The following is a 48,779-nucleotide window of genomic DNA, read 5'->3' on the forward strand; positions in this document are numbered from 1 at the left end:
TTTTACTTTTTTTTGAAAAAACTTTTTCTTTTTTTCTTTATTCTTAGTATTTACGATTTCCTTTTCATATTTTTTCTTTTTATTATAGTTATTTTAATCTTTTTATTTTCTAAAGTTTATAGTAAAAAACATATTTTATTATCGTTTAAAATTTGAGATAAATTATATATACGAGACTTATAATAAGGTATGTTTTATTATAAAGCATTTTATTACTACTTAATAATCTTCCTAAAATTCATAATCTAAAAATATATTAGCCCCAAACTTAGATTTAGTGTTTATATTAGCATTAATTCCTAATTTCAAGTTATTAATAGGTATAAAACTTACTCCTATTTGATAATCCAAAACCATTCTACTTAATTTTTCTCCTTGAAATACAGTGTCTTTATCTAAAATATTTACTTTTAATGTATTATTAATATTAGTATTTATATCTAATTTTAACCTATTATTGATAGTTATTTTATCAAAAATTGTTGTTTTAGTTGCTATACCAAATCCTATTTTATCGTTTATAAATATATTTTTTAATATTTTAACTCCTAAACTTGAATTTTCCCTAGCACTTTCAAACACATTTAAAACTTGTAAAGTGTTTGATATAAAGGGAGTAAAGATTGTTTTTATTTTATCAATTTTAAAATCTCTCTTAAATAACAATTTATTTTGAAACATTAATGAATGTAATTTATTTTTTACTTTTTCATCTATAATCTCTCTTGAAATTTTAGTATTATTATACGACAAAGAATTATCTATTATTATATCTAAGCTTTTAAAATTATGTGTATACACTATTCCAAATTCCACATTATTATTAATAAATTCAGATTTTACTTTGTCAAAATTATAGTTTGAATGTGTATAGACTCCATATAAATTTAGATTTATATTTTTACTGATGTTTTTACCATATGAAAAATATGTACTATTTAATATTTTTTTTAATTTTGAAGACTTGTCATTATCAAGTACATTAATATCTATAAATGTACCAAAACTAATTTTATTTTTCTTATCATATATATTGTATAGTAAATTATTTAATTTAATATTTTGAACTTCTAAATTCCCTTCAAATAAACTACTAATAAAATTACTATAATTATCTGTAAATATTTGTTCTTTTGCATTCGCTTTATCTATTGCCTTTGCATTTATTAAAGCAACTTCACTTTTTGATAATAATAAATTTTGTTCTGCTATTTTTATATCTCCATACTCTTCAAAAAATTTACGAGTATTTATATCATAACTTGCTATATTCCTTAGTTCACTCTCACTTAAATCTTTTAATTTTTTACCTGTTTTACTTCCGTTTATAAATTCTAATTTTACTATCTTATTATTGTTTATTAAAATTGGATTTAAGAAAATATTATCAGTTTTAATATCAATTAATATTGGATTTTCAGATATTATAACCTTATCTAAATCTATCTTTTTATTTCCATTAAAATTAAAATTTATTTTACCATTACTTTCAAAAGATTTTACCTTTAATTTGATATTTTGATTAATATTAGTAATACTCTTTTTACTTGATTTATATTCACCTATATTAGAATTAACATTAAAATTTACTATTCCTGAATTATGTATAATATTTATATTTATTTCTTTATTTCCATCTATATTTAGCTTTGCAAGATTTCCCACTTCATAATGAGATTTAGAATAATTTTTTAGAGTTAATGTACCATCAAAAATTTGAGTTTTACTAGTATATAACTGTTTTCCTAATAAAATTAATTCTCCTTTACCATTTTTTCTAAGACCCGCTGTTGCAATATTAGCATAATATAGTTTCTCATCATCTAAAACATTTGGTATTCTATGTCTAAATACTTGTCTTTCACTTTTGTTTAAAATTTTTCCTAAAATTGCTATTGTTGTACTCTTAGTTGTATTCCCATCACCTTTTAATCCACTAGTTATATCATTTTCAAATACACTAACCATATTAATAGGTATATTTACATAAAAATATCTATTCCCATCTTTATCAAATATTTTATCATAATTACCTTTAAAAAACTTCATTTCATCAATTAAACCCGCATTAAAATTATTAGGTCCTTTTAATGCTCTTTCTCTATTAACTTGACCCCACCCACTAAAATTATCTAAATAACCTCCATTATCTACATGATCTGCTGTTGTTAATATTATTTGTTTAACTTGCCCTAATGATAAAAACGGAAATTTTTTCTTAATATCATATGCTAATCTACTAACTCTAGGTGCAGAATAACTAGAACCTGTTACTATTGTATTATCTGTAATATTTATATAGCCATCATGTCCTACAACATGACTACGAAGTGACAGTGCTATTGGTTTATATTCTTGTTCAATGTTATTTCTATTATTTATATAAAAATATTTTATATCTTCATAAACTTTTTCTTTATTTTCTAATGTTGTTACTTTTTCAAAGTCTTTAAAGAGTTTGACCATAGGATTTTTATAAATATATTTTTCAATAAATTGATTTTTTACAAATATAGTTTCACTCCTTAACATTTTTTTTACTTCTGGACTAGCATTATCATAGCCTTCTACAAAACTTTTAGCAAAATATTTTGTATTAGTTCCTTTTGAATTATTTGATAGTGATGCAATTCTTAATGTTTTATTATGTTTATATTCGGCTGAATTATGTATTAAAGGAGTATAAAAATCATCTTTATACCTATATTCTCTTACTATTTTATCATTATACTCATTGTATTTATTATATTTATACATTTTGTCCATATAATCAATCCAACCATATGAATGGTTGGTAATTCCTATTATGTTTTTTATATTTATATAATCACGCGAATACAGAGTTAAATCTATATTTAAATTCTTTTCATCATCATCTACTTTCAAATTATTATTCACATCTAAAAATGAATCTAAAACATTTTGCGGGTGTTCATTATTATTTTTATTAAGTTGTGAACCTAATTTTAAATTATTAAATTTAACTTTAGATATTTTCCAATCATTTGCTCCAACAATGGTCTCTATAATACTAACTTTTGGGTTATCATCATAATCATAGTCTAAATTATCAGTTTTATAATCCTTATCTATTATTACATTATTATTAGCTTCAACATATCTTGAAATAATATTATCAATCTTTATTTCTTTAAAATCTTTATAGTTTTGTTCATTGATTTCCTTTTTTATCACATTATCTATAATTTTATCTTTTATAGCATTATCTACAATTTTATCTTTCACATTTTCAATAATTTCACCTTTTACATTGTCTATAATTTTATCTTTTATAACATTGTCTACAATTTTACCCTTTACATTCTCAGTAATTTTATCTTTTATAACATTATCTATTATATTTATACCATTTACTTCTATTCCCACACAACTTGGTAAAATACTAATTACTAAACATAAATTTAACAATTTTAATTTCATATTATATCTTCTCCAATTCATATTTAAGATACAATATTTTCGCTTGTATTTGCTTAAACTTATTTTTTATTTACCACGCATTATACACTCTTTGACATATTTTTGATAGCAGAAATTTCAAAAAAAATTAAATCAAATTTATTTGACAAAATTATAAAAAATATGTTAGTATAGATTGTTCACAAAGTGAACTAAATTAGAAAATTTATGAAAGGAAAAAAAGGGAGAAATATGAAAAAGTATATTTTATTTGTACTATTAATCATTTCTAATCTTATTTTTGCAAATGATGATATTACTGGTTATTGGTATAATGCAAAAAACGAAGCAGAACATACAGCCATAATTAAAATTGAAAAATCAGAAGATAATAAATATTTTGGTAAAATTGTAAAACTAAAAAATCCAATTTATTTAGATGGTGAAAATAAGGGTAAAAAGAAATTAGATTTGAATAATAAAAATCAAGATTTAAGAAATAGGACTATTGAAGGAATTAAAATAATTGAAAATTTCAGATATGATGAAAAAAACAATGATTTTAGAGATGGTACTATATATAATCCAGAAGATGGTAAAGTTTACTATTCTTATATTAAATTCCAAAAAGATGGAAAATTACATGTTAGAGGCTCTGTTGATGCATTAGGTTGGTTTGGAAAAACTAGAACTTGGTCAAGAGTAGAAGATAAACATTAATATTAATTAGTTACTCCGTTCTTGTTTTTTCATTTATAGACATGTCCCCCAATTAAATGCTATAATAAAAGAAACATTAATGGAGGTAAACCTTGAAAGAAATTATAGAATTTATTGTCCCCTTTGCTTCTAATTGTTTAGAATTAGTTGGAGTTATTATTGTAATAATAGGTTCTATTAATTCTTTAATTAAATTAATTACAAGCAAATTTGATCTCAATAATGTTAAAATAAAATTACAACTAATTAAAGCTCTTGAATTAAGTTTAGAGTTTAAATTAGCAGCAGAACTTTTAAAAACTGTATTAATACGCACAGTAGATGAATTATTAATACTATCTGCTATTGTAATTTTAAGAGTCATTATGACTTTTGTAATACATTGGGAAATCACAAATTATAAAAAAAGAGATGAGTTATGAAAAAATTAGAACATACTCTCATTACACTTCACAATAGTCTATACTTTTGTGTCTAGTTTTGAGTTGGGTGTTCTAATTTTTTATATATTTTTATGTATTAAAAACAGCACAGATAAAAGTGGAAGCGTTAATAATAATATTGCCATTGCTTTTAAATACTCTATTCCAATAGCACCTACTATTACTCCCATTGCAAATGATAGTACTACACTGGTAAATATTTTAATTCCATTTTTATCTTTTTTTACTATACTTTCTATCATTTTTCTAGTATTTCCTGTACACATAGTAGACATATATATAGTCTCTTCTATTTTCTTAAAAGTTTGTATTTGTACAGCACTCATAAATGAAATTATACTAATAGTCAACAAATTATATTTATTATCTTTAAAAATAAATATAATTAGTATTAAAACTACTTCTAATTATAGGCTCTGTTGATGCATTAGGTTGATTTGGAAAAACTAGAACTTGGTCAAGAGTTGAAAATAAATAAAACTATAAATCCCAATTCAAAAAAGGCTTCATTTTTGAAAATCCTTTTTATACCTTATATTATCTTCTATTGTAATTTTAATTTGAAGACTGATATTTATTTATTGCAATAAACCATAATTTATATGATATTATAGTTAAAAATATAGCAGAAAATATATATGCTAATAAATATGTCCAATTTATTGTTCCTTTTAATATATCTATTGGCCCATTAAAAACCATTAAATAAGAAATTAAAAATACAAAAATATACTCTACTGGTTTTGGATAAATACCTTTTGGTTTTAAAGAGGCGTCTTCCAACAGTTCTGGTAGTCCTTGAATTGAATTAGCTTTATCTGTATAAAAAACAATTAATACTAATAATCTTGATATGAGAAACATATACCATACCCCTAATATTACCATAACTGCCCATCCAGTAATTTTCAAAATAGATATATCTTGTATTATAAATAAATATATTTGAAAAATTATACCCATTATTGCTGTTATTAAATTTTGCAAATCTATTCCATAAAATGTATACAACCAATATGAATTTATAGGTCTTATAAATTTATAATCCATTTCTCCTTCTAATACTTCATCGTAAATACTTTCATTACCGACTATAAAAAAACAATAATTTAAAGAAGTTAATATAAAACCAGTAGAAATTAAATTTATACTGTCCATAAATGTATAACCCGCAATATTATCAGTATAACCATAAAATATATAACTACTTAATATTTGTAACACAAAAAATAATATTGATACTATAAACATTATAATTGAAGAAGTTCTATATGCCAAAGACTGTTTTAAACTATTTTTAGACAATGTTATAAATAATCTAAAATTCATATTATGCCCCCATTCCTTCATATGTTTTTAATCCTTTTATCAATAAAAATCTATACAGTATCTTTAAAATTATAATCCAGATTATGCATGACAACATATAATACAAAATTTGATTAAATTCAATTTTACTTTCTAATATCTTAGCCAATACATATGAAACTAATGAAAATGGATTATATTTAACAATTAAAAATATATTTTTAGGCAATAAATCCAACGGAAAATATACACCCGCTAATATATAAAATATTCCATTGAATAATCCATTTAAAGACCATGTTTGTATAATCCAAAATCCTATTGTCGATATAACTGCTATTAAATAATAATACATTATTATTGTAAAAAATACATAAATAAATACAAAAAACTTATAATCTATTTTTGAAATTAATATCATTATTAAAAACATTGACATCACTATAAATTTATTTCCCATATATTGAAAAAAATTTTCTTTTGAAAATGATATTGGTCTTAATAAAATTGTTGTTAATTTACCTGTTCTAACTAATCTACCAATTCTATGAATATCGTTAAAATTATATAATAAAATTGTTAAATTTGTAATTAATATATATATAGTCATTTCATTAATATTATAATCTCCAATTTTACTTAATTCACTAGTTGTATATACATTTTTCCAAATAAAATATATTATAAAAAATTGAAATAAATTTATCCAAATCTTTGATAAAATATTAAACCTATGTTGAAATTTTATAAGAATTTGATTAATCATAATTTTATAATATTTTTTCATAATTGGTCTCCTTTAAAAATTTCGTATATTATTTCTTCTAATTCCTTAGTATTATCTTCAAAAGATATAATATTATTTTTACCTATTTCAAACTTACAATTATCTATTTTTTTAAATTCTATATCTTTAAATGGGAATTCATCTATTTCCGTATGAATTATGTATTTAGTTTCTACTTTATAACTATTTTTTAATTGCATAATATCAGTATCTAGTGTTATTTTTCCTTTTAATATAACGACTATTCTCCTACATAAATATTCTATATCTTTCATATTATGACTAGTTAATATTATTGTAGTTTTTTCATCACTATTTAATTTTAATAAAAATTCATGTATTGCTTTTTGACTAATTATATCTACCCCAATTGTTGGTTCATCTAAAAATAATATTTTCGGTTTATGTATTAAAGAACAAATTAATTCAAATTTTAATCTTTCTCCCAAAGATAATTTTCTCACAGGAATGTTTATTTTATCTTCTAGATTTAATAAATTAGTCATTTTCTTTAATCTATTATTAAATTCCAATTCATTTATTTTATAAATATCTTTTAACATTTTAAGTGTATCAATACTTGGTAAATCCCAGATTAATTGACTTTTTTGTCCAATAACTACACCAATTTCCTTCAAATAATTCTCTTCTTTTTTATATGGTATATAATTATCACATAAAATTTCTCCATTTTCTATTGATAATATACCTGTCATAAGTTTAATTAAAGTTGTCTTTCCTGCTCCATTTGGTCCCAATAATCCAACAATTTCTCCTTTATCAACTTTTAAACTTTTGATATCTATTGCATCAATATACTCATATTTTCTTTTAAAAAAATCTTTAAAATTATTTAAAAATCCAACACCTTTTTTATAAGTTTTATATTGATATTTTAAATTTTTAATTATTATCATAATTTATTACCTCATTTTCTTTTTTTTCAATAATTTCATTAAAATTAGGTATATTAGGAACAACTGGTACTCCTTCTGCAACTAAGTGAAAATGTTCAAAATTAGGTATTACTACTTTAATACACACTATATTATTTTTTTCAAATAATTTTGCCAAATAAACTTTATATCCTTTTAGATATAATTTTTTTATTATAAATTCTATCATATCTTTTAAATCTTGACTATTTAATGAATTATTTTCAAAATTTATTTCTTTATAAGTATCATAAATGTAATTTAAATTAAATATTTCTAAATATTTTTTCAAATTATTTTCTATAAATATTTTTTCTTTTTTTAATAAATTTTCTTGTTCAGTTATATCTGTTAAATGGTATGACTGCAAAAGTTCTAAAATTGCTCTTTCTAGGGCATACTCTGATAATAATGAACATCCACTTCCTTTATAAAATTTTCTTATGTCTTTATTTTTAGGGTACACTAAATAAGCATACAGGTCAAATTCATTTTTAAGTTGTACTATTTCAATTTCTTCCCCAATTTCTTTTTCAACTTCAAATAAAATTTCTTTTAATCTTTTTGTTAATGTAAATTTATTTATTTTTAAAGGAATATCACCTTTCATAAATACATCAATATAATGTTTTGACAATGATTGTCTTTCTATTAATTCATTTAAAGCATGTAATATTGCTTCTTTTTTATTCATTCCAATAGCAATACCATTATTTGAAGAATATACTGTTGCTTTTCTTAATTCTGTATATTCTTTATTTTCATAGATATATATCAATGCTTCTGGTAAAAAAAAACTACTTTTCCCATTGTATTCATTAAATTCTATTGCAAAATATTCTTTATTTTTCTTTTTTTCAAAAAAGAAATAATCTACTGCATTATCATATTCAAAAATTTCTTTTAATTCATCAAAATTAATTTTTTTAACTCTATTTTTAGATATTTTATTTTCATAAATATAATGTTCTAAAAATTCAAACAATCCACTAGCAAGAGATTGATTTCCAAATCCTTTTCCAGAACTTAATACTTCATTGGATTTAACTAAAATTGTTTTTATATTATTATTATCTGTATTATATTCTTCAACTTCATATTTTAAATTCATTTCTGTCATAGTTTTTTTTATATTTTCAATGGCACTGTCTACACCATATATTCTTTCAATATTTTTCATTTTTTCTCCAAATTTAATTAAACGCCAAGAAAATACTTGGCGTTTTTTTACTTACTATATTATAAATTAATTGATAATAATAACTCTAAAATTTCATCTTCTAATAAAATAATAGGTGCTGTAGTTGAATTAGAAATTTCTGTTCTTCTATGTCCCATTTTAATGCCCCCCCCCCCTTTTTGCTATATTTTCATTATATCATAAATCTCTTTTAATTACTATTTTTTATTTTTTATATATTTTTATGTATTAAAAACAGCACAGATAAAAGTGGAAGCGTTAATAATAATATTGCCATTTCTTTTAAATACTCTATTCCAATAGCACCTACTATTACTCCCATTGCAAATGATAGTACTACACTGGTAAATATTTTAATTCCATTTTTATCCTTTTTTACTATACTTTCTATCATTTTTCTAGTATTTCCTGTACACATAGTAGACATATATATAGTCTCTTCTATTTTTTTAAAAGTTTGTATTTGTACAGCACTCATAAATGAAATTATACTAATAGTCAACAAATTATATTTATTATCTTTAAAAATAAATATAATTAGTATTAAAACCACTTCTAAAATAACTATATATTCTCTCCAATGTATACTACTTTTTTTAAATCTGTCTCTTAACATTTCAACCAGTACTATTCCTATAATAAAAAATATAATAGGGAATAGATATTTTGTTATTTCTTTAAAATTAAAATTATATATACTATAAATCATTAATACTATATTCCCAGTTATAGTTGTCGCAAAAACTTTACCTTTCAAAAGAAAAGAATAAATTTCTAAAAAACCTCCTATAAAAGTAAGTAATATAGCTACTTTTAAAGTATCCGAACTTTGTTTTCTCATCAAAACCTCCTAATAAAAATATTTTATCATAATCTTAATATTTTGTCTTGCTAAAAATAATTTAAAAATGATACTATTGTAATGTAAATTTATTATATACAAAATCAATTTAGGAGGTACAAAATGAAAAAATTAAATAGTACTGATTATAATGCTTTAAATTATATTTTAAATAATAAAAAACTAAAAAAAATTGAATTATCTAAATTATTAGATATAACGCAACCAGCTATATATAAATTAGTAAAAAAATTAAGTAATTTAAACCTTTTAATTCTTGAAGAAAATTTTGACAAAAGAAGTAAATATAACATAACTATAAATAAAGATTATAAAAAAATTATAGGCTTATATGCTTCTATGAATTCAATAGAAATTATAATTTTTGATTTAGTTGGTAATATTTTAGAAAGTTTCTCCTATAAAATAAATTTAACTTTTATTCAGAAAACGAAAACTAGAAATTTTTTATTATCTGAAATTGAAAAAATAATAAATGATTACGGAAAAGAAAATATAGCAGGTATAGGTATTTCTATGCAAGCATGTATAAATTCTGATTTAGGTATTTTGATTTGTTCTGATTTATTTAATGAAAAGAGCATACATATAAAAGAATATATCTTTAAAAAATTTGGCATAGAATGTATCATAGAAAACAATATACATGCTATGCTTTATACTATTGATTTATTTTATAATAAAAATCCTAATAAAATTCTATATTACAATAAAGAAAAAACAAAAGGCTTTTCTATAATGATAAATAACAAAATATATAAAGGGGCAAATTTTAGTACAGGTTGTTTAAAAAATATGAATGATGAAGATATTATTAAATGTATTAATTTTTTAGATATAGATACCGTTATTTTAGATATTGCCCAAGAAAATAGAAAAGAACTTATAAATGTGTTACAATGTAATAGCATAGTTTTTAATGAACTAGAAAACTTAGAAAAACTTTCAGCAGTTACTATAGTTATTAGAAATTTATTTGATAATGAAAAATTAATTAAATTATAATATAAAAAATAAATACTATAAGGAGGTGTAAAATGAAAAAATTAAGTGAAGAAAAAATACAATCACTAAAAAAGAAACTAAAACATGAAGACATAGAGGTAGAAGAAGATGAGATTAATATAAATCTCGATGAAATTGCAGAAGATATTAAAGAATTAAATACTTCTGAAGAAATTCACGATTACCTTGATGAAATTCATGATGTTGATATAGCTGAATTTCTTGATGAATTAGATGAAGATGAAGAAATTATCAGGCTTTTAAATGCTCTGAGTTTAGAAGAAAGAGCAGATATATTAGAAGTTGCTGATGAAGATTTACAAATTAGAATAATAAATTTAATTTCAGAAGAAGAAGCTCTTGAAATTTTTTCATATATGTCTCCAGATAATATAGTTGATATACTAGGCTATGTTGATTTCACTAAAAGTAAATCTTTACTTAATAAGATGAAAAGATCAGAAGCCAATAAATTAAGAGAATTATTAGGTTATGACTCTGAAACTGCCGGTGGTATTATGACCACACAATATATAGCATTTAAAAAGAATTTAAAAATGAAAGAAATTCTTGATAAAATTAAAATTATTGGTCCAAAAACAGAATATATAGAAACAATTTTTGTTCTTGATTTAAATGGAGATTTAATAGGTGAAGCCGATTTAAGGGATATTCTTATTTCTTCAGAAGATATACTACTTGAAGAAATAATGGAAGAAAATATTAAATATGTCTATGCAGAAGAAGACCAAGAAGAAGTTGCAAGATTAGTTTCAAAATATGGGCTAAAAGTTGTTCCAGTATTAAATAAAAAAAAGAAATTATTAGGTATTATTACCATAGATGATATAGTTGACGTTATACAAGAAGAAAATACAGAGGATATTTTGAAATTAGCAGGTACTAGTAATGATGAAGATCTTTATACTAGTCTTTTTGAAATTATAAATAAAAGATTACCTTGGCTTTTAATTAATCTATTAACTGCATTTTTAGCAGCATTTACAGTTAGAATGTTTTCTACAACAATAGATAAAGTAGTTGCTCTTGCAGTTACTATGCCAATAGTTAGTGGAATGGGTGGTAATGTAGGTACACAATCACTTGCAGTTACGATTAGATCTATTGCATTGGGAGATTATGATAGTGATGAAAATTTAATAATTTCATTAAAATATGTTGCATTAGGATTTATTAATGGTATAATATTAGGGGTGGTATGTGGAAGCATAGTTTATTTTATGTTTGGTATTCCATATTTAAGTTTAATAATATTATTATCTATGATAGGTAACTGTATTATTGCATGTCTTATTGGTTATTTAATACCTGTTGGACTTAAAGTTTTAAAAATTGATCCTGCTATGGCTTCATCAGTATTACTTACAACAGTAACAGATGTTTGCGGATTTTTCTTATTCTTAGGTCTTGCAAGTTTATTTATAGAAAAATTAATTTAGGAGGAAAATTATGAATAACAAATTATTTTTGGGAATATCTTTAATACTAATAGGTATGTTTAGCCTTTTTGGCTCACTTTTACCAGATACTGCATTAAAATATATATTTAACTGGCAAATTATGATAATTTTAATGGGAGTTTATTTCTTATTGAAAAAGGGAATAAATAATGTAGCAGGAATAGCTCTTATTGCCACTGGTTCACATTTCTATATTGAGAAATTTTTACCACTTCCATATACAAATATAACATTACCAATCATATTAATAATAATTGGAGTTGTAATTATAGTACTCCACTATAAAGATAGTTCTAATGATAAATAAGAAAAACAAATAAAACAAACAGGGGTGCTTAATGCTGAGATTATACCCTTTAACCTGATGCAGTTAATACTGCCGTAGGGAGTTTTAACAGAGTAATTTTTTATTACTTTAATAACTCTCTATTTAGAGAGTTTTTTTATTATAAAGGAGTTTTATGAAAAAAATTATAAATTACAGTTTGATATTTATAATTCTAATTGTTTGGCAAATATGCTCTTACTTAGAATTAGTGTCAAAATTTTTATTACCTTCACCAGTTGAAATAGTACTAGCCTTTATACATGATTTTAAATTAATCATGTATCACACTAGTTTTACTATGAAAGTAGCATTTATTGGTATACTTATAGGTATTGTATTAAGCCTATTTTTATCACTAATAATGGACAAATTTAAAGTCTTACATGACTTAATTTCTCCAATTTTAATACTTACACAAACTATACCAACTATTGCCATAGCACCTTTACTTATAATTTGGTTAGGTTACTATATGTCTCCAAAAATAGTATTAGTAGTTTTAGCAACTTTTTTCCCTATAACTATTTCCCTTATAAACGGTTACAGGTCTGTTGATGAAGATAACATAAAACTATTAAAAGCAATGGGTGCGAATGAATATCAAATTTATAAATATTTAAAAATACCTTCATCTATGCCTTTTTTCTTCTCGGGTTTAAAGGTATCAATGTCTTATGCATTAATATCTGCTGTAATTGCTGAATGGCTAGGTGGTTATTATGGTCTAGGGGTATATATGACGCGTGTAAGAAAAGCTTATGCACTAGATAAAATGTTTGCTATTATCTTTTTCATAAGTATATTAAGTTTATTACTCATGTTATTTATAGATAAATTAGAAAAAAGAATTATTAAGTATTAAATTAGGAGGAAAAATGAAAAAATTATTAAGTATTTGTACTATGTTATTACTATTTTCTTGTGGTAGTTCAGAAAATGAAAAAATTAATGAAAATAAGAATGAATTAAAAGAAATTACCTTTGTACTAGACTGGACACCTAATACTAATCATACTGGTATTTATGTCGCAAAAGAAAAAGGATTATTTGAAGAATATGGATTAAAAGTAAATATAGTTCAACCAAGTGAAGATAGTTCATCAACTATTGTTGCAGTCGGAAAAGCAGAATTTGGTGTATATTTTCAACCAAATATGATAAAAAAACTTGAAAAAAATATGCCTATAACTGCTATTGCAGCAATTATACAACATAATACAGCAGGTCTTTTAACTCTTAAAAGTCTTAATACTAAATCTCCAAAAGATTTAGAAAAATTAAGATATGCTACTTGGGAAGATGCAGTAGATGATGCTACTGTTAAAGATTTAGTTGGTGAAAATATAAATCCTGTGCCATTTGGTGATGTTACTGACCCAATAGGAGCAATGAAACATAATTTATTTGATTATTTAATATCATATTATGCTTGGGATGGTATAAATGCTAAAATTAAAAATGAAGATATAGATTTCTATTTCTTTAAAGATTTTAATAAAGATTTAGACTATTATTCACCAGTAATTATTGCAAATAATGAATTTATAAAAAATAACCCAGAAATTACTAAAAACTTTTTAAAAGCAGCAAAACAAGGTTATGAATTTGCTATAAAAAATCCTAATGAAGCAGCAGATATTTTAATTAAATATGCTCCTGAATCAGACCCTAAATTAATTAAAGCAAGTCAAGAATGGATTTCTCAACATTATGTAGAAAAAGGAGAAAATTGGGGAGAATTTGATATACAAAGATGGGACAATTTCTTTAAATGGGTATATGATAATAAGTTAATAGATAAACCTTTCCCTAGTTCTTATGGTGTAACAAATGAATATATCAAATAAAGTAAAATTAAGTGTTAAAAATATTTCATATACTTTCAATAAAAATGAAGAAGTTTTAAAAGATATTTGTTTTGATATAAAAGAATATAAAACTGTTGCAATTATAGGCCCTAGTGGTGTTGGTAAAACAACTCTATTTAATATAATAGCAGGCTTATTAGAAGCAAATAATGGACAAGTTTTTTTAGAAAATGAAGATATTACAGGTATAACTTCTAAAGTTAGTTATATGCTTCAAAAAGATTTATTACTACCGTTTAGAACAGTTTTTGAAAATATATCTCTTCCATTAGAAATAAAAGGCCATAAAAAAGAATATATAAAAGAAAATATAGAAAAACATTTAGATGAATTTGGTTTAAAAGGCTTAGAACATAAATATCCCAAAGAATTATCAGGTGGACAAAGACAAAGAGCCGCACTACTTAGAACATATATGTTTTCTAATGAAGTAATACTTTTAGATGAAGCATTTTCATCACTAGATTATATTACAAAAAATAAAATGTATAATTGGTTTAATAATTTAAAAAATGAATTAAAACTTACTTGTCTTCTTATAACTCACGATATAGATGAAGCCTTATTTTTAGCAGACAAAATCTGTATTCTAAAAGGAAAACCAGCAACATTAAAATATGAATTTAATATTCCAAAAGATAAAGATATTTTAAGTCCAGAAGTTATAGAAATAAAGAAAGAAATATTGAAAATTTTAAGCGAATAAAAATAAAGAACATGTCTTCTAACATTATCACCTTTGTATTGTTAGTACATGTTCTTTTTATATAATTACATATTTCTCATTTTTTCCAATATCTCGTGTATCATTTCATGAAGTTTCCATATTTCATCTAAACAAGGTTTACTCCAATCATTGCATGTTTCAAGATAACTCCTTACACAAATATGACTAACCATTTTTAAACCCCATTCAATTTTCGGTATATCTCCATCTAAAAGTATTTTTAAGAATTTTTCATAATCTCTATGATATTCTTTCAGAACTTTATCATTATTATAGCCCTCATCTTTTTATATTTCATTAATTGTAATTTTAGTTTGCTTTATTAACATATCTATTTCTTTTTTTATCATGGCTTAACCTTTCCACTAATAGGTAACAAATTTTATATTCATCATATTTTAATTTTCGTTTTCATCAATACCTTTTGTTTCCTTGAGATTATCTAATACTAATAAAATATCAAAAATAACAACTATTACTGCCATTATTTTATATGAAATTACTATTTTTAAAATATGATAAGTTATAAAATAGAAAAATAATATATCTATCATTATATCAGTTCTTCTTTCATATAAATTTATGTCAAAATAGTAGAAAATAAACATTGTTAATAAAGTAATTGCTACACTTATATTTATTTGTAATTCTATACCAATATGTTCATAATTTAAAATCGTATCGTTTCTAAATAAAGTTAAAAATATAATCATGCCTATTATTAAAATATTTAGTATAGTCTTATTTATTTTTATATCAAAAATTTCTTTTCTATATTTTAAAATCAGATATATTAAAGTTAGTATAATTATAATTAATAATATCATAGACATATATAACTCCGTTTTATTTTTATGCACTAGCCAACCTATCATTCTATATTTATGTAAAATTATTCCTAAAACATTTATCATATACACATATTTAATTTTGCTATACTCTTTATTTTTTATTATCTCTTGAAATAATATCGTTAGTATAAACATAAATATATTATACCCTAGTGTATACACAATCATACTTAAAAAGATAAGTATTTTTTTTATTTTTTCATTCTTAATCTTTAACAATAAAATATTTACTACACTAAACTTTAACAATTCTACTATTATTAATTTTATACTTAATGTATTATTTGTAAATATTTTTATAACTGGTACAAATATTCCCTCAAATAAAGGAGCAAAAAGCAAAAATATCATTAATATAAAAATCAATTCTATTTTAAAGTTTATTTTTTTATCATTCATAATCAATTTCCTATCTATTTATTAAAATTAAAATCACCGAATAAATTAAATCAAAATTTAAAAATGCATATATATTAGAACTTACTAATGTCCCTTTAGAAAGAAAAATTAAAATATTTAGTACATATATAATTATTATTTTCTTCATTTTTATTCACTCCCTATTCTTATAGTTTTATAACTACACCACTATATTTAACTTATTTTTTATCATGTTTTTTTATAATGTCTTCTAATTTAAATGATAGCACAGTAAGTATTTATATGTAAAGGTAATCCTAAATAATTAAATAAAAGAAAAGACATGAATTTAAAATAAACATTTATTCTAATTCATGTCTTTTTATTATATCTTATCTATCATAGAAATTTTATCAACCACTAAATTAGCTATTTCTTTTAATTCATCTGGTGAGTGAGACATACAAATTGAATAATCGACAACATTAAACATTGCTCTATCATTTTCAGAATCTCCTATACCTATTGTATAATAAGGTGTCTTTTCCATGATTTTTTTTATTGCATTCCCCTTAGAAATATCTTTTGCACATATTTCTATTCTTGTTCTAGAAGTTTTAACTATACTTAAACTATCGCCAAATTTTTGCATTAAATCATTAAATATTTCAACTTCTTTGTTTCTATCAGGTCTTACATTTATTTTATAAATATCTCTATTTTCTAAAAGGTCAAAAGGGTATTCAGTGCAAATCATTTCCATATCCCATAATGACTCTGGTTTATCATGCATAAAATTTCCTATTCTTTTCTTACCATCTAATGCATCAAAAACCAATTTTTTTTCTTTGAAATAATCATATAATTTTTTAAGATTAACAGTATCTATCAATTCATTAAAAATTTCATTTCCATTTTTGTCTATAATTTGTGCTCCATTAAATCCAATTTTATAATCAAATAAAATATCATTTTCTTTTTCTATATATTCTATTTCTTTTACAGATCTTCCTGTTGCTACCGCTATTAAATTATTTTTTGCAAATTCTTTAAATCTTTTTAAATCAAGTTTTTCAACATTTATAGAATTTTGTACAAAAGTTCCATCTAAATCTGTGATTATAAGTCTCTCCATTTAACCTTCCATCCTTAAAATTTCTCTTATTTCCATTTTTAAAACATTCGCATGTGCTCCATATATTGATTGCATTTGCATACCGCTTTCCACAAATCCTAATGCTTTATACTTAGATTTAATTATCTCTTTATCTATTAACGATTTATCTTTTACATTAATACGAAGTCTTGTAATGCAAGCATCAACTTCTACAATATTTTCTTTTCCACCATGGGCTTCTATTAGACCTAATGCTTGTTCTCTAACAGACATTTTTTCGTTTGATTTTTCTTGCATTTCATCTTTTAATGTTTTCAAACCATATTTAGCTCTTGTTTCTTCTTTTGTCGCAAGGAAAACTTCATCTTCATCTTCTCTACCAGGAGTTTTAAAATTAAATTTCAATATCATGTATTTGAAAACAAAATAATAAACTATAAAACAAATTGGTCCTGCAATTAAAATTAAATACCATTTTGTTCTTGTACCTTGTAATACTCCATAAATTACAAAATTAATAAATCCATGCCCTGTTGGTGTTAAAAAAGCTGCTCCCGCTATATTCATTGATAATAAAGTAAGACCACATAAAATAGCATGAACTCCATATAATGCTGGTGCTACAAATAAGAAAGTAAATTCTAATGGCTCTGTTATTCCTGTTAAAAATGACGAACCTGCTGCTGCTAATAATAAAGAACCTATCAATTTTCTTTTTTCAGGTTTAGCAGTTCTATACATTGCAAATGCTGCTCCAACTAACCCAAACATATTATATACAAATTTCCCTGAACTAAATCTTGTAATATTAGGGTCTATTATAGCATCAGGAGAAGAAATTGCTGCCATATATGCGTTTATAGTTCCTGCAACTGTTTTACCATCTACTACAAATATTCCCCCTAATTCTGTTGTTCTAATTGGCCAGTTTAATCCATGGTGTAATCCAAATGGAAGTAAAATACGCTCTGTTACTGAGTATAAGAAAGTTCCAACATAACTTGATTTTAATATTGCTACCGAAGCAAGATTTATAACTACTTGAACATATGGCCATACAAAAAATATTATTATAGAAACTATTGCCATTACAGGCATTACCATAATGGGTACTAATCTTGGTCCACTAAAAAATCCTACAACTGATGGTAATGTTAAAGTTATTGCTTTTCTATGAACTAAATATGCAACAAGCCCTGCTATTATACCACCAAATACATTTAAATCCATTGTTTGTATACCTAATATAACAGTTTGCATTTGTTTTGATAATTCTGCCTTATCAGCTAATGAACCTGAACTTTTTAATAAAAAGTTTAATACATAGTGCAATGTTAAAAATCCTATTAAAGCAGATAATGCTGCTGACCCTTTTTCTCTTTTAGCAAGTCCTACACAAACTCCAATAGCAAATATTATTGGTAAATTTTTAAATGCAACTTGTCCTAATGTTACAAGTAATCCCATAAAAATCTTAATAATTGGATTATTTAAGAATGGGTATAATTCAACTGTTGACTTATATGTAAATGCCTTTCCTATTCCAAGTAATATACCAGCAGCAGGTAATACTGAAACTGGTAATAAAAAACTTCTGCCAAATTTTTCAAAAGCAACTACAAATCTGTTTCTTTCCATAATGTATATCTCTCCTTTTTTTATTTTTACAATAATATTATATCTTAAAAAATATTATTACATATATTTTTTATCTATTTTTACTATTATTAAAAAAAATTACATTTAGAGTAAAATTTTACCTTAATAAAAAAGAACATATTCTTGGACATGCTCTCTTTAAAGAATTTTTATATATTATTTTATATTTTCTAAATCCAATAGTAATTTTTCAAATACTAGATTAGATGCTATATGTAACATTAATCTTGACCTTATTTTCTCTCTTTTACTAGACGAACTATATGTATACAAACATACATCACTTAATTTTTCTAAATTATTCCCACCATAACTTGTAATACTTGCTATTTTAACATTATTTTTCTTACTTTCTAATAATTGACTATTTAAAATTTCATTTTCTCCGCTAAGTGATACTATGATTATAAGGTCATTTTCTCCTGAAATTTCAACAATTCTTTCTATTAAATATTTTTCTTCTGGTGCTAATGCCCAAAAGCCTGCTAATTGTAAATTTCTTGATAATTCTTTGGCTACCATAGAACTATTACCATAACCTAAACAATATATTCTTTTTGACTCTATTATAATTTTTACAAATTTTTCTAATTTTTCATCTGTCAATAACTCTAATGTTTTTGATAAATCACCTTTTATTCTATTTTTTATTTCTCCTAAACTCTCATTAATATTTTTATTTTTTTTATCATTATTGCTTATAAGTGAAAATTTAAATTCATTAAAAGATGAAAATCCTAATTTCTTACAGGCTCTTATAACAGTTGAACTAGATAAAAATAATGATTGCGTTATATGTTTTAACTTTAGGTTTACTATATTTTCATAACCCAAGATATAGTTTATTACTTGTTTTTCATTATCTGATAAATCTTTATATTTTTCATAAATATTTTTTAACATATTTCTCCCATACATAATTATAATATTCGCTTCATTTATACCTATAAAAAAAGTAAATTCCATTTATTTATATTATAACATATTTATATTATAATAAAATATGATAATATTGAATTTCTTTTCCCAAAATATTCTAGTATAATTATAACATAATATTTCTCCGATAAATACTTTTTAGTATTAAAATACTTTAAAAGATAAATTTATTGATAAAAAGATACTAAGAATAAAAATTCCCAATTTTTACAATCTCCCTCTTAGTATCTTTTTTTATTTATAAATTTTAATAAATACCTATTTTTTTATATACTTAATCAATAATGAATTAACTCCTAAATAAATTATCACAGGTATTGAAATATAACGATTATCTACATGATATTTTCTAAACACATATATTATAAATAGGGTTAAAATTAATAATAAAATTCCTAATATTTTAACAAACAACTTTTTATCCATATTTTCTCCATTTCCTTATTTAACAACACTTTCATAAGGTTTAAGTTCAATTTCTTTACCATTTAACGATACTTTTATATTTTCATTTAAAAGATTATGTAATATAGCTTTTTCTTTTCCCTTATATTTCATTTTAAATGCAAATACACCATCATTTTTTAAATCAAGTGATTCATATTTACCATATCTTATTTCTTCATTTTCTTTTCTTATTTTAATCCATTTAATATAGTGCGAAAGTAATGAATTTTCATTTTTTTCTTGTGTATAAAAATCTTTAATGTCTTCATTATCTACTTCATTTACCCATGAAGTTTGATATTTATCTCTCCAAATGTACCCTTGTCTAATATACTCATCAGGTTTTGACCCTTTCATACCCAATTCTTCACCGTAATAAATATAAGGGTTCCCAGGTAGGGTTAAAAGTATGCTTGCAATTAATTTTAATCTTTTAGTATCTTTAATTTTATTTGCTACTCTTTCTTGGTCATGGTTAGTTAAAAATATTGCATCAATATAGTTTGAATTAACTTTTTCATATTTTTTATAAATATTTTCTAGTCCTGGTCTTATTTTTGAAGAGTTTCCTGAAAATACTGTATAAAATATTAATTTTTCAGAAAATTCAAAATTAAAATTAGAATCAAATACTTCATAAAATTTAGAGATATAATCTGTATTAGACCATACTTCCCCTACAAGATACACGTTTTTATTTACAGATTGCAATTCTTTTCTAAATTCACTCCACCATTTAATATTTTCACTAACATTATCTACACTACCTTTTGCATGTTCTCCAAAAGCAAAAATATGAGGTGCAGCATCTAATCTATAACCATCAAGATTAGTTTCTTTTAACCAATATTTAGCATATTTTATTATTTCTTGTCTAACATTTTTATTAGAAAAGTCTAAATCTGGCATTCCTTCCCAAAATATACCATAATATAGTTCATTTTCATTTAATTTATGCCATGATTTACCACCTAGAACAGCAATATTTTTATTATAACCCTTTTCATCTTTATTTATAATATTATAATAGTCTTTATACTTACTATCTGGATTTTTCAAAATATCTTTAAACCAAGGATGCTCTATACTAGTATGATTTACTGGAAAATCTATAATTACTTTAATATCTAATTCATGTGCTTTTTCTACCAATTTTTTTAAATCTTCTTTTGTTCCATATTCTTCATCTATTTTAAGATAATCAGTAACATCATATTTATGATAACTAGGCGATTTAAATATTGGTGTTAACCATAAACCCTCTATTCCTATTTTATTTAGTTCTGGTAATTTTTCAGTAATTCCATTTATATCTCCTATACCATCTCCATTACTATCTGCAAATGACCTAACAAAAATCTCATAATATATTCTATTAGATTTTACATTTTCTGTTTTAAAACAAGAAATAGTCATTAAAACTACTAAAAAACAATATATAAACCTTTTCATAAAAACTCCTTTTTTCTTTATTATATCTATTATATAACATTTAAAATAAAGTAATCAAATTAAATTTATTAAATATTTTATAATTTTATATAAATACATATTTAGATTATAAAAAAATATAATTATATCGTATTTCTTTTTCGCTTGTTATCTAATATAATTATATTGTTGATAGAACAAAATATAAATTTAAAAAATAATTTAAATTTATTATTTTTCATCATAATATTTCTCCTATAAATAGATCTCTATAATAAATAGAAGATAAATTTATAAATATAAAAAAGATACTAAAAAATTTAAAATTCCCTTTTTAAAAATCTCCCTTTTAGTATCTTTTTTTTTATTTAAAATTTAATTAATTAAATTTTTATCTTTTTAATTTATGCTATAATATACCTACTAAAATAAAAAAGGAGAATACATATGAGTAATTACTATAAAAATTCAGTTTCTCCCCTAGAATATGCTATAAATGGTAATAAAGGGGCAATGAGATCAGTAAACTGGAATAAAATAAATGATGAAAAAGACCTTGAAGTTTGGACTAGAGTAGTTCAAAACTTTTGGTTACCTGAAAAAATACCTGTATCAAATGATTTACCTTCATGGAAAAGTTTAGATGCATCTTGGCAACAATTAATAACTAGAACATTTACAGGGCTTACACTATTAGATAGTATACAAGCAACTGTTGGAGATACTGCACAAATACCAAATTCTTTAACTGACCACGAACAAGTTATATATACTAACTTTTCATTTATGGTTGCAGTTCATGCAAGATCTTATGGAACTATATTTTCAACACTATGTTCAAGTGAACAGATTGAAGAAGCACATGAATGGGTAATTAAAACTGAAAGTTTACAGGAAAGAGCAAGATTTTTAATACCGTATTATACAGGAGATGATCCTTTAAAATCTAAGGTTGCAGCAGCACTTATGCCTGGATTTTTATTATATGGAGGATTTTACTTACCATTTTATCTAGCTGCTAGGGCAAAACTACCTAACACTTCTGATATTATCAGACTTATATTAAGAGATAAAGTAATACATAACTATTATAGTGGTTATAAATACCAGAGAAAGGTAGAAAAACTACCATTAGAAAAACAAAAAGAAATGAAAGAATTTGTTTTTGATACATTATACAAATTAATAGAATTAGAAAAAGATTATCTACATGAACTATATGATGAATTTGGATTGGCAGAAGATGCTATTAAATTTAGTATATATAATGCAGGTAAATTTTTACAAAACTTGGGTTATGATAGTCCGTTCACAGAAGAGCAAACACACATAAAACCTGAAGTTTTTGCACAATTATCAGCTAGAGCAGATGAAAATCATGATTTCTTCTCTGGTAATGGTTCTTCGTATATTATGGGTATAAATGAAGAAACCGAAGACGAGGATTGGGAGTTTTAAAATGCATAAAGATATAAAAGAATTAAAAGATATTGATAAACCTAATGGAGATATTACCATAGTATATTTTTCTTCTATATCTAATAATACACATAGATTTGTTCAAAAATTAGGATTAGAAAATATATATAGAATATCTGATGATTTAATAATGAATAAAAACTTTGTCCTTATAACACCAACTTATGGTGGTGGGGGAAATGATACTAAAGGAAGTGTTCCAAAACAAGTTATACATTTTTTAAATCAAAAACAAAACAGAGATAATTGTAAAGGAGTAGTTGCTAGTGGAAATACTAACTTTGGCGATACTTTCTGTTTAGCGGGTATAATAATTTCAAAAAAATTAAATGTACCTTTACTTTATCAATTTGAATTATTAGGAACTAATGACGATGTTATTAACCTAAATAATATATTAAAAAATTTCTGGGAGAAACAAAAATGAGCGAGAAAAAATCAAAAATATCATTAGAATTAAATCAGGCAGATAAATATCTTGCACTAAATGCTATGAGTAAAATGTTAGTTTGTGGTAAAACTAACTATGAAGCTGATAAGGAAGCAGTAGATGAATACATGAATGTGCATGTAATACCTAATAGCAAAAAATTTAATTCAGTTAAAGAAAGATTAGAATATTTAATAAATAATAATTACTATGAAAAAGAAGTTTTAGACTTATACAGTATGTCCGAATTAGAAGAATTATATACTATTGCAGATAGTTATAATCATAAATTCCCTAATTTAATGGGAGCTATGAAATTTTTTAACTCTTACTGTTTAAAAACTTTTGATAACAAAACATATTTAGAAAATTATGAACAAAGGGTTGTAGCAAATGCTATACTTCTATCTGACGGTGTATTTGAAGATGCAAAAAATTTAGTACATTTAATGATGAAAAAAGTTTTTCAACCTGCAACACCTACTTTTTTAAATGCTTTAAAAAGAAATAGAGGAGAATATGTATCTTGTTACTTACTTAGAACAGAAGATAATATGGAATCTATCGCTAGATCAATATCAACTTCACTTCAATTATCTAAAAGAGGTGGTGGAGTTGCAATATGTCTTACTAATCTAAGAGAATTTGGAGCACCTATTAAAAATATAGCAGGAGCTGCTACTGGAATTATACCAGTTATGAAACTATTAGAAGATACTTTCTCTTATGCTAATCAATTGGGTCAAAGACAAGGAGCAGGTGCAGTATATATAAATGCTCATCACCCTGATATTATGGCTTTTCTTGATACTAAAAGAGAAAATGCTGATGAAAAAGTTAGAATTAAATCATTATCATTAGGAGTTGTAATCCCTGATATTACATTTGAATTAGCTAAGAAAAATGAAGAAATGGCTTTATTTTCTCCATTCGACGTTGAAAAAGAATATGGTAAAGCATTCTCTGATATTTCAGTAACTGATGAATACTACAACATGTTAAATAATGATAAAATAGGAAAAACATACATAAATGCAAGAAAATTATTTCAAACAATAGCAGAATTACATTTTGAATCAGGCTACCCATACATATTATTTGATGATACGGTAAATAAGAATAATCCACACACTAAGGCTGGTAGAATTGTTATGTCTAATTTATGTTCTGAAATAGTACAAGTTAATACAGCAAGTACATATAAAGAAGATTTATCTTTTGAACATGTTGGAAAAGATGTTTCGTGTAATTTAGCATCTATAAATATTGCTAAAATTATGGAAGATGGACAAAACTTTGGAAAAGATATATATGAATCTATAAAAGCACTTGACTATATTTCTAGAAATAGTGATTTATCTTGTGCTCCTAGCATACAAAAAGGAAATAATGCTAATAGAGCATTAGGTTTAGGGGCTATGAATTTACATGGTTTCTTAGCAGATAACAAAATATATTATGATAGTAAAGAAGCGTTAGATTTTACTAATATGTATTTTTATACTGTAACTTATCATGCATTTAAAGCATCTAATAAGTTAGCAATAGATAGAAATAATACGTTTGATGGATTTAATGAAAGTAGATATGCTAGTGGAGAGTATTTTGACAAGTATACAAAATGTGAAGAGAATTTCTGGACACCAAATACTGAAAAAATTAAAAATATTTTTGAAAAATATAAGGTTAAAATCCCTAGTAAAAATGATTGGTTAGAATTAGTAGAAAGTATTAAAAAATATGGTTTAGCAAATTCACACTTACAAGCAGTAGCACCAACAGGTTCTATTAGTTATTTATCTTCTTGTACACCTAGCTTACAACCAGTAGTAGCACCTATAGAAGTTAGAAAAGAAGGAAAACTTGGTAGAATATATGTTCCCGCATATAAATTAAGTGATGAAACATTACCATATTATGAACAGGGTGCTTATGAATTAGGCCCTAACCCTATAATTGATATAGCAGCAGAAGCACAAAAGCATGTAGACCAAGCAATATCACTTACACTATTTATGACTGATACTGCAACAACAAGAGATTTAAATAAAGCATATATTAGAGCATTTTCAAAAAAATGTGCTTCTATATACTATGTAAGAATTAGACAAGAAATACTTGAAGGAAGTGAATCCCTAGAGTGTGAATCTTGTATGATATAAAAAAATATAAAAAATAAGGTTTAAGTTAGAATTATTATATTCTTAACTTAAATCTTTTTATTTATAATTAACTGAAAATTTTAAAATCCTAATATCACATTATTTTATAATACTTTATTATGAAATAATAAAAAATATCCAAATAATAATAAACTTATTGATATTGATTTTTTATCCTCTTTGATATAAAATAGTTTTACAATCAAACTATTTTTTCATAAATAATATCAATCTATTTTTTTGATGAATTTGGAGGTTAAATATGAATAAGAAATCAATTTTCAATAAATTTACACCTTATATGGGCAACAAAAAAGCATATATACCCATTGCTTCAATCTTTTCTGCAATATCAGCAATAATAAATATTATTCCATTTTACTATATTTGGAAAATAGTAAACATACTTTTAACTACAAACAATGAAATTTCTACTAAAAATACAATAACTTATGCCTGGTATATTTTTATATATTCTATACTTGGAATATTTATATACTTATTTGCACTTTTATTATCTCACTTAGCAGCATTTGAAGTAGAACTTGGAATTAAAAAAACAGGCTTTGAAAAAACAATGAATATGCCTCTTGGTTTTTTTAACAAGTATTCAAGTGGTCAAATAAGAAAGATAATAAATGACGGGGCAGAAAATACACATTCATTTTTGGCACACCAATTACCTGATTTAGCAGGAACTATGATAACACCTGTAATATTAATTATTATGCTCTTTATATTTGACTGGCGTTTAGGTCTTGCCTGTCTTATACCAATAATATTGTCTTTTATAATTATGTCAACAATGATGACAAAACAAGGTATGGAATTTCAAAAACAATACCAAGAAAAATTAGAGGAAATGAGTACTGAATCTGTAGAGTATGTAAGAGCAATACCTGTTGTAAAAACTTTTGGTCAAAGTGTTAAATCCTTTACAAGATTTTATAACAGCATTCAAAATTATAGAGATTTAGTAATAGTTTATACTAAATTATGGACAATACCATACTCATTATACAGTATACTTGGAGAAACTACTGCATTTTTCTTAATACCACTAGCAATACTTTTAATAGGTCGTGGTAATGATATAACTGGCATTATAAGTTCATTTATTCTATATATACTTATTGCTCCTTTTTTTGGAATGGTAATGATGAAAAACGCCCTTTTCATACGGAAAAAAAATGATGCAATTAGAAGCATAGATAAATTTAACGATTTGTTTAACTATAAAGATATGGAATATGTCAAAAATGATGAAAAATTTGTAGCACAAGACATAGAATTTAAAAATGTAACATTTTCATATGACGGTAAACAAAAAACATTAGAGAATATAAATTTAAAAGTTGAAAAAGGCAAAACACTTGCCCTAGTTGGTGCTTCTGGTTCAGGGAAAACAACTATAGCAAGACTTTGTGCAAGATTTTGGGACGCAGATTTTGGTGAAATTTTAATAGGTGGTAAAAATATAAAAGATTATTCAAAAGAAACACTTATGAATAATATATCTTTTGTATTTCAAAATAATAAACTATTTAAAACTAGTTTACTTGAAAATATAACATTTGGAAAAAAAGATGTAAGTACTAAGCGAATAGAAAATGCACTAATAAAATCAGGAGCAAAAGAAGTAATTGATTCACTAGAAAATGGATTAAATACCATAATAGGGACAAAAGGAACATATTTATCTGGTGGAGAACAACAAAGAATAGCACTTGCTAGAGCTTTTCTAAAAGATGCTCCTATTATATTGCTTGATGAAGCAACTGCCTTTGCAGACCCAGAAAATGAACATTTAATTCAGAATGCTTTAATTGAACTTAGCAAAGGGAAAACTACCATAATGATAGCACATAGAATGACAACAGTTAAACATGCTGATAATATTGCTGTCATAGATAATGGTAAAGTCGCTGAATATGGTACACATGATGAACTTATAAATAAAAATGGACTATATAAAAAAATGTGGGATGAATATCAAAAAACTATTGGTTGGAATATCAAGAAAGGAATGTAATTATGAGAAAGTATTTACAAAAAAAGTACGTTTTAACAAATGAAGGTACAGAAAATACTATAAATTCTATTATAAGTCATACACTTTATAGATTAACAACAATGCTTCCTATGCTAATAACTTTCATCTTTTTGTACCAATATAGTGGAAATTTAATTGATTTTAAAACAAAAATTAATCTTAATCTTTTACACTATATATTATTAATATTAACTTCATTTATAATAATATATATATTTGCATTAAATGACTACAATAAAACTTATATTAAAATTTATGATGAAAGTGCTAAAACTAGAATAAATCTTGCAGAAAAATTAAAAACTTTACCCCTTTCATATTTTAGTAAAAAAGATATAGCAGACCTTAGTGCTACTATAATGAGTGATACAACTACATTTGAAGGAATATTTACACATGCTATGCCAGAAATATATGCTGGAATAATTAATACAAGTTTAATAGCCATAATACTATTTATAATTAATTACAAGCTTGCTCTATCTTTATTCTGGGTAGTTCCTTTTGCATTTCTAGTTTATAAATTATCTAAGAATATTGACAACAAAATTTTAAAAACTAATTTTGATTTTGATAGAGAAATAATTGATGATATACAAGAGAGTCTTAGTTTGGTAAATGAAATAAAGGCATACAATAGAGAAAAATATTTTATAGATTCTCTTAAGAAAAAAATTGATAAACAAAAAAAATTAAAAATAAATGCAGAAGTTACAATGGGTTCATTTATAATTTTATCATCTGTTCTTTTAAAATTAGGTATGGCTACCGTTGCAATTTATGGAGCATATTTATTAGCCGATAAATCAATAAATATTATTACTTATTTAATTTTTATCATTATTTCTGGTTCAATTTTTAATCCTTTAATGAGTGTATTAACAAATTTAGCAGAATTATTATACTTAGATTCAATAATTGAAAGAATTAAAGAAATAAATGCTATGCCTGCTCAAGTAGGAAGTACAAACTTTAACCCTAGTAACTATGATATAGTATTTAATAATGTTAAATTTTCTTATGAAGATGGAATAAGTGTTCTAAACGGAGTTTCATTTACAGCCAAACAAGGCGAAGTAACAGCTCTTGTAGGTCCATCAGGCAGTGGAAAAACAACTGCTGCAAAACTTGCAGCAAGATTTTGGGATATAAATAGTGGTAAAATTACACTTGGTGGTATTGATATATCAAGTATAGAACCTGAAACATTACTTAAAAATTTTTCAATAGTTTTCCAAGATGTCTCACTATTTAATTCAACTGTTATGGAGAATATAAGATTAGGTAAAAAAGGCGCAAGCGATGATGAAGTAAAAGAAGTAGCAAAAATAGCAAGATGCGATGAATTTATAAGTAAATTACCTAATGGCTATGATACCCTTATTGGAGAAAATGGAGAAAAACTTTCTGGTGGAGAGCGTCAAAGAATATCAATAGCAAGAGCATTATTAAAAGATGCACCTATAATTCTACTTGATGAATCAACAGCCTCACTTGATGCTGAAAATGAAAGTAAAATTCAAGAAAGTATATCAAAATTAATTAAAGATAAAACTGTTATTATAATTGCCCATAGAATGAGAACAGTAATAGATGCAGATAAAATAGTTGTTCTTAAAGATGGAATAGTTAAAGAAAGTGGAAAATCTACTGACTTAATAAAAAATGACGGAATATTTAATAAAATGTATAAAGCGCAATTAGAAAATAACTAAAGATAAAAGGCGATAATTAAAGTCGCCCTTTATAATTTTATCTATTTATCTGACGCAAATGCACTTTGCCCTCCAAATTTATCAAAATGTACAATATCACTTACTAAATAATCATATATTGGTTTTGAAATAGGTATTCCATTTTTTTGGTATTCATCATATTGTAATTGACTTACTTCTCCTGGGTAATAAACTTGTTTAAATCCTTCTGCAACTTTAATTTTATGTAATTCTTCTTTTGTTTTTGTAACATCTTCTTTAAATCTATCTAATCCTATAAATTTAGCTGGATCTATAACTATATATATTTGACCTAAATCTCTTCCTTCAGATAATTTATCATACATAGAAGAAACATTTCCACCAAATGGAAGTCCTAATAATACCCCAGATAATACATCTACTACCATCATTAATCCATAACCTTTAGGCCCTGCAATAGGTAAAAGCCCTCCAACTTCATGAGGATTTTTAGTTGGAATTCCATTTTTATCTACGGCCCAAGTATTTGGAATTTCCATATTTTTTGAACGAGCATATAAAATTTTCCCCCAAGCTTGAATTGAAGTAGCCATATCAAAAACTATTGGTTTCCCTTCTGAAGCTGGAGCAGAAAATGCAATAGGGTTTGTCCCATAATAAGGTTCACTTCCACCATAAGGAACAACCATTGGATCTGATTGACACATTGAAATTCCTATTAAATTATTTTTTGCTATCTCTTCAACATAATAAGCAAGTGCTCCACTATGACTCATTTTAGATACCCCAACTATTGATACTCCCATTTCTTTAGCCATGTCTATAGCATATTTCATAGCTTCTTTTGCAACATATTGACCTATTCCATTATCACCATGGAATATTCCAGTACATACACCTGTTTTTTCAAAATGCATATTTGGATTAATATTAACTCCACCTTTTGAAATTCTTTCAGCATAATAATCAACACGAACTGCTCCATGAGAATGAATACCACAACTATCTGCAAATACTAAATGTTTGGCTACTTCATTAGCATGTTCTTCTCTTAATCCAGCACTTTGTAATTTTTTTTGTATTAATTCATGCAATTCTTTAGGTTTTAATATAACAGATTCTTCCATTTCTATACTCCTTTTCTAATTTTTAATTATCCTCATTAAAAATTTCATAATTTATTTCATTTTCACTTTTAGCTACTACCAAAGCTGAGAATACATCTGAATCAACATTTAATATCGTTCTTAACATACCTACAAACCATTCGACGCCAGCAAATATTGCTATACTTGCAACAGGAAGCCCCATTTGTGGAACTACTATGCTTAAAGACACTAATCCTGCTCCAGGAACAACTGCATTTGCAAGCGAAGCTAGTGTGGATAAAACCGCAATATATAAATATTGTTGGAATGAATAGTTAACTCCATAAATTTGAGATATAGTAATTATGGTTATTGCCATATGCATAGCAGCTCCATTACTATTTAATGACATACCTAAAGGCATAACTAATTTAGAAACACGCTCTTTTATTCCTAAACGTTCTTCTGAATCTTTTAAAGCTGTAGGTAATGTTACGGCTGATGATGTGGTTGCTATTGCCATCATTGACATTCTTGTTATTTTTTTTATTATTTTTTTAATACTTAATTTACAATATATAGAAATTAAAAGTATCCATAATATTAAGAATGTAAATGTTGCAAATCCATAAACTAATAAATACTTAATTAATGGAATAATAACTTTTATACCTAATTTCCCAATTGTAGTTGCTACCAATGCCACTATACCTAAAGGAGCTAAATTCATTACTAACATTATCATTTTCAATATTATTTTATTAAATTGTACTATATATTCAAGTACTATATTCTTTTCATTTTTTTCAATAAAATCAGAATTTATATAACTAATTGCTATCCCAAAAACTATTGAGAACACTATTACTTGAACTATATTAGAATTTGCAAGAGAGCTCATAATATTACTTGGAAAAAATCCAATAATTATATCATAAATACTTCCAATATCACCAACAGCAACATCTTTAGAAATAACTTCTCCTGAAATACCTAATCCTGGTTTAAAAACTACACCAAATAATACACCATATATTGCCGCTATTAATGATGAAGTCATAAAAACTATTATTGTCTTTATACCTAATTTCCCTAAAGATTTCGTATTAACAACACCTACTGCTTCAATTACCTGTCCCATAACAAGTAAAACAATAGACATTTGGATAAGTCTCAAGAACAATGTTCCCATTAACTTAAAAATTAATATTTCTTTTCCAAATATAAAACCAATAACTACACCTAAAACCATAGAAAGCATAATTTTATTTGTCATCGATATTTTTAATTTATTCATAACATTATACCTCCAAAAACATTATCTATAAATTATTCATTTTTTTCACTAGCAAAAGCAAATATTACCATACCTATGAATAATAAAACTGACGCTAAATAGAATCCAGCTTGCATTGAACCAAAATTATCTGCTATCCACCCTGTAACATAAGGCGCTGTTATCGCCGCTGACATTCCTATAAAATTATATGCACTTAAAGCTGTTGATAATACTTTTCTTGGAGAATTTTTTGTAACATATGCAACTAAAATAGGATCTAAAGCTAATTTACCTGTTAATCCATAAAGTATAAGCATTGCTATCAATAAAGTTCTATTTGTTACAAAAGCCATACCAAATGTTGATATTAATGCTAATGGTATTAATGTAAATACAAATATTTTAGTTTTTTTGTATTTATCAGATAATCTAGAAAATAGTAATGCACCTGGTATTGATGCCCACGGAACTAATGAAGCTATAAATCCAACACTTGATCCTTCAAACCCACGCTCTATTTGTAAAAAAAGTGGAAGCCATGTAATAATTACAAAGTTTGCATATATAGAACAAAATAATAATAAGAAAGCAAATAATAAATTTTTATTTTTAAATACAGATAACCCTGAAACTTTTTCTTCTTCTACTTCTATATTTACATTTTTACTTTCCAAATCTTTATTAGCAACTTTCTCATGTAAAAATATAAATAATATTCCAACTATAATTGTAGGAACTGACATTATAAAAAATGGTAAGCTCCAATGGTTTCCCTTTTCTAATACCAAGTAACTTGATAATAAATAACCACCAGATGTCCCAAAAGCCATACCACTATTTATTATAGCTGTCCCTAAAGTTAAACTTTTTCTAGGTATTGCTTCTGCAGAAAGTGCATACTGTGGTCCATAATATGCAGCTTCCCCTATACCAGTTATTGCTCTATATATCATAAATATACCTACACCTGTTGCAATTCCACTTAAAAATGTTCCTGCACCAAATAGTATAAATCCAAAAGTAATTACAATTTTTCTTCCTATACGATCTCCTAAAATTCCAAAAGGAATTTGCATTATTGCATAAGTTAAGAAAAATATACTATTAATAGCTCCTAATTGTGTTTTTGTTAAACCATATTCTATTTCTATATTTCCCATAACTGGTCCTAAAATTGTTCTATCTGCATACATTAATATCCAACCAACAAAACATAATGCAACAACTTTCCACCAATAACGTTCTGAAACATTCATTTCTTTATAACGATTTTTTATTTCTCCCATTATATGTCCTCCAAATTCAATTTTTTTTCAAGACCTAAATATATACCAAATAAAGTATCATACCCAGATGTATATCCTATACTTGAAATGTTTTTTATAGATTCTAAAACATCTTTTTTAAATAAATTTATAAAATATTCACTAACATAATTTTCATTAAATGCTTTAAAATATTGTTTACTTATATCTGTGGTAATATTTCCATATTTTAATTTAATATTTTCTCCAAATAAATTACATATAAGTGAATATCCCATTAAGATATCATCTCCACTAGGCGTTAATCCTTTACCTCTTCCTGCTAAAAATTTTTGAAATACATCTATACTTAAGTTTTTTTTATACAATACTTCTTCTATTTTTAATCCTATTTTCTCTGAAAAGTTTATTTTTTTTAACACAGCATATATATCTTTCATTTTATTAATATCAAATTTTATTTTTTTATAATTTAAATCTAAAATATTACATTTATCTATATCAATAACTTTTATCCCTAAACTAGTATAAAAAATTAGTTTGTTTTTTTTAGTTATAACTATATCTCCTAGTTTACAAGCTAAAATTAAATCATTAATTTTAGTTTTATCTAATCCCAAACCAAAACTACTTAATCCCTTATTAAATATGGAAATATTCACCAAATTATCACCAAATTTAATATTTAAAGAATTATTAAATATGCTATGTATATATCCTAATTTATTCTCATTTATATAATTTAATACTAAAGGGCTAACTATATTATTCAAATTTAATCCCTCTATACTTTGCATATGCTATTAAAGCTTTTTCAAAACAAGCAAGTGGTGCATGTACAGTTCCAGCTCCAACTTGTCCTAAACCTGCTTTTTTATGTGCTATACCTGTATTTATAATAGGTGTTATTCCTGTTTCAATTACCTTTCTTATATCAATTCCAAGAGGTGCCCCTTTAAAATCCCAATTTGGAATAGTAAAATTAGAATTATGTATTACTGTTATTTGACTCATTTCTTCACTTACTCTTAATGCATCCTTAAATCCTCCTGCACCAACAAATCTAGTAACTCCAGGTGCAGCTATCATACTCATTCCTCCTACACCAACTGTTTCTGTAATAGAACTATCTCCTATATCTGGATTAGCATCATCTTGAGTAAATCCAGTGAAAAATAATCCTTTTGGTGTATTTACTGGTGCTGTGAACCATTCATCTCCTAATCCACTTATACGTATACCAAATTCTTTTCCATTACGAGTCATTGTAGTAACTACTGTTCCTATTTTATTAAGTCTTGCACCATCAACTATAGATTTTCCTGTTGCCATCATTATATTTAAGAAAAATTGGTCTGTATCTGCTAAAAATTGTATAACATCTTTTTTCAACTTTTCATCTATATCAAGTCCAATAATTAAAGGTGTAACTTCTTTTAAAAACAACAATGAAGCCGCTATATTTCTTTGATGGAATTCATCCCCCATCGTAATAGCTTTCGCTATTATTACATTTAAATTTATTCCGCCTTCTATTTTCTTTATTGCCTTACCTAAAACTGGACCTAATATATCTTTCATCCAAATCAATCTTTCTACTACTTTTGGAGAATATGCTCCAAAACGAAGTACTTTTCCTATACCTTCATTTAAAGTACAATAAGATCTATTTCCTTTATATTTATTTTCTATAACTAATACAGGCATATTTCCAGATGTTATTCCACCCATTGGTCCTACAGCTTTAACATGATGACAAGGTATAAATTTAACTTCTTCATTTTCTAATAATTCACGTGCTTCTTTTTCATCCTTTGCCCAACCTTCAAATAAAGCTGCTCCTATACAAGAACCTTGCATTGGTCCTGTCATTTCAGAATATTTTATAGGTGGTCCTGCATGAAGTAATACTTTACCATTTAATTCTTTAATAACTGAACTTGCAGTTACCACATCAATTAAAAATGGTGTTGCTTTTTTCATTTCTTCTACAACTTTCATATTTTCTTCTTCTATATTATCTAATTGTTTTAATTGATTTAATATTTTAATTAACTTTTTATTTCCACCTGCTATAGGTTTCCAATCAAACTGAACACATGTACCTCCAAATTTTTTAATTGATTCAGCAAATCCTGCTATTCCCATATTAATAATCTTTGGTTTTAATGTTAATAATTCTTTTATTGCCTTACTTTCTTGACCTATTTCTACCTTATCTCCTTTATATTCAATAATTTCTTTATCTTCTTCTATTATATCAATTCCTTTTAAATTTAAAGCTTTTCTAACTGCTTTTAAATTACTTTTTTCAACTATCATTCCTGCATCTTCAAGCGTTTTTATTGTTTTCAAATAATCTTGCGGATCTTCTTTAGTTCCACAAATTGTCCCTATTATATATTTACCAGAATTCTTAGTTATTTCTTTTATAACAGGAGCCAATTCACTAGCCATATCTAAATGTGAACCATATCCTAAAACTATATCCAATAAAATAATTCCTGTATTTTCATCTTTGGCTAACTCTTTTAATTTTTCTATACGAGTACTTGGATCTATCATAGGATGAGGTTTCCCTTGAGTATATATATCATCACCTAAATCTATTATTTCAAATCCATCTGTTTTTAGTATATATCCATGTTCTTTTTTTATATCTTTTAAATTTAATGCTTCTTTTATAAGCATTGAAGCTTCATAAGCTAAAGTTCCTCCTGAATAAAGCCCTTTTATTGTTTTATTATTTAAATTTTCATCTTTTTCTATTTCTGATTTTTCATAATAATTTTTACTTACTTTATTTCCTTTTGCCAAATCCACAGCTATCATTGCTGTTTCTTCTAATGTATGTGCAAAATATATATTTCCTTCATGATATTTAGGTTTTTCGCCTAAAAAAATAGCAACTACAGACTTATTTATAGAATGAAGTAATTTTACAACATCATCTCTAACTTCTTTTGCAGGTGGTTTAGATATAACAACTATAACATCTGTAAATTCATGATTTGCTAAAGCTACTATAGCATCTTTAGTTGTTATTGCTCCAACTTCTGTTGATAAATCATTCCCTCCTGTTCCAATCGCATTAGTTATTCCCTCACCAAGTTTATCAATTATAGTTGAAACTTCTTGTATACCTGTGCCAGATGCTCCAACTATTCCTATATTCCCTGAATGAATAACATTAGTAAATGCTAATGGAACATTATTTATAATTCCCGTTCCACAATCAGGTCCCATAACTAAAAGTCCTTTTTCATGTGCTTTTTTCTTTAATCTTACTTCATCTTCTTTGGATATATTATCACTGAATACAAAAGCATGCATGCCTCTATCAATAGCATTTTCAATTTCAATAGCACCGTATTCACCAGGAATAGAAATAAGTGCCAAATTAGCATCAGGCATAGTTTTTTCTAATTCATCCCAATTTCTAATTGTTTTACTTGTATCCTCTTTTTTTATTGATAAATCCGATAAAAACTTTTCCACCGTTTCTAAAACTTTATCTACAATAGATTTTTTATCAGTATCAACAACAATAACCATATCACTAGGATTAGCATTCTCTGCTTCTTTTGAAAGAAGTCCAGCACCTTTAAATATCTCCTTATTAGCATCAGTACCCATCATAATTTGAACCTTATTAACATCTTCCATTACACTAATATGATTAGTTAATAACATCAAATTAATTGAATCTTGATAACTATTTTCTTTTAAAACTGTATAAAGCATAATTTTACCTCCTCAATTTTAATTTCTTCTATTCAATACTAATATAACATGAAATTTCAAATAGTCAATATTTCTAAAATTAATATATTGTTTTTTAGTATTAGTGATATTTCAGTTATTTAAAAAGCATTTAATTAAAAAGATTTTATTTTTTTAATATTTCACATATTTATGTGCGAAAATTATAACAATATAATTACCAAATTTTATTAATAATTCTTATTTTAAAGTTGACATTAAAGACTTTATTATGTTAAATTATATAATAGAAAGGGGGCAGGTATTAAAATGAAAAAATTAGATATTGTAGCATACGAATATATAAAAGAAAAAATTTTAAATAATGAATATAAGGCAAAACAAATCATATCAGAAAAAGATTTAGCTAAAGACTTAAACATAAGTAAAACTCCTGTTAAAATAGCCCTAGAAAATTTAAAAAAAGAAAATTTTGTTATAATCAATCCTAGAAAATCAGTTTGCATCAAAGAAGTTGATTTAAAACTCATTAAAGATGTATTTCAAATTCGTTCTATAATAGAACCTTTATTGGTAGAATTAACTATATCTTATCTACCAGAAGGTGAACTAAAATTACATTTAATAAATTTTAGGTCAAAATTTGAAAAAATGTCAAAAAAAACAACTGTAAAAACGGAAGATTTTGATAAACTTTATGATTCATATAGATATTTTTTCGCAAAAAATTGTGGAAATTTATTTTTATCTCAAAAAATGGAATTAGTCTATGATCATCTACATAGGATAAGAAAAATTTTACATGGAACAAAATATAGAAGATTAGAAGCAGTCGAAGAACATATAGAAATTATAAATAAAATATTAAATAAAAATGATATAAAAATAATTAAAGATCTATGCTCCAAACATATAGAGGCAGCTCAAATATCATTTTTCAAAAATATAAATATGATAAATTTATAAGAACTGGCGTTAAAATTCCAGTTCTTTATTTATATATTCTCTAAATTATTTGTAATTGATTTAAAAAATTCACTACTCCATATTTCTAAAATTGATATATCTTTAATGAAAGGTTCTATATCTTTTTTTGCTTTTTCATAGTCTATTTCACTAAATTTTTTATATAATAAATCTTTAATATCTTGAAGTTCAAATTTTCTAGCATTTTCTACTCCTGATTCGTACAATCTTTCACACAAATGTTTATGATTAAATTTTATTGATTTTGAAATATAAAAAATATAGTCATATAAATCTCTACCTTTAATTCTATTTCCCCAATTTCTCATCAATAAAGCATGTATTTTACCAGCAAACAAAGACTCTTTATCATATAATTTTATTTCATATGGAACTGGTAACAATGAATATTTTGTTTCAAATGTAGCAAATTTTGGTGGGTTGATATCTATTTCAAATTTTATTTTTAAAACTTCATTACTAGGCACATTTTTATAAATATTATCATCAGAATAAAATAATAGTAAATGTTCTTTTGTATTTGCTTTTAAAAAAGTAGATTTAATATTACTTTCTTTGGTTTTTATTTTTTCTTTAATATCAATATTTAAACCAAAAGATTTTATTTCTTTTTCTAATAAAGGAAAATATTTTTCTAAATTAAAATTTATATCTTTTTTTATAAGCGAAAAATCTAAATCTTCTGAAAATCTATCTAAGTTATAGAAAAGTCTTAATGCTGTTCCCCCATAAAATGAAGCTTCTTTAAAAAATCCAACCTTACTAAGACTACAAAGAACTATTTCTTGTATAATTTCTTTCATTGCATTTTTCTTATCTAAATCTGTAATAATATCATATTTTTTCAACATTTCTTCTATTATATTATTCATTTTTTAACCCCCTTAAAAAAATGGCTAATTTTTTAACATTGGTACTATGATATAACACAGATAATTCTTTTATTATATCACTATTCAAATTAATTAATTCGTCTATATCTATTCTTAAATCTTCTATAAGTAAATCTCTCATTTCATTTTGATTAGCAACTGGACTAATAGTATATAATTTATCACAAAGGGCTTTTTCTGGACTTGCAATTCTAAAATAATAATCTCCATCTTTAACAATTCTCAATTCATAAGGAAAGGCTTTTGATGGAATATCTCTAAATGTAAAATTACCAAATAATGTCTTATATGTTTTCTTTTTCTTTTTTTCAAAACTAGCAGAAGTTACGGTTTCTACTCTTTCTGGAATTAAGCCATAATAACTAAGAGCAAATTCAAATGAAATATACGAAGGTCCATAAATACTTGCAGCAAGTAAATGTGGTGATACATTTTTATTGTCTTCATATAAACCCCTTATTATTGGTATATATTTACCATTTTTTACTAGCCTTGCAAGTTTATCAGCAGGACTTTTATAATTTACTAATTTTTCTAATATCATTTCAGTTGTGTATATCATATTTTCACCTCTTAATCTAATTATACTCTATTAACTGGTGAAAATCAAATACTAATGTATTATATAAAGCATAATTAAAACATTTAATTTAATATCATCTTTAATTTTTCAATTTGCTCTTCTGTTGCATTAACTAAACCAAGCATTTTATGTCTACTAAATTTAGGTCTTGTAATTTTTGATAATTCTAATGCAATACTTGCAAATTTTGATGCTTCATTTTTTCTATTCATTGCATAACAAAGGTTTGCCATCAAATTATTATAATAAAATTTTTCATTATCAAAAGATAAGTATTCTCTATCAAATTTTTCAATTCCCATTTTATATGCCTCTTTAAATTTATCTTTTTGATTAGTAAGTAATATAAGTTCACATAATTTTAAATCTGCCAACCCAGAAGTCCCACTTCTAGTTTTTGTATAATAATATTCTGTTACTATTCTAAAATAGTATTCAGCATTTACAAAATCTTTTTTGCTAAAATAAAAATCTCCTAGTTGTTCTTTTGCTGTAATACTATCAAATTCATCAGAATAAAAATTAATTACCCTTTCCATTAACTCAATACCCTTTTTTTCAAATATTTCGTTTGAAGAAGAAAGCAAATAAGTTGCTTGTATTCTTAAATATTGAGATTTATTATAATTGCCTCTTGAGCGTTTTAAACGATTTTCAAATTCTTTTTCTATTTCTTCGTTCCAAATTGTATTTCTATACCAATTTTCTTTATTCACATTTTCACCTCTTAATCTAATTATACTCTATTAACCGGTGAAAATAAAGTAAAATTATATAAAAAATCTTGTGCACTCTCATTAAAAACACAAGATTTACAATTAACTATAAATTAAATCTTTTATATTCATTAAATATAGCATTAGATTATCTTTGTACAAAATACAAAAAGTTACAATCAATATAATAGGCCAAACGGCTAAAATACTTGCTCTTATTTTTTTATTATTTCTGTATAATCTTAAAGATTTTGAAGCATTATACATTAATATAGATGGATAAGATATTGATATTAAAAAAATTGCTCCATCTGACCCTGGTGTATGTAATGAACTAATTCCTTTATAAAGTACAAAAGGGTATATTAAAATTGGAATTAATCCTATTATTAGAAATATTTTTATAAGCCAATGAAATTTCCCTTTTTTATTATCTAATTCTTTATATCTATTTTCTGTTGTTCTTAATTTTATCATTTAACTACCCCGCTTAATGATTAAATTTATCTTTATTTAAATTTTAATTTTACCCAAGGACTATTTTCTTTTGTTAATAATTCTTGTGCTATAATCATCATTCCTTCATTTGCAGAATTTAGACCACCCCACATACCTCTACCAATTATATAACTTTTTGAAAATTCTTCCCAAGTATTAAAGTTATCAGTTGCCAACTTATATGCCTTGTCAATATAGTTCCATGTTTCATTTTCTGTAATATAACCTGTATCAAAACACATTCTACTAAGATATACTAAACGGCCACAATCCCAACCTATATTTTTGTATTTTTCTAATTCATAAACATTTGAAATAATCTTATTTTTTTCTAAACTGTCCCAAGTATCTTGTAAATTTGTAAGTTGATCATATGCTTTAATAACATCTTCTTCCCAATCTCCATAACTTTCATAATTATCTTTTATACTCTCAAATTCTTTGATAATAATATTTTTATGTTGGTCATAATCAGGGTTTTTATATGCTTTCATAACTATATCAAAATAGTATCTAAATCCTTTATCAACTAGATATTGTAATGTTTCATTGGCTTCATCTGAATTACTTATTCCCCACCATTCAGCTAAGCCATTTATAAGCTCTGATTTATTAAGTCCAGTTGTAAGTGAATTTATATATGCAGTTTGTTGTTCGCTATATAAAGCACCTATTGCTATTTTTTTATACTGTTCATCACTTATATTAGATTTTTCATTAATGTAAATACTGCTAAATAATCCTTTTCTTAACTTGTTAAGTTTACTAAAAAATCCCACTATAATCTCCCCCTTTAAGCATTACAATATTTTTTCCAAAATTCCTCAAACTCTGTTGCTTCAACTTCTTGGTTACAATATGTTAAATAGTCTCCATCATTAGTGGTATCATTATCTTCTATAACTGAAAATGATGTATAACCTGCCATCATGCCACCTTTATGATAAATAGTATATTGACCCATTGTAATTTTAGCCTTTTCAATATCACTTCTTTTAAAATATTCTGCTTCAGTTGTACTTTCAAGTTTAGGGTTAGTTTTTAATATAACAATACTCATATCACTTTCACGATAACCTATTATTAAACTTGTATATGTGTATACAGCTTTACTTCTAACAATACCACCCCTAGTTGCATCCATACTAAAACCATATACAACCTTATAACTTTTACTATCATCTACTTGTCTAGAAAATAATAATCTCATTCTTTCCTTATTTTTATTTGATCTTTCTTCATCCCATTCTTTCTTTTTTAAAAAGAAATCAAATAATCCCATTTAAAACACCTCTCCCTTTTTTAAAATATACTATATTATACCCCTCCGCCCAATAAAGTCAATAATTTTAAGATAAAATTAAAAATTTTAAACAAAAAATATGCTATTAATAATATTATAAAATATCAATTCCATAATATTTATACTAAAGAAAAAAGAAAATTGGTACATATTCTAAAAACTATTTCACTCCTTCCAATATAATTAATTATGGTTTAATTACTGTTATTCATACTTTTGGTATAGATATCCACATATTAATTCGATTGTTACTCTTGAAAGTTTTAATAAAAATAATATTTTCCTTGAAAAAAATTACTTCAATGTCAAGGCTATTGCTAGTCAATGAAAAAAATTAGTTATTGATATTGTTAAAAATAGTAATTATCAAAATGATAATATTAAGAAAAAATCCTTTGATATATCTTGTAAAGTTTACAAAGATAAAACCAGATTTTTCTTTTCTGTTAGTCATAATAATTTAAATAATAATTTTTATACTATTAAACATATTGGTAGACATTTGAGATGAATCCTTTTTATCTAAACTTTTAATTCATATCTCTCTTAAATATTTTAAAATAATTTATAGCTTTAGTATTTACTCTCAAAATATTAATAAAAATATCAAAGATATTATGAAATCTATGAGAAAATATGTTTCTAAATACTCTAAATCTATATTTTTATAAATTTTTCAATTTATAATTTCTTTAGATATAAAAAACATGCACCTTACCTTTAACATTAGTTTTTCACCTTTGTATCTAGTTCATTGGTACATGTTATTTAATTCCAGTTTTTATAATTTTTATTCATTACTTTTTTTCATTTTTTTTTAAGAAATAAAATAATTCCATCTAAAACTCTTCTGTTTTTTCAAAATATACAATACACCATCCTCGTTCGTATCAATTTAATGGGAATAGCTTTTCTCTCATATATTTTTTTATTTTATAAAACATTATCAACCATAAAGAGATTTATAAAGTCCATTTTGAGCAATAAGTTCATCGTGAGTCCCTGATTCACATATCATTCCATTATTCATAACTATTATTTTATCAAATTTTTTAAGAGTATGCAGTCTATGTGCAACAACTACCATTGATTCTGATTTTTCTAATAAATATTTAAATATATAATCTTCAGATAAATTATCTAAAGCACTCGTAGGTTCATCAAGTATCAAAACAGGAGAATTTAAAGCAATTATCCTTGACAAAACGATTCTTTGTAGTTGTCCACCGGAAATATTAGTTCCCGAATTTGTTATTATAGTATCTATCCCAAGAGGATTTGCTTTAACAATTTCATTAATTCCTAATCTTTCACATATATCATAAATTTCACTTTCTGAAATTTTATTATCTTTTGCTGCAAGTAAAATATTATTTCTTATAGTTTCGTTAAATACAGATGAATTTTGATTACTATATGCAATAAACTTTGATATTTCTTCACGAGTAAACGTTGAAATATTCATATTATTAATTAATATCTCTCCATCAGAAACTTTTAATAATCCAGAAATTAATTTAAGTAGAGTACTTTTACCTGAGCCACTAGGACCTACAATAGCTATTCTATCTCCAGAATTTATAGTTAAATTTATATTTTTAAGACACATATCTTCAAATAAACTATATCTAAATGACATATTTTTTATAGTTAATGAAATAAATTTATTTATGGAATTTTTATTATCAATAGTAATGGATGAATCATTTTGTTTTGAATATTCCAATATTTCTACAATTTTATTTGAATAAGAACTTACTGTAAGTAATTGTGCATAAGAATCTAAAACTGTAGATATTGGACTTATAAATGCTCCTGATAATGATACAAAACTTATTACAGTTCCAATAGAAAAATCCCCTTCATTTACATAATATAACCCAATAACTATAATAAATAAAGGCATAATAAACTGTAATGAGGCATATAGTGTATTTAAATTTGCAGTTAATTTTCCTTTTTCAAAATCAACATTTTGTTTTTTTAAAAAACTTTTTTTCCATTTACTGTCAAAATATCTTTCAATAGAAAGAGATTTAATAGTATCAATATTTTCAAAAAATTCAACAAATACTTCTTGAGTAGAAACTTCATTAACAATACCCTTAGAAACTAATTCTCTATATTTCAAAGAATATATAAATGAAATACAACACATAATAACTGTTATTATTATTACAAATAAACTCAATAGTGGAGATAAAGCTATCATTGCTATTAAATAAACGATAGCAAATGACAAATCAACTCCTGCAAGTAAAATTCTTTGAGATAAAATTTGTTGTATTAAGTACAATGAATTTATTCTAAATAATAAGTCTCCAGTCCCTCTATTCATAAAAAATCTAAGAGGGAATTCCACCATTTTTTTCATAAAATCACTTAAAATATTTCTTTCAAAATATATTTGAAAATTTGTAAATGCAAAAATACGTCCTCTTTGTAATATATAGTATAAAAAACCAACTAAAAGTAATAAAAATATTACACCGAAAATAGAATTTCTGAAAAAATATATATAATTATCAATTATATATTTTTGAATTATAGCTAAAAATAAAGACATTCCTTGAACTAATATTGTTAACAATAGTATTATATATATATTTTTTTTTATTTTTGAAAATATTAATTTTAAAATTCCTATCCCATATGTATTATTTATACATTTTCCTTTAAATTCACTTTCTGGTATTAAAACAACATTATTAAAAGATTTAATAAATTCTTCTTCTGTTAATATTATTTTTCCTAAAGCAGGATCTACTACATAATATTTTCTATTTTTTACTTTTTCTAATATTACAAAATGATCTGAATTCCAATAACATATAATAGGTGTATTCAATTGTTTTAATAAACTTATGTCATTTACTTTTACACCTCTTGAATTTAATCCATAATCTAATAAAATTTTTTTTAAATCAGAAAAACTGGTTCCTCCTCTTGGAATTCCATATTTATCTTGAATTTCAAAAAGAGATATATTAATCCCGTAATATTTTAAAATCATTACTACAACGGCTAAACCACATTCACTATGTTGACTTTGTTCAACTAATATAATTTTTCTATTTCTCATTATTCTTATCCCATAAATAATTTACATAATCTTGTAAAGTTCTATATTTAAACATTCCATTCTGTTTCCAATATTTAGGCTCTGCTAAGTCCTTAGATGCTCTTAAAAAAACTGATTTATAATATAAAAATTGTTTTTCAGTTGTTTTACTAACAATTGGACGATATTCTTGACTAAAAGAATCAACAATAATATTAAAAATATCTCTAGGAGAAATATTATTAAAAGTATTATCATCCAAAAGTACAACACTTTCTAATACTTGCATACCTAAACTTTCCATAACATATTTAAGATATTCTTGAACTTCTATAAACCCATTATTTGATGTTGAAACAATGGATATACTTCTTTTTCCTAGTAATCTAAATATATGAAACCAATGTGAAATTCTCTCAATTAATAATTTCATATCCGATGACACTGCATGTGCATAAACAGGACTACTAAAAATTATAAAATCTGCTTCTAATAATTTTCTTTTTATAAGATTCCCATTATCATTTTCAATATTATCACAATTATCTATTCCAGTTAAAAACATCTCGCCATTTATTACTGGTAAAAGATTAAATTCTGTTGGTGTTATAATTTCTGTTTTCATATTTGAATTTTCTAAAATTTCAGATAATTCTTTAGAAAAAATCAAACTTTTAGATTTAGGATTTCTAGAACCTAAAATAAATAAAATCTTTTTCACTGTTACCATCCTCATTAAATAATTTTACATAAGCATAGGAATGCTTGGAATTTTAGGATTTAAAAGTCTCAATAATGTATAAGCAACACCTAATTCTGATTTAAACATACTTATAGGTGGAAAACCTTCAAACCTTTCAATAGAATACTTTCCATTATTAATTTTTCTATCAATCATTTGCCTAGCTACATATAAACCATAATTCAAAAATTCTTCATCATTTAAAACATTATATATATTTATTAATGAATCTATTTCACTTGAATTTCCATGACATAAACAATCACTTCTCATAAGTTTTATATTATTAATATATTTTTTTGAAATATTTTTATAAAAATTATAATTATTTTTATTATAATCATATAATATAGAAGAAACTAATCCTGCCTTACCTCTACACCAAGATCTAATTTCATTATCACCTATTTTATATTTTTTAAATTCATCAACATATATTTTTTCTGATAATAATAAAAATTCCTCTAATCCTGTAATTTTTCCTAATTTTGCAAAAGCTACTCCTATACCTAATTTACCATGAGCTATACCTGAATCTTCAATATTTTTATTTATATATATACTATTTATTTTATTTCCTAATTCAATACAAGTATTAAGTATATCTTCATCTTTTACTACACTATAATAATCTAAAAGAATACAAACAAGACTAGAAACACCAGTCAACCAAGATATATCATCATATTTTTCTGATTTTATAAAATATTTAATTGAAATATAACATTCTCTGATATACTCTGTTATATCTTTGTTTCGAGGGTTAAATTCTAATAATTTCAGTGCAAAATATAACCCACTAAAAGGTCCTACAAAAGCTGAAGTTCCAATAGATAAACTTAATACAGGTTTTTTAATAGTTTTCATACAAAAATTAGCAATATTTCTATATTTTTTGTTATTAAACTCTAAATCTAAGTAATGAAAAAATAAACCTATTCCAGCTAAACCGGAATGTAAATCTACTTGAGCAGGAATTGGAGAAAAATCTCTTTCTTCATCTATAGATAACCACGATATAGACTCATCTTCTAAGTCAACTGTAGCAGTGGAAATAATAGAATTTGCTATATTCATAATTTCTTCAATGATGCATTCTTTATTAATTTTAAAATTACTAAATGTAGTATTATTAAATTTCTCATTCGTATCTTTTAATCTAATATAATCCCCCATCTTTGTTTTTATAATAGTTTTTTGAATATTTATCATTTCATTTGTCTGATTATCAATATTAAAATATACTTTATTTATAGATGAACTAGAAAAAAAATTGTTAACTATAACTCGGTCTTTTGAATTTTTTAAGTATATCTTAGATATAGAAGTAGAAAAATAAGGTATGTCTCCGCATAATAAATCTTCATATTCAGATAAAAAAACTTCAGAATTTATTCCTGGCCATGCATATAAATTTTCTAATATTTTATCTATATTTAAAGCATTTTCCATACATGTAGGATGCAAAATAAAATTTAAAAATTGTGCATAGTTATTTGTAGGACGTAATAAAATACGTGTTACATATTCATAATTATCATTAAATATTTTTTTAAACTTATTCCCATTATCTAATATAAACTGAATACAGTTATCAAATCCATTCATAAAATCTTCTATATATTCTCTATAATCAATAATATTTCCATTAAATTTAACTCTATTATTTGCTCCTTTAATAATTCCTTTGGCTTTTTCAAACCTTACTCTTGCATTATCTATATCTTTTAGTTGTAAAACTCCTTGAATTTCTTGTTGAGTTCCACTAATCGCCCCTAAATCAACAGTTTCTAAATCATGATTTATAATTAACTTGCTTGGTAATATAATACTACTTGTTACAAAACTATTTATTAAGTCATAATTTTTCTTTGCAGCATTTGCTATATCATTAAAATTCATAGGCGGTCTGTTACAAAAAAATGTTTCACCATCAACAATAATTGGATATTCTCCTGAAATAATTATATTTTCCATATGCAAATCAGATATATTAAATATATAGCTTAATGCAAGTAATTGTCCAAATCTAATATAACATCTTGAAACTTCCTCAAGTTTTTCACAAGATTTATAATATATTTTTTTTACATAAGTATGATCTTTAAAATATAAAGATTCAGTTGTTTTCATAGGAATAATTTTATCACTTTTATTTAGTAAATCAATTACTTTTTCAAATAATTTTTCAATTTCTAAATTTGTAGGCTTATAATAGAAACTTTCACCTGTATTCATGACCAATTCAACTACGCTTTTTCCTCCTCTATGATGATCTCCTTCTCCAAATTTAAATACTTCTATTTTATTATTATTTAAAATAAATTTTTCTAATACTTTCTTATCTTTAACCAAATCCAATAATAAATTATTAATAAATTTAAAAAATTTATCACATTCAACAAATAATTTTCTTGCTAAATTTGGGTATTTAAAGTAAAAATTTTCTAAATAATCTTTATTTTGAAATTTTTTCAAAAAAATCAATAATACTTCTTCATCTGATTTATTTTTAATTTCACTTTTCTCGTACTGTAATTCTTGAATTATAGTCTTAATACTAATATTATAAAGAGAATTTGCTAAGTATATGCAAAAATATTGAATTGCATCATTGCTTATAAATTCAATAGATTTTAATTTATCTGCTATTTTCATGGAATAATATTCTATAAAAGGAGCAAAAACATTACCGTACTTCAATTCTTTATCATAAGATTTAGAATAATCATATGAACTTAATATTTCCTCAATACTTCTATACCAATTTGTATTTTTAATAAATGAATTATAAACATTTTTTAGGTTGGGTTTTATAGGTTCCTTAACCGCCATTGAAAATATAGTTTCATTACAATCATATAAAAAAAGGTGAGTAGAATTTTTTTCAAAATTCTTTACTCACCTCTCTTTTTTTTGTATAATGAATTC

General features: G+C 24.3%; 42 protein-coding genes and 1 riboswitch. Of the genes, 14 read left to right on the forward strand and 28 right to left on the reverse strand.

Annotated elements, in window-relative coordinates:
• Positions 1 to 231 precede the first annotated feature (231 nt).
• A complete protein-coding gene (locus tag AWT72_RS01100) occupies positions 232 to 3,441 on the reverse strand; it encodes a S8 family serine peptidase (RefSeq protein ID WP_067139511.1) in 3,210 nt (1,069 codons plus the stop codon).
• A gap of 231 nt (positions 3,442 to 3,672) precedes the next feature.
• Here AWT72_RS01100 and AWT72_RS01105 point away from each other — a divergent pair, with 231 nt between their 5' ends.
• Together AWT72_RS01105 and AWT72_RS01110 are read left to right on the forward strand one after the other, a co-directional pair.
• Entirely contained in the window at positions 3,673 to 4,140 is a 468-nt protein-coding gene (locus AWT72_RS01105) for a DUF2147 domain-containing protein (protein ID WP_067139514.1), read from the forward strand.
• A gap of 92 nt (positions 4,141 to 4,232) precedes the next feature.
• A complete protein-coding gene (locus tag AWT72_RS01110; RefSeq protein ID WP_067139517.1) occupies positions 4,233 to 4,562 on the forward strand; it encodes a DUF1622 domain-containing protein in 330 nt (109 codons plus the stop codon).
• A gap of 80 nt (positions 4,563 to 4,642) precedes the next feature.
• Here the strand turns inward: AWT72_RS01110 and AWT72_RS01115 are convergent, their stop codons facing one another.
• The 6 genes from AWT72_RS01115 to AWT72_RS01140 all read right to left on the reverse strand — a co-directional run bounded on the left by AWT72_RS01115 (position 4,643) and on the right by AWT72_RS01140 (position 9,655).
• The gene (locus AWT72_RS01115; protein ID WP_082680489.1) at positions 4,643 to 4,975 is read right to left on the reverse strand and encodes a YoaK family protein; all 333 of its coding nucleotides are present in this window, start codon (positions 4,973 to 4,975) and stop codon (positions 4,643 to 4,645) included.
• Between the two features lie 163 nt (positions 4,976 to 5,138).
• On the reverse strand, positions 5,139 to 5,912 hold the full coding sequence (locus tag AWT72_RS01120) for an ABC-2 family transporter protein (RefSeq protein ID WP_067139523.1): 774 nt from the start codon (positions 5,910 to 5,912) through the stop codon (positions 5,139 to 5,141).
• 1 nt (position 5,913) lies between these two features.
• The gene (locus tag AWT72_RS01125; protein ID WP_067139527.1) at positions 5,914 to 6,678 is read right to left on the reverse strand and encodes an ABC-2 family transporter protein; all 765 of its coding nucleotides are present in this window, start codon (positions 6,676 to 6,678) and stop codon (positions 5,914 to 5,916) included.
• Complete coding sequence (locus AWT72_RS01130) at positions 6,675 to 7,595, reverse strand: ABC transporter ATP-binding protein (protein WP_067139530.1); 921 nt, start codon at positions 7,593 to 7,595, stop codon at positions 6,675 to 6,677. The genes AWT72_RS01125 and AWT72_RS01130 overlap by 4 nt, the downstream gene beginning before the upstream one ends.
• Positions 7,582 to 8,793: a YcaO-like family protein gene (locus AWT72_RS01135; protein ID WP_067139533.1), complete on the reverse strand. Its 1,212-nt coding sequence runs from the start codon at positions 8,791 to 8,793 to the stop codon at positions 7,582 to 7,584. The genes AWT72_RS01130 and AWT72_RS01135 overlap by 14 nt, the downstream gene beginning before the upstream one ends.
• A 232-nt stretch (positions 8,794 to 9,025) precedes the next feature.
• Entirely contained in the window at positions 9,026 to 9,655 is a 630-nt protein-coding gene (locus tag AWT72_RS01140) for a YoaK family protein (protein WP_067139536.1), read from the reverse strand.
• A 123-nt stretch (positions 9,656 to 9,778) separates the two neighbouring features.
• Here AWT72_RS01140 and AWT72_RS01145 point away from each other — a divergent pair, with 123 nt between their 5' ends.
• The 6 genes from AWT72_RS01145 (at position 9,779) to AWT72_RS01170 (ending at position 15,064) form a co-directional block, all read left to right on the forward strand.
• Entirely contained in the window at positions 9,779 to 10,681 is a 903-nt protein-coding gene (locus AWT72_RS01145; RefSeq protein WP_067139539.1) for an ROK family protein, read from the forward strand.
• 32 nt (positions 10,682 to 10,713) lie between these two features.
• On the forward strand, positions 10,714 to 12,141 hold the full coding sequence (gene mgtE, locus AWT72_RS01150) for a magnesium transporter (protein ID WP_082680491.1): 1,428 nt from the start codon (positions 10,714 to 10,716) through the stop codon (positions 12,139 to 12,141).
• Between the two features lie 10 nt (positions 12,142 to 12,151).
• Entirely contained in the window at positions 12,152 to 12,469 is a 318-nt protein-coding gene (locus AWT72_RS01155) for a LiaF transmembrane domain-containing protein (protein WP_067139542.1), read from the forward strand.
• Between the two features lie 10 nt (positions 12,470 to 12,479).
• A riboswitch (TPP riboswitch) is annotated at positions 12,480 to 12,567 on the forward strand.
• 56 nt (positions 12,568 to 12,623) lie between these two features.
• Positions 12,624 to 13,352 (forward strand): ABC transporter permease, encoded by a 729-nt coding sequence (locus AWT72_RS01160; protein ID WP_067139545.1) that lies wholly within the window; start codon positions 12,624 to 12,626, stop codon positions 13,350 to 13,352.
• A 13-nt stretch (positions 13,353 to 13,365) separates the two neighbouring features.
• A complete protein-coding gene (locus tag AWT72_RS01165) occupies positions 13,366 to 14,337 on the forward strand; it encodes an ABC transporter substrate-binding protein (protein ID WP_067139547.1) in 972 nt (323 codons plus the stop codon).
• Complete coding sequence (locus AWT72_RS01170; protein ID WP_067139550.1) at positions 14,321 to 15,064, forward strand: ABC transporter ATP-binding protein; 744 nt, start codon at positions 14,321 to 14,323, stop codon at positions 15,062 to 15,064. Before AWT72_RS01165 ends, AWT72_RS01170 begins: the two co-directional genes overlap by 17 nt.
• Before the next feature lie 419 nt (positions 15,065 to 15,483).
• On the opposite strand, the gene AWT72_RS01175 is transcribed toward AWT72_RS01170, so the two are convergent.
• From AWT72_RS01175 to AWT72_RS01195, 7 genes are all read right to left on the reverse strand, one after another.
• On the reverse strand, positions 15,484 to 16,335 hold the full coding sequence (locus AWT72_RS01175) for a hypothetical protein (RefSeq protein ID WP_067139554.1): 852 nt from the start codon (positions 16,333 to 16,335) through the stop codon (positions 15,484 to 15,486).
• Positions 16,336 to 16,345: 10 nt separating this feature from the next.
• On the reverse strand, positions 16,346 to 16,483 hold the full coding sequence (locus tag AWT72_RS09415) for a hypothetical protein (protein WP_156286467.1): 138 nt from the start codon (positions 16,481 to 16,483) through the stop codon (positions 16,346 to 16,348).
• Positions 16,484 to 16,681: 198 nt separating this feature from the next.
• Entirely contained in the window at positions 16,682 to 17,431 is a 750-nt protein-coding gene (locus AWT72_RS01180; protein ID WP_067139557.1) for an HAD-IIB family hydrolase, read from the reverse strand.
• Complete coding sequence (locus tag AWT72_RS01185; protein ID WP_067139560.1) at positions 17,432 to 19,051, reverse strand: PTS transporter subunit EIIC; 1,620 nt, start codon at positions 19,049 to 19,051, stop codon at positions 17,432 to 17,434.
• 177 nt (positions 19,052 to 19,228) lie between these two features.
• Positions 19,229 to 19,975: a MurR/RpiR family transcriptional regulator gene (locus AWT72_RS01190; protein ID WP_067139563.1), complete on the reverse strand. Its 747-nt coding sequence runs from the start codon at positions 19,973 to 19,975 to the stop codon at positions 19,229 to 19,231.
• 294 nt (positions 19,976 to 20,269) lie between these two features.
• Positions 20,270 to 20,437 (reverse strand): hypothetical protein, encoded by a 168-nt coding sequence (locus AWT72_RS09420; RefSeq protein WP_156286465.1) that lies wholly within the window; start codon positions 20,435 to 20,437, stop codon positions 20,270 to 20,272.
• Between the two features lie 15 nt (positions 20,438 to 20,452).
• Positions 20,453 to 21,910, reverse strand: a complete 1,458-nt coding sequence (locus tag AWT72_RS01195) for an alpha-amylase family glycosyl hydrolase (protein ID WP_067139566.1) — start codon at positions 21,908 to 21,910, stop codon at positions 20,453 to 20,455.
• A gap of 426 nt (positions 21,911 to 22,336) precedes the next feature.
• Here AWT72_RS01195 and nrdF point away from each other — a divergent pair, with 426 nt between their 5' ends.
• From nrdF to AWT72_RS01220, 5 genes are all read left to right on the forward strand, one after another.
• Positions 22,337 to 23,347 (forward strand): class 1b ribonucleoside-diphosphate reductase subunit beta, encoded by a 1,011-nt coding sequence (gene nrdF, locus AWT72_RS01200; protein WP_067139569.1) that lies wholly within the window; start codon positions 22,337 to 22,339, stop codon positions 23,345 to 23,347.
• A 1-nt stretch (position 23,348) separates the two neighbouring features.
• Positions 23,349 to 23,795, forward strand: a complete 447-nt coding sequence (gene nrdI / locus AWT72_RS01205; RefSeq protein ID WP_067139572.1) for a class Ib ribonucleoside-diphosphate reductase assembly flavoprotein NrdI — start codon at positions 23,349 to 23,351, stop codon at positions 23,793 to 23,795.
• On the forward strand, positions 23,792 to 25,960 hold the full coding sequence (gene nrdE / locus AWT72_RS01210; protein WP_067139575.1) for a class 1b ribonucleoside-diphosphate reductase subunit alpha: 2,169 nt from the start codon (positions 23,792 to 23,794) through the stop codon (positions 25,958 to 25,960). The genes nrdI and nrdE overlap by 4 nt, the downstream gene beginning before the upstream one ends.
• A gap of 262 nt (positions 25,961 to 26,222) precedes the next feature.
• A complete protein-coding gene (locus AWT72_RS01215; protein ID WP_067139579.1) occupies positions 26,223 to 27,992 on the forward strand; it encodes an ABC transporter ATP-binding protein in 1,770 nt (589 codons plus the stop codon).
• Between the two features lie 2 nt (positions 27,993 to 27,994).
• The gene (locus tag AWT72_RS01220) at positions 27,995 to 29,728 is read left to right on the forward strand and encodes an ABC transporter ATP-binding protein (protein WP_067139582.1); all 1,734 of its coding nucleotides are present in this window, start codon (positions 27,995 to 27,997) and stop codon (positions 29,726 to 29,728) included.
• A gap of 41 nt (positions 29,729 to 29,769) precedes the next feature.
• Here AWT72_RS01220 and allD read toward each other — a convergent pair whose 3' ends face one another.
• From allD to AWT72_RS09145, 5 genes are read right to left on the reverse strand one after another with little or no spacing between them, the layout of a single operon-like run.
• Positions 29,770 to 30,837: an ureidoglycolate dehydrogenase gene (allD, locus tag AWT72_RS01225; protein WP_067139585.1), complete on the reverse strand. Its 1,068-nt coding sequence runs from the start codon at positions 30,835 to 30,837 to the stop codon at positions 29,770 to 29,772.
• A 22-nt stretch (positions 30,838 to 30,859) separates the two neighbouring features.
• Complete coding sequence (locus tag AWT72_RS01230) at positions 30,860 to 32,095, reverse strand: dicarboxylate/amino acid:cation symporter (RefSeq protein ID WP_067139589.1); 1,236 nt, start codon at positions 32,093 to 32,095, stop codon at positions 30,860 to 30,862.
• Positions 32,096 to 32,127: 32 nt separating this feature from the next.
• Positions 32,128 to 33,363, reverse strand: coding sequence for an MFS transporter (locus AWT72_RS01235; RefSeq protein ID WP_067139592.1), 1,236 nt, complete (start codon positions 33,361 to 33,363; stop codon positions 32,128 to 32,130).
• Entirely contained in the window at positions 33,363 to 34,115 is a 753-nt protein-coding gene (locus AWT72_RS01240; protein ID WP_067139595.1) for an oxamate carbamoyltransferase subunit AllH family protein, read from the reverse strand. Before AWT72_RS01240 ends, AWT72_RS01235 begins: the two co-directional genes overlap by 1 nt.
• Positions 34,108 to 37,086, reverse strand: a complete 2,979-nt coding sequence (locus AWT72_RS09145) for a bifunctional FdrA/YlbE family protein (protein WP_082680494.1) — start codon at positions 37,084 to 37,086, stop codon at positions 34,108 to 34,110. The genes AWT72_RS01240 and AWT72_RS09145 overlap by 8 nt, the downstream gene beginning before the upstream one ends.
• Before the next feature lie 288 nt (positions 37,087 to 37,374).
• Here AWT72_RS09145 and AWT72_RS01255 point away from each other — a divergent pair, with 288 nt between their 5' ends.
• Positions 37,375 to 38,031: a GntR family transcriptional regulator gene (locus AWT72_RS01255; RefSeq protein ID WP_067139598.1), complete on the forward strand. Its 657-nt coding sequence runs from the start codon at positions 37,375 to 37,377 to the stop codon at positions 38,029 to 38,031.
• 29 nt (positions 38,032 to 38,060) lie between these two features.
• Here the strand turns inward: AWT72_RS01255 and AWT72_RS01260 are convergent, their stop codons facing one another.
• The 9 genes from AWT72_RS01260 to lanM form a co-directional block, all read right to left on the reverse strand.
• Entirely contained in the window at positions 38,061 to 38,924 is an 864-nt protein-coding gene (locus AWT72_RS01260; RefSeq protein ID WP_067139601.1) for a nucleotidyl transferase AbiEii/AbiGii toxin family protein, read from the reverse strand.
• Positions 38,917 to 39,507 (reverse strand): type IV toxin-antitoxin system AbiEi family antitoxin domain-containing protein, encoded by a 591-nt coding sequence (locus tag AWT72_RS01265; protein ID WP_067139604.1) that lies wholly within the window; start codon positions 39,505 to 39,507, stop codon positions 38,917 to 38,919. The genes AWT72_RS01260 and AWT72_RS01265 overlap by 8 nt, the downstream gene beginning before the upstream one ends.
• Before the next feature lie 83 nt (positions 39,508 to 39,590).
• Positions 39,591 to 40,244, reverse strand: a complete 654-nt coding sequence (locus AWT72_RS01270; protein WP_067139607.1) for a hypothetical protein — start codon at positions 40,242 to 40,244, stop codon at positions 39,591 to 39,593.
• 102 nt (positions 40,245 to 40,346) lie between these two features.
• Positions 40,347 to 40,721, reverse strand: coding sequence for a hypothetical protein (locus tag AWT72_RS01275; RefSeq protein WP_067139611.1), 375 nt, complete (start codon positions 40,719 to 40,721; stop codon positions 40,347 to 40,349).
• A 32-nt stretch (positions 40,722 to 40,753) separates the two neighbouring features.
• The gene (locus AWT72_RS01280; RefSeq protein WP_067139614.1) at positions 40,754 to 41,521 is read right to left on the reverse strand and encodes a DUF1266 domain-containing protein; all 768 of its coding nucleotides are present in this window, start codon (positions 41,519 to 41,521) and stop codon (positions 40,754 to 40,756) included.
• Positions 41,522 to 41,535: 14 nt separating this feature from the next.
• The gene (locus AWT72_RS01285) at positions 41,536 to 42,024 is read right to left on the reverse strand and encodes a hypothetical protein (RefSeq protein WP_067139617.1); all 489 of its coding nucleotides are present in this window, start codon (positions 42,022 to 42,024) and stop codon (positions 41,536 to 41,538) included.
• Positions 42,025 to 42,991: 967 nt separating this feature from the next.
• Positions 42,992 to 45,127: a peptidase domain-containing ABC transporter gene (locus tag AWT72_RS01290; protein WP_067139620.1), complete on the reverse strand. Its 2,136-nt coding sequence runs from the start codon at positions 45,125 to 45,127 to the stop codon at positions 42,992 to 42,994.
• Positions 45,117 to 45,827 carry a flavodoxin family protein gene (locus AWT72_RS01295; protein ID WP_067139624.1) on the reverse strand — a complete coding sequence of 237 codons (711 nt, stop codon included), beginning with the start codon at positions 45,825 to 45,827 and terminating at the stop codon, positions 45,117 to 45,119. Before AWT72_RS01295 ends, AWT72_RS01290 begins: the two co-directional genes overlap by 11 nt.
• A 24-nt stretch (positions 45,828 to 45,851) precedes the next feature.
• Entirely contained in the window at positions 45,852 to 48,683 is a 2,832-nt protein-coding gene (gene lanM, locus AWT72_RS01300) for a type 2 lanthipeptide synthetase LanM (protein ID WP_067139627.1), read from the reverse strand.
• Between the last annotated feature and the right edge of the window lie 96 nt (positions 48,684 to 48,779).

It is taken from the genome of Oceanivirga salmonicida (genome assembly GCF_001517915.1).
Lineage (GTDB): Bacteria > Fusobacteriota > Fusobacteriia > Fusobacteriales > Leptotrichiaceae > Oceanivirga > Oceanivirga salmonicida.

Excerpts from the sequence above, each read along its gene's own strand:
- AWT72_RS01100 (WP_067139511.1), bottom strand. The coding sequence starts at position 3,441 with ATGAAATTAAAATTGTTAAATTTATGTTTAGTAATTAGTATTTTACCA.
- AWT72_RS01105 (WP_067139514.1), top strand. The coding sequence starts at position 3,673 with ATGAAAAAGTATATTTTATTTGTACTATTAATCATTTCTAATCTTATT.
- AWT72_RS01120 (WP_067139523.1), bottom strand. The coding sequence starts at position 5,912 with ATGAATTTTAGATTATTTATAACATTGTCTAAAAATAGTTTAAAACAG.
- AWT72_RS01125 (WP_067139527.1), bottom strand. The coding sequence starts at position 6,678 with ATGAAAAAATATTATAAAATTATGATTAATCAAATTCTTATAAAATTT.
- AWT72_RS01130 (WP_067139530.1), bottom strand. The coding sequence starts at position 7,595 with ATGATAATAATTAAAAATTTAAAATATCAATATAAAACTTATAAAAAA.
- AWT72_RS01135 (WP_067139533.1), bottom strand. The coding sequence starts at position 8,793 with ATGAAAAATATTGAAAGAATATATGGTGTAGACAGTGCCATTGAAAAT.
- AWT72_RS01140 (WP_067139536.1), bottom strand. The coding sequence starts at position 9,655 with ATGAGAAAACAAAGTTCGGATACTTTAAAAGTAGCTATATTACTTACT.
- AWT72_RS01145 (WP_067139539.1), top strand. The coding sequence starts at position 9,779 with ATGAAAAAATTAAATAGTACTGATTATAATGCTTTAAATTATATTTTA.
- mgtE (WP_082680491.1), top strand. The coding sequence starts at position 10,714 with ATGAAAAAATTAAGTGAAGAAAAAATACAATCACTAAAAAAGAAACTA.
- AWT72_RS01155 (WP_067139542.1), top strand. The coding sequence starts at position 12,152 with ATGAATAACAAATTATTTTTGGGAATATCTTTAATACTAATAGGTATG.
- AWT72_RS01160 (WP_067139545.1), top strand. The coding sequence starts at position 12,624 with ATGAAAAAAATTATAAATTACAGTTTGATATTTATAATTCTAATTGTT.
- AWT72_RS01165 (WP_067139547.1), top strand. The coding sequence starts at position 13,366 with ATGAAAAAATTATTAAGTATTTGTACTATGTTATTACTATTTTCTTGT.
- AWT72_RS01170 (WP_067139550.1), top strand. The coding sequence starts at position 14,321 with ATGAATATATCAAATAAAGTAAAATTAAGTGTTAAAAATATTTCATAT.
- AWT72_RS01175 (WP_067139554.1), bottom strand. The coding sequence starts at position 16,335 with ATGAATGATAAAAAAATAAACTTTAAAATAGAATTGATTTTTATATTA.
- AWT72_RS09415 (WP_156286467.1), bottom strand. The coding sequence starts at position 16,483 with ATGAAGAAAATAATAATTATATATGTACTAAATATTTTAATTTTTCTT.
- AWT72_RS01180 (WP_067139557.1), bottom strand. The coding sequence starts at position 17,431 with ATGGAGAGACTTATAATCACAGATTTAGATGGAACTTTTGTACAAAAT.
- AWT72_RS01185 (WP_067139560.1), bottom strand. The coding sequence starts at position 19,051 with ATGGAAAGAAACAGATTTGTAGTTGCTTTTGAAAAATTTGGCAGAAGT.
- AWT72_RS01190 (WP_067139563.1), bottom strand. The coding sequence starts at position 19,975 with ATGTTAAAAAATATTTATGAAAAATATAAAGATTTATCAGATAATGAA.
- AWT72_RS09420 (WP_156286465.1), bottom strand. The coding sequence starts at position 20,437 with ATGGATAAAAAGTTGTTTGTTAAAATATTAGGAATTTTATTATTAATT.
- AWT72_RS01195 (WP_067139566.1), bottom strand. The coding sequence starts at position 21,910 with ATGAAAAGGTTTATATATTGTTTTTTAGTAGTTTTAATGACTATTTCT.
- nrdF (WP_067139569.1), top strand. The coding sequence starts at position 22,337 with ATGAGTAATTACTATAAAAATTCAGTTTCTCCCCTAGAATATGCTATA.
- nrdI (WP_067139572.1), top strand. The coding sequence starts at position 23,349 with ATGCATAAAGATATAAAAGAATTAAAAGATATTGATAAACCTAATGGA.
- nrdE (WP_067139575.1), top strand. The coding sequence starts at position 23,792 with ATGAGCGAGAAAAAATCAAAAATATCATTAGAATTAAATCAGGCAGAT.
- AWT72_RS01215 (WP_067139579.1), top strand. The coding sequence starts at position 26,223 with ATGAATAAGAAATCAATTTTCAATAAATTTACACCTTATATGGGCAAC.
- AWT72_RS01220 (WP_067139582.1), top strand. The coding sequence starts at position 27,995 with ATGAGAAAGTATTTACAAAAAAAGTACGTTTTAACAAATGAAGGTACA.
- allD (WP_067139585.1), bottom strand. The coding sequence starts at position 30,837 with ATGGAAGAATCTGTTATATTAAAACCTAAAGAATTGCATGAATTAATA.
- AWT72_RS01230 (WP_067139589.1), bottom strand. The coding sequence starts at position 32,095 with ATGAATAAATTAAAAATATCGATGACAAATAAAATTATGCTTTCTATG.
- AWT72_RS01235 (WP_067139592.1), bottom strand. The coding sequence starts at position 33,363 with ATGGGAGAAATAAAAAATCGTTATAAAGAAATGAATGTTTCAGAACGT.
- AWT72_RS09145 (WP_082680494.1), bottom strand. The coding sequence starts at position 37,086 with ATGCTTTATACAGTTTTAAAAGAAAATAGTTATCAAGATTCAATTAAT.
- AWT72_RS01255 (WP_067139598.1), top strand. The coding sequence starts at position 37,375 with ATGAAAAAATTAGATATTGTAGCATACGAATATATAAAAGAAAAAATT.
- AWT72_RS01260 (WP_067139601.1), bottom strand. The coding sequence starts at position 38,924 with ATGAATAATATAATAGAAGAAATGTTGAAAAAATATGATATTATTACA.
- AWT72_RS01265 (WP_067139604.1), bottom strand. The coding sequence starts at position 39,507 with ATGATATACACAACTGAAATGATATTAGAAAAATTAGTAAATTATAAA.
- AWT72_RS01275 (WP_067139611.1), bottom strand. The coding sequence starts at position 40,721 with ATGATAAAATTAAGAACAACAGAAAATAGATATAAAGAATTAGATAAT.
- AWT72_RS01285 (WP_067139617.1), bottom strand. The coding sequence starts at position 42,024 with ATGGGATTATTTGATTTCTTTTTAAAAAAGAAAGAATGGGATGAAGAA.
- AWT72_RS01290 (WP_067139620.1), bottom strand. The coding sequence starts at position 45,127 with ATGAGAAATAGAAAAATTATATTAGTTGAACAAAGTCAACATAGTGAA.
- lanM (WP_067139627.1), bottom strand. The coding sequence starts at position 48,683 with ATGGCGGTTAAGGAACCTATAAAACCCAACCTAAAAAATGTTTATAAT.